This is a genomic window from Olsenella kribbiana, assembly GCF_036408795.1.
In the GTDB taxonomy this organism is placed as follows: domain Bacteria; phylum Actinomycetota; class Coriobacteriia; order Coriobacteriales; family Atopobiaceae; genus Olsenella_L; species Olsenella_L kribbiana.
Map to the genome: position 1 here is coordinate 1 of NZ_JAZGJP010000015.1, position 46,099 is coordinate 46,099.

The 46,099-nt window shown below is 59.8% G+C and carries 46 protein-coding genes and 1 tRNA gene; 27 read left to right on the plus strand and 20 right to left on the minus strand.

Annotated features, from left to right (window positions below):
• Window positions 1–202: 202 nt before the first annotated feature.
• Complete coding sequence (locus VXJ24_RS09195; RefSeq protein WP_330972637.1) at window positions 203–1,435, minus strand: IS30 family transposase; 1,233 nt, start codon at window positions 1,433–1,435, stop codon at window positions 203–205.
• A 357-nt stretch (window positions 1,436–1,792) separates the two neighbouring features.
• Between VXJ24_RS09195 and VXJ24_RS09200 the strand changes: the two genes are divergently transcribed.
• The 7 genes from VXJ24_RS09200 to VXJ24_RS09230 all read left to right on the plus strand — a co-directional run bounded on the left by VXJ24_RS09200 (window position 1,793) and on the right by VXJ24_RS09230 (window position 11,071).
• The gene (locus VXJ24_RS09200) at window positions 1,793–2,551 is read left to right on the plus strand and encodes a tyrosine-protein phosphatase (RefSeq protein WP_330972638.1); all 759 of its coding nucleotides are present in this window, start codon (window positions 1,793–1,795) and stop codon (window positions 2,549–2,551) included.
• A gap of 109 nt (window positions 2,552–2,660) precedes the next feature.
• A complete protein-coding gene (gene pepT / locus VXJ24_RS09205; protein WP_330972639.1) occupies window positions 2,661–3,923 on the plus strand; it encodes a peptidase T in 1,263 nt (420 codons plus the stop codon).
• A 300-nt stretch (window positions 3,924–4,223) separates the two neighbouring features.
• The gene (locus tag VXJ24_RS09210; protein WP_330972640.1) at window positions 4,224–4,769 is read left to right on the plus strand and encodes a hypothetical protein; all 546 of its coding nucleotides are present in this window, start codon (window positions 4,224–4,226) and stop codon (window positions 4,767–4,769) included.
• 172 nt (window positions 4,770–4,941) lie between these two features.
• Window positions 4,942–5,865 (plus strand): AEC family transporter, encoded by a 924-nt coding sequence (locus VXJ24_RS09215; protein ID WP_330972641.1) that lies wholly within the window; start codon window positions 4,942–4,944, stop codon window positions 5,863–5,865.
• Between the two features lie 132 nt (window positions 5,866–5,997).
• A complete protein-coding gene (locus VXJ24_RS09220) occupies window positions 5,998–9,210 on the plus strand; it encodes a DEAD/DEAH box helicase (RefSeq protein WP_330972642.1) in 3,213 nt (1,070 codons plus the stop codon).
• A gap of 113 nt (window positions 9,211–9,323) precedes the next feature.
• On the plus strand, window positions 9,324–10,166 hold the full coding sequence (locus tag VXJ24_RS09225) for an HAD family hydrolase (protein WP_330972643.1): 843 nt from the start codon (window positions 9,324–9,326) through the stop codon (window positions 10,164–10,166).
• Entirely contained in the window at window positions 10,163–11,071 is a 909-nt protein-coding gene (locus VXJ24_RS09230) for an HAD family hydrolase (protein WP_330972644.1), read from the plus strand. Before VXJ24_RS09225 ends, VXJ24_RS09230 begins: the two co-directional genes overlap by 4 nt.
• Here VXJ24_RS09230 and udk read toward each other — a convergent pair.
• Together udk and pepF are read right to left on the minus strand one after the other, a co-directional pair.
• Complete coding sequence (gene udk, locus VXJ24_RS09235; protein ID WP_330972645.1) at window positions 11,068–11,739, minus strand: uridine kinase; 672 nt, start codon at window positions 11,737–11,739, stop codon at window positions 11,068–11,070. The genes VXJ24_RS09230 and udk overlap by 4 nt on opposite strands.
• Before the next feature lie 83 nt (window positions 11,740–11,822).
• The gene (gene pepF, locus VXJ24_RS09240; RefSeq protein WP_330972646.1) at window positions 11,823–13,640 is read right to left on the minus strand and encodes an oligoendopeptidase F; all 1,818 of its coding nucleotides are present in this window, start codon (window positions 13,638–13,640) and stop codon (window positions 11,823–11,825) included.
• 146 nt (window positions 13,641–13,786) lie between these two features.
• On the opposite strand from pepF, the gene VXJ24_RS09245 reads away from it, so the two are divergent.
• Complete coding sequence (locus tag VXJ24_RS09245) at window positions 13,787–14,845, plus strand: Gfo/Idh/MocA family protein (RefSeq protein ID WP_330972647.1); 1,059 nt, start codon at window positions 13,787–13,789, stop codon at window positions 14,843–14,845.
• A gap of 7 nt (window positions 14,846–14,852) precedes the next feature.
• Window positions 14,853–15,557: a lysoplasmalogenase family protein gene (locus VXJ24_RS09250; RefSeq protein ID WP_330972648.1), complete on the plus strand. Its 705-nt coding sequence runs from the start codon at window positions 14,853–14,855 to the stop codon at window positions 15,555–15,557.
• Here the strand turns inward: VXJ24_RS09250 and VXJ24_RS09255 are convergent.
• From VXJ24_RS09255 to VXJ24_RS09275, 6 genes are all read right to left on the minus strand, one after another.
• Window positions 15,554–16,183 (minus strand): glycerol-3-phosphate acyltransferase, encoded by a 630-nt coding sequence (locus tag VXJ24_RS09255; protein WP_330972649.1) that lies wholly within the window; start codon window positions 16,181–16,183, stop codon window positions 15,554–15,556. The two genes, VXJ24_RS09250 and VXJ24_RS09255, sit on opposite strands and share 4 nt — an antisense overlap.
• 82 nt (window positions 16,184–16,265) lie before the next feature.
• The gene (locus tag VXJ24_RS09260; RefSeq protein ID WP_330972667.1) at window positions 16,266–16,901 is read right to left on the minus strand and encodes a class I SAM-dependent methyltransferase; all 636 of its coding nucleotides are present in this window, start codon (window positions 16,899–16,901) and stop codon (window positions 16,266–16,268) included.
• 15 nt (window positions 16,902–16,916) lie between these two features.
• The gene (locus tag VXJ24_RS09265) at window positions 16,917–17,075 is read right to left on the minus strand and encodes a hypothetical protein (RefSeq protein ID WP_330972650.1); all 159 of its coding nucleotides are present in this window, start codon (window positions 17,073–17,075) and stop codon (window positions 16,917–16,919) included.
• Window positions 17,076–17,189: 114 nt separating this feature from the next.
• Entirely contained in the window at window positions 17,190–18,008 is an 819-nt protein-coding gene (locus tag VXJ24_RS09270; RefSeq protein WP_330972651.1) for a 4Fe-4S binding protein, read from the minus strand.
• A 70-nt stretch (window positions 18,009–18,078) separates the two neighbouring features.
• Complete coding sequence (locus VXJ24_RS11515; protein ID WP_430623819.1) at window positions 18,079–18,279, minus strand: GNAT family N-acetyltransferase; 201 nt, start codon at window positions 18,277–18,279, stop codon at window positions 18,079–18,081.
• Window positions 18,261–18,527, minus strand: a complete 267-nt coding sequence (locus VXJ24_RS09275) for a GNAT family protein (RefSeq protein ID WP_330972652.1) — start codon at window positions 18,525–18,527, stop codon at window positions 18,261–18,263. The genes VXJ24_RS11515 and VXJ24_RS09275 overlap by 19 nt, the downstream gene beginning before the upstream one ends.
• A 133-nt stretch (window positions 18,528–18,660) precedes the next feature.
• On the opposite strand from VXJ24_RS09275, the gene VXJ24_RS09280 reads away from it, so the two are divergent.
• A tRNA-Met gene (locus VXJ24_RS09280) sits at window positions 18,661–18,736 on the plus strand.
• A gap of 105 nt (window positions 18,737–18,841) precedes the next feature.
• On the opposite strand, the gene VXJ24_RS09285 is transcribed toward VXJ24_RS09280, so the two are convergent.
• Window positions 18,842–19,177, minus strand: a complete 336-nt coding sequence (locus VXJ24_RS09285) for a helix-turn-helix domain-containing protein (protein WP_309321160.1) — start codon at window positions 19,175–19,177, stop codon at window positions 18,842–18,844.
• Window positions 19,178–19,429: 252 nt separating this feature from the next.
• On the opposite strand from VXJ24_RS09285, the gene VXJ24_RS09290 reads away from it, so the two are divergent.
• A complete protein-coding gene (locus tag VXJ24_RS09290) occupies window positions 19,430–20,512 on the plus strand; it encodes an IS1595 family transposase (RefSeq protein WP_052241584.1) in 1,083 nt (360 codons plus the stop codon).
• A gap of 71 nt (window positions 20,513–20,583) precedes the next feature.
• Here VXJ24_RS09290 and VXJ24_RS09295 read toward each other — a convergent pair whose 3' ends face one another.
• Window positions 20,584–21,078, minus strand: a complete 495-nt coding sequence (locus tag VXJ24_RS09295) for a nucleotidyltransferase domain-containing protein (RefSeq protein WP_039689008.1) — start codon at window positions 21,076–21,078, stop codon at window positions 20,584–20,586.
• Window positions 21,079–21,181: 103 nt separating this feature from the next.
• Here VXJ24_RS09295 and VXJ24_RS09300 point away from each other — a divergent pair, with 103 nt between their 5' ends.
• The 4 genes from VXJ24_RS09300 (at window position 21,182) to VXJ24_RS09315 (ending at window position 24,227) form a co-directional block, all read left to right on the plus strand.
• Complete coding sequence (locus tag VXJ24_RS09300) at window positions 21,182–21,979, plus strand: hypothetical protein (protein WP_329964896.1); 798 nt, start codon at window positions 21,182–21,184, stop codon at window positions 21,977–21,979.
• A gap of 63 nt (window positions 21,980–22,042) precedes the next feature.
• Window positions 22,043–23,176 carry a hypothetical protein gene (locus tag VXJ24_RS09305; RefSeq protein ID WP_330972653.1) on the plus strand — a complete coding sequence of 378 codons (1,134 nt, stop codon included), beginning with the start codon at window positions 22,043–22,045 and terminating at the stop codon, window positions 23,174–23,176.
• 423 nt (window positions 23,177–23,599) lie between these two features.
• Window positions 23,600–23,953, plus strand: a complete 354-nt coding sequence (locus VXJ24_RS09310) for a cAMP-binding protein (RefSeq protein WP_329935959.1) — start codon at window positions 23,600–23,602, stop codon at window positions 23,951–23,953.
• A complete protein-coding gene (locus tag VXJ24_RS09315; protein WP_309321156.1) occupies window positions 23,946–24,227 on the plus strand; it encodes a hypothetical protein in 282 nt (93 codons plus the stop codon). The genes VXJ24_RS09310 and VXJ24_RS09315 overlap by 8 nt, the downstream gene beginning before the upstream one ends.
• Window positions 24,228–24,824: 597 nt before the next feature.
• Here the strand turns inward: VXJ24_RS09315 and VXJ24_RS09320 are convergent.
• Window positions 24,825–26,501 carry a DNA primase family protein gene (locus tag VXJ24_RS09320; RefSeq protein WP_309321155.1) on the minus strand — a complete coding sequence of 559 codons (1,677 nt, stop codon included), beginning with the start codon at window positions 26,499–26,501 and terminating at the stop codon, window positions 24,825–24,827.
• Between the two features lie 1,033 nt (window positions 26,502–27,534).
• Here VXJ24_RS09320 and VXJ24_RS09325 point away from each other — a divergent pair.
• The 3 genes from VXJ24_RS09325 to VXJ24_RS09335 all read left to right on the plus strand — a co-directional run bounded on the left by VXJ24_RS09325 (window position 27,535) and on the right by VXJ24_RS09335 (window position 30,352).
• On the plus strand, window positions 27,535–27,759 hold the full coding sequence (locus tag VXJ24_RS09325) for a helix-turn-helix transcriptional regulator (protein WP_309321154.1): 225 nt from the start codon (window positions 27,535–27,537) through the stop codon (window positions 27,757–27,759).
• A 26-nt stretch (window positions 27,760–27,785) separates the two neighbouring features.
• Window positions 27,786–29,003, plus strand: coding sequence for a tyrosine-type recombinase/integrase (locus VXJ24_RS09330; protein ID WP_309321153.1), 1,218 nt, complete (start codon window positions 27,786–27,788; stop codon window positions 29,001–29,003).
• A gap of 881 nt (window positions 29,004–29,884) precedes the next feature.
• Window positions 29,885–30,352, plus strand: coding sequence for a UvrD-helicase domain-containing protein (locus VXJ24_RS09335; RefSeq protein WP_330972654.1), 468 nt, complete (start codon window positions 29,885–29,887; stop codon window positions 30,350–30,352).
• On the opposite strand, the gene VXJ24_RS11520 is transcribed toward VXJ24_RS09335, so the two are convergent.
• Both VXJ24_RS11520 and VXJ24_RS09350 read right to left on the minus strand, forming a co-directional pair.
• Entirely contained in the window at window positions 30,297–30,890 is a 594-nt protein-coding gene (locus VXJ24_RS11520; protein ID WP_430623818.1) for a galactokinase family protein, read from the minus strand. The two genes, VXJ24_RS09335 and VXJ24_RS11520, sit on opposite strands and share 56 nt — an antisense overlap.
• 150 nt (window positions 30,891–31,040) lie before the next feature.
• Window positions 31,041–31,379: a PTS lactose/cellobiose transporter subunit IIA gene (locus VXJ24_RS09350; RefSeq protein WP_330972655.1), complete on the minus strand. Its 339-nt coding sequence runs from the start codon at window positions 31,377–31,379 to the stop codon at window positions 31,041–31,043.
• Between the two features lie 281 nt (window positions 31,380–31,660).
• Here VXJ24_RS09350 and VXJ24_RS09355 point away from each other — a divergent pair, with 281 nt between their 5' ends.
• The 6 genes from VXJ24_RS09355 to VXJ24_RS09380 all read left to right on the plus strand — a co-directional run bounded on the left by VXJ24_RS09355 (window position 31,661) and on the right by VXJ24_RS09380 (window position 36,491).
• Window positions 31,661–32,431 (plus strand): DeoR/GlpR family DNA-binding transcription regulator, encoded by a 771-nt coding sequence (locus VXJ24_RS09355; protein WP_070807642.1) that lies wholly within the window; start codon window positions 31,661–31,663, stop codon window positions 32,429–32,431.
• 188 nt (window positions 32,432–32,619) lie between these two features.
• Complete coding sequence (lacA, locus tag VXJ24_RS09360; protein WP_059056121.1) at window positions 32,620–33,048, plus strand: galactose-6-phosphate isomerase subunit LacA; 429 nt, start codon at window positions 32,620–32,622, stop codon at window positions 33,046–33,048.
• Between the two features lie 58 nt (window positions 33,049–33,106).
• A complete protein-coding gene (gene lacB, locus VXJ24_RS09365) occupies window positions 33,107–33,625 on the plus strand; it encodes a galactose-6-phosphate isomerase subunit LacB (RefSeq protein WP_059056119.1) in 519 nt (172 codons plus the stop codon).
• Between the two features lie 57 nt (window positions 33,626–33,682).
• Complete coding sequence (locus VXJ24_RS09370; RefSeq protein WP_330972656.1) at window positions 33,683–34,552, plus strand: aldose 1-epimerase family protein; 870 nt, start codon at window positions 33,683–33,685, stop codon at window positions 34,550–34,552.
• Between the two features lie 139 nt (window positions 34,553–34,691).
• Window positions 34,692–35,543, plus strand: coding sequence for a class II fructose-bisphosphate aldolase (locus VXJ24_RS09375; protein ID WP_330972657.1), 852 nt, complete (start codon window positions 34,692–34,694; stop codon window positions 35,541–35,543).
• A gap of 9 nt (window positions 35,544–35,552) precedes the next feature.
• On the plus strand, window positions 35,553–36,491 hold the full coding sequence (locus tag VXJ24_RS09380) for a hexose kinase (RefSeq protein ID WP_059056113.1): 939 nt from the start codon (window positions 35,553–35,555) through the stop codon (window positions 36,489–36,491).
• Window positions 36,492–36,919: 428 nt separating this feature from the next.
• Here the strand turns inward: VXJ24_RS09380 and VXJ24_RS09385 are convergent, their stop codons facing one another.
• Window positions 36,920–37,918, minus strand: a complete 999-nt coding sequence (locus VXJ24_RS09385) for a LacI family DNA-binding transcriptional regulator (protein WP_330972658.1) — start codon at window positions 37,916–37,918, stop codon at window positions 36,920–36,922.
• A 290-nt stretch (window positions 37,919–38,208) separates the two neighbouring features.
• Between VXJ24_RS09385 and VXJ24_RS09390 the strand changes: the two genes are divergently transcribed.
• The 3 genes from VXJ24_RS09390 (at window position 38,209) to VXJ24_RS09400 (ending at window position 42,392) form a co-directional block, all read left to right on the plus strand.
• On the plus strand, window positions 38,209–39,966 hold the full coding sequence (locus VXJ24_RS09390; protein ID WP_330972659.1) for a PTS lactose transporter subunit IIBC: 1,758 nt from the start codon (window positions 38,209–38,211) through the stop codon (window positions 39,964–39,966).
• Between the two features lie 114 nt (window positions 39,967–40,080).
• Window positions 40,081–41,496, plus strand: coding sequence for a 6-phospho-beta-galactosidase (lacG, locus tag VXJ24_RS09395; RefSeq protein ID WP_330972660.1), 1,416 nt, complete (start codon window positions 40,081–40,083; stop codon window positions 41,494–41,496).
• A 500-nt stretch (window positions 41,497–41,996) separates the two neighbouring features.
• Window positions 41,997–42,392 (plus strand): homocysteine S-methyltransferase family protein, encoded by a 396-nt coding sequence (locus VXJ24_RS09400; protein WP_330972661.1) that lies wholly within the window; start codon window positions 41,997–41,999, stop codon window positions 42,390–42,392.
• A 2-nt stretch (window positions 42,393–42,394) separates the two neighbouring features.
• Here VXJ24_RS09400 and VXJ24_RS09405 read toward each other — a convergent pair whose 3' ends face one another.
• From VXJ24_RS09405 to VXJ24_RS09425, 5 genes are all read right to left on the minus strand, one after another.
• Complete coding sequence (locus VXJ24_RS09405) at window positions 42,395–42,754, minus strand: IS3 family transposase (protein ID WP_330972662.1); 360 nt, start codon at window positions 42,752–42,754, stop codon at window positions 42,395–42,397.
• Window positions 42,657–43,025, minus strand: coding sequence for a tyrosine-type recombinase/integrase (locus VXJ24_RS09410; RefSeq protein ID WP_330972663.1), 369 nt, complete (start codon window positions 43,023–43,025; stop codon window positions 42,657–42,659). Before VXJ24_RS09410 ends, VXJ24_RS09405 begins: the two co-directional genes overlap by 98 nt.
• Window positions 43,026–43,107: 82 nt before the next feature.
• Entirely contained in the window at window positions 43,108–43,875 is a 768-nt protein-coding gene (gene istB / locus VXJ24_RS09415; protein WP_330972664.1) for an IS21-like element helper ATPase IstB, read from the minus strand.
• Window positions 43,850–45,340: an IS21 family transposase gene (gene istA / locus VXJ24_RS09420; protein WP_330972665.1), complete on the minus strand. Its 1,491-nt coding sequence runs from the start codon at window positions 45,338–45,340 to the stop codon at window positions 43,850–43,852. Before istA ends, istB begins: the two co-directional genes overlap by 26 nt.
• A gap of 164 nt (window positions 45,341–45,504) precedes the next feature.
• Window positions 45,505–46,099, minus strand: a 595-nt coding sequence (locus VXJ24_RS09425; protein WP_330972666.1) for a tyrosine-type recombinase/integrase, incomplete at its 5' end; no start/stop codon positions are given.

Below are 46,099 nucleotides of genomic sequence, written 5' to 3' on the forward strand. Positions count from 1 at the left end.
CAGCTTCTTCCTGCACGTCGTCTGGCCGGCCTCTCCGGCCACCACCGCACAGGTTCCGCCATCCATCCGCACATGTACAGCTGACTTCCGGAACCGTTCGTATGAAGTCTGTAATTGAGCATGATTCCAGAACCCTCCGGCAGTCGCCTCAAGACTCATCCGAAAGGTCTGGCTGTGGTCCTTTTTCCGGGGCGGAATCTGCTTAGATGGTCATGCCTCTCCCTTCCTCATGGACAAGGAGCGAGGGTGTGAGGTTGAGCTCGCCGGGGCCTATCTCCTCGACGCCGAGGGCGTCGAGGAGCCTCTCGGCGAGCCCTCCATAGGCAAGCCTGAACATCCTGATGGGGGAAAGGCCTGCCAGGGACGGCCTGGGCTCCGAGTTCACGTGGCTCATGAGAAGGGCGCAGTCGGCCCTCGTGAGGCCATCGAAGCTCGTCCCCTTGGGAAGGACCTTCCTGAGCTCCACGTGGTTGCGCTCGCAGGAGCCCTTCTGCTGGGACTGCCTCACGTCGCAGTAGAAGACGCGGGCACGCCTTGCCGCGCTGTCCCCGGCCGACCGCTCTATGAGCACGTGGTCCGAGAACTCCGCCCCGTTGTCGGTGAGGATCGGGTCGAAGAGCCTGCCGAAGCCATCCATCCCCACGGCCTCCTCCAGCGCGTCCAGGGCCCCCGCAGCCTCCTCTGCCGTCTTCCCCCCGAGAAGCAGCATGAGCTGGAACTTGCAGGGCCTGAGATATAGGGTGAGCAGGCACTTCGAGTCATGCACCCTGCCGATCACGGTGTCCATCTCGCAGGCAGAGGACCTCTCCTCCTCGCCGAGGCCGAGGAAAGCGGCATAGGAGCGCTCCGCCCCGTGCGAGGTGCTCCTGGGAGCTGCCTTCTTCTTCCTCGGCTTGTAGGAGACCTCACGCCTGAGCTCGATGTTCCCGGTGCCGGCGTAGCCCTCCTCTATCCATCGGTAGATGGTGGCGGGGCTCACGTCGAGGGCGTATGAGGCGACGATCTGCTCGGGAGAGAGGCCGCGCGCGAGGCCCTCCTTCACGCACCCCATGATGTGCTCGAACTGCTCCCTTGTCTTGTCGATGCCGCGCCTCGAGGCCGAGAGCTCCTCGTCGGCCAGGGCCTGTGCCCTGGCCGCCCTGTACTCTGCCTGCCACCTCTTCGGGCAGTGGTAGTTGCGCAGCCTGCAGCCATTGCACACATAGGGCCAGGAGAGCAGCTTCGGGCAGGCATCCTCCGGGACGTCCGCGACCTTCTCCCCCTTGCCGGGGCCCCTCTTCACCACACGGTTCCTCTTCACCTCGCAGAATACCGTGGAAGGGGATCTGCCGAGGCCTTCCGCGATCGAGCGGCATGACCCCCTCGTGCCGAGCGCGGCCTGTATCGCATGCCTGTCTGCCTTGGTGAGCCTGCAGTACTTCTTTGGTCCTGCCATGAGATCCTCCAGCCATCGGATGGGGCGACCTTATGCGCCCCGTGCAAGGGAGATTCTCAGACTTATCTGGACATGTTCGCTTCAGTCTGCGAACACCCCATGGGGCGTTCGGATGAAGTTGCTAATCAACCCTGTAATTGAGCAACGATGGAGGAAATCAAGCAAAATTGTGTGATTGGAATACAATTAGCTCCCAGTGGCTATAGTAGGGGCATGCAGGAGCAGGAATGACGCCCTGCAGCCACAGATGATCCTGCGGGCCTGTGGTCACATGAAAAGCAGCGAACCTTGGAAGGGGCTGCTTTCGAGCGAGGAGCGGATGCTCCGGTGCTCTCCATCTGATTAGAGGTACATAACATGGCACATCCAGCAGAGCTGAACTGGCAGAGGCTCCCCTTGACCGGCGCCGACAATGTGCGCGATCTGGGTGGATACCCGGTAGGCCTTCGCCAGACGAAATGGCATGCCTTCCTGCGTGCAGGCGCTCTCCAGCATGTCACGGACGAAGACTGCGAATTCCTCCACCGCTACGGTGTGCGCATGGTCATCGACCTGCGCTCCGAGAAGGAGGTGGAGGCTGCGCCTGACCGCGCCTGCGGTGAGAGCGACATTGCCTACATCCATGCTGAGCTGGGCGGAGAGGACCTGTCCGACCCGAAGCTCGTCGAGCGCATGGTACAGGAGCACGGCGGCGCTCTGCCCCGTGCCAAGGAGCTCTACGCCTCGATGCTCGAGAACACGCAGGCGCTCCGCATCATCTTCCGCACAATCTCACAGGCGCCGGATGATGCCTGCATCCTGATCCACTGCAGTGCCGGCAAGGATCGTACCGGCGTCATCTCGATGCTTCTCCTCATGCTCGTGGGCGTAAGCCGCGAGGACTGCGTCGCCGACTACATGCGCTCCTATCCGGATCTCTTTGCAGCGGACGGCGTCCACGAGGAATGGACGAAGCTCGCTCCGGCAGTCCAGCAGGCCTGCATCGATATGAGCGCACGCATGGGCTCCTTCGTCTATGACTGGGTGAGCGAGAACGGCGGTGTCCGCAAGTATCTCGAGGACGGCTGCGGCATCCCGGCAGCCGAGCTCGACCGCATCGCGGCGCGCCTCATCTAGGATTTGCCGCGAAGCCGGAAGCGCTGTATCGTTTCATATGATCTAACTGACATGATGATGCCTGGAGAGCAGATGTGCTCTCCGGGCATCTCGCCGAAAAGGAGAGACGATGGCAGATACAGATCAGCTTTCGGATGTCGTGGAGCGCTTCATGCGCATCGTGCAGGTTCCCTCGCAGTCAGACGAGGCCCATGAGGACCAGACGCCCTCGACGCCGTCCCAGCTCAAGATGGCAGAGACGCTTGCACATGACCTCGAGGAGCTTGGGTGCGAGGATGTCGAGCAGGACGAGCATGCCTATGTGACGGCGAGCTTCCCGGCGTCGGCAGGTGCCGAGGACCTTCCGGCACTTGGCCTCTGCGCCCATATCGACACGTCGCCCGATGCGCCGGCAGAAAACGTCCATCCCCATATCGTGCACTACGAGGGAGGTCCTCTCGTTGCAGGCGTCGTGGACGGGGCAAGCATCGAGACGACGCCTGCACAGGTGCCCGATCTCGAGAAGCTTGTGGGCCAGGACATCGTCTGCTCCGACGGACGTACACTTCTCTCTGCCGACGACAAAGCAGGCGTCGCCGAGATCTGCTCGCTTCTGAAACGTCTCGGCGAGCATCCGGAGCTTCCGCATCCGACGCTCAAGATCGCCTTCGTGCCGGATGAGGAGATCGGCCACGGCGCGGCGCTTCTCGACCTCAAGAAGTTCGGTGCGAAGTGGTGCTACACGGTCGACGGCGAGGCCCTCGGCGAGTTCAACTACGAGACGTTCAATGCCTCCGAGGCCATCGTCGATATCAAGGGCGTGATGGTGCACCCGGGCACAGCCAAGGACGTTATGGTCAATGCGATCACCGTGGCAGCCGAGTTCGACAACCTCGTGCCTGCCTTCGAGCGTCCGGAGCACACAGAAGGCTATGAGGGCTTCTATCATCCGATTGCCATCACGGGCACGGCATCGGAGGTGCGCCTCACCTACATCGTGCGCGACCATGACGGGAAGAAGTTCGCGGCACGTGAGGAGACCTTGAAGGACATTGCGGCATTCCTCAACCGCCGCCACGGCGAGGGGACGGTCAAGGTCACGATCAAGGAACAGTACCGGAACATGGCGGACTACTTCGACGGCATGGACTTCCTCGTCGACAATGCCCTCGAGGCGAACCGCGAAGCCGGCATCGAGCCCCATGTCGTGGCAGTGCGCGGCGGCACCGACGGCTCGCAGCTCACGGTGCGCGGGCTTCCGTGCCCGAATATCGCGACCGGCGGCTACAATGCCCACTCGGTACGCGAGTTCATCCCGGTCAGGTCGCTCGAGAAGACGGTCGACGTGCTCGAGCATCTCGTCGCAAAGTTCGCCGTGCCCCAGAAGGCATAGGGGAGAGATGCAGGATTGAGTGGAGGGAGCTTGCCGTGGGCTGGCTCCCTTTTCATTCATCTTTCAATCTTGGTTCCGGGAAATGAAGGACCTGCCGTTCACCCCGCAAATCATGCCGCTGACATGCCAGATCATGACAAGAAGCTGATGCAAGGCAGACCTGCCGCTCATAGTGGTCTAGTATGCTGGAAGCGTTTCCAATAGAGCTGGAAACGTTTCCGACAGGAATGGAAACGTTTCCAGCCAGCAGTGGGAACGTCAGCATCGAACAGGCAAGCCCTTCTTGGGACGGAATGGACCATGGACTATCAGTTTCTCTACATCGTCGTCGCCGGCATCCCCTTTGCTGCAACGGTCATGGACTGGCTTGGCTCTGCCATCTCCGAGCGCCATCATAGCCACCACGACACCTATGAGGCGCCGTCTGCGCTCTTCCATGCCCTCGTCGTGGTGATGGTCGGCATGGGCCTTCTCGGTGTCGTTGCCGGCATCTATATCGAAGCTGCGGAGAACGGCTGGAGCTTCCCGTCGGTCATGATGTTCTTCGCGGCATTCGAGATTGTGCTCTTCTGCATCTGGTATGGCATGAAGCGCTACCGTGTCGTGACGTATGAGGACCATATGGTGGTGACGCCGTTTGTCGGACGTCCGGTCACCATTGCCTACGCGGACATCACCGCGCTCAGGTGGTCGCGTCTCCACTTCGGCTTCACTGGTGCCAGCATCAATGCCTTCGTGGGCGACAAGCGGATAGCGACGCTCTGGGACGGCATCGATATCGATCAGGTGCTCACGACGATCGACCGCTTCGACCTTCTCGAGGTGCGCGGCACCTACGCCTGGTAAGGAAGACAGGGGATTGCATCTGGGGCTGCAGGAGAAATCCTGCAGCCTCGTTTCATATCTGGTTCATTCTTAGATAACGGCGAAATTGATGCCTTGCGAGCTGCATAAGCGCTAGAGTTCTCGCGTGCGGTCTGCGTTGCTGCACAGATCCAGAGCAGCTTGGAGGCGCAGCGTGAGCTCGACATTCACCGTCCTTGTCAATCAGGTCCTCTCGATGTTCTTCATGCTTGCGGTAGGATACATCGCCTACCGCACGAAGCTCATCACGGAAGGCAGCGTGGGCGACCTCTCCCGCACGGTCATGTACATCGCATCGCCCTGCCTGATGATGGCCTCATTCATCCAGCCCTTCGATGGAACGCATCTCATGAATGCTGGCCTCTGCGCGGTGCTGAGCGTTGCGGTCCTTGCCATCTGCGCCCTCGTGGCCCATGTCGCCTATGGGAAGAAAGATCCTATCTCCCAGTTCGGCGTCATCTTCTCCAATACCGGCTTTGTCGGCATCCCTCTTGTCCAGCATGTGCTTGGGCAGAGCTACGTCTTCTATGTGACGGTCTGCATCGCCGTGCTGACCTTCCTGATCTGGACCTACGGCGTCTACCTCGTGACGGGCAATACCAAGGAGATATCGCTCAAGAAGGTGTTCACGAATCCTGCCGTCGTGACGCTCTTCATCGGCTTTGCCTTCTTCCTCTTCAGCGTGCCCGTGCCCGACTTCATCTCGGGCTCGCTCGACACCCTGGGCGAAGTCAACACCGGCCTCGCAATGGTCGTCCTGGGCTGCTATCTGGCACAGACCCGCCTTTCCCTCATCGTTCGCGATCTGCGCGCCTACAAGGTGAGCGTCCTGCGCCTCATTGTGGCGCCTCTGCTCACGCTGCTCCTGCTCTGGCTTGTGCCTTCCGCTCTTGTTCCTTCCGATATCAAGATGGTCGTGCTCATCACGTTCTCGACACCCATCGGCGCTATGGTCGCCATGCTCTCCCAGAAGTACGGTGCGAACTACGAGTATGGTGCTGGCATCGTCTCGCTCTCGACGCTGCTCTCGCTCGTATCGATGCCGATCATCCTCGGTATCGGCGCTGCCATCCTCTGAGAGACAATCCTCGACGTGGAGGATGGAATGCCTGCCCTGCCCCTGCGTGGGGCAGGCATTCTTCTCGAGCGCTTGATCTGAGGCGGGCTCCGTCAGATACTGGGATGATCCGATCTGGCGGGGAGGGGAGCCATGCTCGAGCGCGGCCTCTATGAGAAGACGATAGGCACAGACCTCAGGCGCGAACTCGACGCAGAGGACGACAAGCTCGTATCCCAGACAGGGCGTCTCGACCATGCAGATGCTGCCCGCGTGCTTGCTGCCTATGCAGAGGAGGCCGTGAAGCAGGCGCTCGATTCCATCGAAGGCGACGACGCGCCCGTGCGCCAGGCACGGCTTGTGAACAGCCTGATAGACAATCTGGCTTCGCAGCTGAAGGACAGCGACAGCAGGCTTTCGGACCTGATCGAAGGCGAGCGTGTCGACCTTTCCCGTACGAAGCCCGAGCAGCTGCTCTCGCTCGTGCCGAGGCAGAATGCCTCTGTGGCAGAGCAGAAGAAGGGACTCGTGCGTCCGCTGACGTCGGTCGCGCAGACCTCGCTCTTCACAGGCGCTGCCCATGAGCCGCAGCTCTTCAGCGAGCTCAGGCGCGAGATTGCCTCGGCAGACGAGATCTTGATGCTTGTCTCCTTCGTGAAGTGGAGCGGCCTCAGGCTCCTTATGGATGCGCTCCAGGAGTTTGCAGACCGTGGCGGCAGGATTCGGGTCATAACAACGACGTACATGGGAGCGACGGACCCCAAGGCGGTGAGCGCTCTCGCTGCGCTGCCAGGGGCTTCGGTCAGGGTATCCTATGACACGAAACGGACCCGTCTCCATGCAAAGGCCTATGTCTTCAGAAGGAAGACCGGGTACACGACGGCCTATGTGGGCTCCTCGAACCTCACGAACCCGGCAATGACAAGCGGGCTCGAATGGAACTTGAAAATCAGCCGTGCCGATGAAGCGGATGCCCTCGACAAGATCGATGGAACCTTCGATGCCTACTGGGCCTCGCCCGACTTCGAGCCCTATACGGCTGCCGACAGCAAGCGGCTTGCTTCTGCCATCGCTCATGAGCACGGCGGGGACGCAGAAGGATTGACCTCTGCGGCCTACGCCTTCGATATCAGGCCCTATCCGTACCAGCAGAAGATTCTCGATGCACTCGAAGCGGAGCGCACCGTCGGCGGGCACTGGAAGAACCTCGTCGTCGCGGCAACCGGCACCGGCAAGACCGTCATCGCTGCCTTCGACTACAGGCGCTTCTGCGAGAGGGAGGGACAAAGAGTCCATCTCCTCTTCGTCGCACATCGCCAGGAGATCCTGGAACAGGCCCGCTCGTGCTTCCGGGGGATATTGCATGACCAGAACTTCGGCAGCCTCCTTGTCGGAAACCATCATCCGGAGAGCTATGCGCATCTCTTCGCTTCGGTCCAGAGCTTCCAGTCTCAGAGGCTCTGGGAGAAGGTTTCGGCAGACTATTTCGACTGCATCGTCGTCGACGAGATCCACCATGGTGCTGCCGACTCCTATCAGGCGATATTCAATGCGCTGCGCCCCAAGGTGCTCCTCGGCCTCACAGCGACGCCGGAGCGCATGGATGGGCAGTCCATCCTGTCGTATTTCGACAACAGGATCGCAGCAGAGATAAGCCTCGCCGATGCAATCGAGCGCAAGCTCCTGTGCCCCTTCACGTATTTCGGCGTCTCCGACCCATCAGACCTCTCGGGCCTCACGTGGAAGCGGGGAGGATATGAGACATCAGAGCTCGAGCAGGTCTATGTCTTCAACGAGAAGATTGCAGAGCGCAGATGCTCGCTCATCCTTGAGGCGCTCAGCCGCTATGTGACCGATGTCTCCCGCATGCATGCACTCGGCTTCTGCGTGAGCAAGGCCCATGCAAGGTTCATGGCAGAGAGATTCCAGGAGGCCGGCATCCCTGCGGTCGCGGTGACGGCAGATATGGACGAAGATGGCAGGGAGAAGGCGCGGACGGATCTTGCTAACGGCACCATCAAGATCGTCTTTGCAGTCGATATCTACAACGAGGGCGTCGATATCCCCGAAATCGATACGGTGCTGTTCCTGCGTCCGACCGAGTCGCTCACCATCTTCATGCAGCAGCTCGGCCGAGGGCTTCGCCTGGCACCGGGCAAGGAATGCCTGACCGTCCTCGATTTCATCGGCCAGCAGAACAGGAGATACGACTTTGCGCCGAAGCTCAGGGCTCTTCTGGCATCTCCGACGCATGCGCTCAGGCGCGAGGTCGAGGAAGGCTTTCCCGAGGCTCCTAAGGGCTGCTACATCAGGCTCGAACGTGTGGCACAGGAATACGTCCTCAAGAACCTCGCTGTGGCACAAGGAACGAGAAGCAGGCTTGTCTCGGCCCTTGCGACCTTCGAGGAGGATGCGGGGCAGAAGCTGACGCTCGGGAGCTTCCTTGCCTTCCATCATCTCGATATCCGTGCTGTCTACAAGGTGGCTCCCTTCGAGCGGCTTCTCGTCGAAGCGGGACTTGAGCCTGAGTTCGAAGAACCAGATGAAGCCGGTCTCACGAAGGCATTCCCAAGACTCTGCACGATTGACTCGAGGAGATGGATACGCTTTCTCCTGTCCTGCTTGGACAATGCCGACAAGCTGATATGGGATGAGCTCACGAGCGAGCAGCAGCGCATGCTCGACATGTTCCAGATCACGCTCTGGCCTGACTCGTTCAGACGCGAAGCGCATATGAAGGTGAAAGAGGGGAGCCCTGAGTTCGACAATGCGCTCGAGTGCCTCCGAGAGCTTGCTTCTGAGCCCCATATGGCACGCGATGTGCGCAGGATCCTTGCCTATCGTCTCGACCATATCGACTTCATCGATGAGAAGCTTTCCTGGGGCTTCCCCTGCCCGCTCGACCTCCACTGCCAGTACAGCCGCGATCAGATCTTCCTGGCGCTTGGACGCAAGGATCCCCAGAACATGCGCCAGGGCGTCGCCTATCTGAGGGATTGCCATGTCGACGTTCTCCTGAACACGCTCCAGAAGTCGGACAAGGAATTCAGTCCGGAGACGCGGTATGAGGACTACTCGATTGATGAGAGGCACTTTCACTGGCAGAGCCAGAACAAGACGACACCCGAGTCGGAGACGGGCCAGCGCTACCAGACGGGCTGGGACGCGAAAGACAGGGTCCCGGCGAAGATCGCGCTCTTCGTGCGCGAGGAGAAGGCTGACCAGTACGGAACCGAACCCTATACGTTCCTCGGCTTCGTGCACTGTGCGGATGCTTCGGGCTCCCGTCCCATGAACATTATCTGGAAGCTCGAGGCGCCGATACCGGCGCGCTTCATCCAGAAGACAGCACGCCTTGCCGGATAGCTCTGCCTGCTTTCTTCATGCAGCCACACCTTGGCACAGAAGGGAATCGTTCCCACCTGCCATACTGGTTGGGAAAGCAGATGGTAGGGCTTTCAGTCCGGAAGGCGGAATTCATGATCAAGCTTGTGCTGACGGATATGGACAACACGCTCATCCCCTGGGGACAGAAGAAGGCGTCTCCTCGGGCAATGGAAGGCATCCGCGAGATGGAAGAGGAGGACATCCGCTTCGCTCCGGCATCGGGCCGCGACTTCGAGGAGCTCAAGACCTTCTTTGCAGACGATCTCTCGGTCCTCTCATCTGCCATCACGGCAAACGGTCTCGTGATCAGCCTCGACGGCAAGGTGATCCAGAAGGCAGAGATTGCCCCAGAGCTGCTCTACCGCCTCGATGAGGCACTTGCTCCCTTTGCCGATGAGGCAGCCCTCATCCTCTACGACAAGAAGGCCCATGCCTATGCACGGCGCCCGGACCCCGGCGAGATCGAGATCATCAAGACGGCCTTCCCTGAAGGCATTAGCTTCGTCTCTACGTGGCCTGACATCGAGTTCTCGAAGCTCGGCATCGCAATGGAGACCGATGCCGCGCGCCGCGACGAGATCTGCGACGCCGTCTCGCCCCAGATTCCCGAGCTCGACTTCGTGAAGCCGCTTCCGAACTGGGTCGACGTCGTGCCTCACGGCGTCAACAAGGCGACCGCTATCAAGGTGCTTGCCGATGCCCTCCACATCACGATGGACGAGATCTGCGCCTTCGGCGACTCCGAGAACGATATCGAGATGCTTGAGGCAGTAGGCTACCCGGTTGCCGTCGCGAACGCGTCTCCTGCTGCCAAGGCGGCAGCCCGCTACTTCATCCCGGCGGCCTCTGAGGACTCTGTCGGCACGGCATTCCTGCAGATTGCAGAGGCGGCACGCATAGGCGTCCTTCCCGACTTCCTGCAGGAGACCCGATGATCAAGCTCGTCGTCACCGATATCGACGATACGCTCGTCTGCCGCGAGAGGCGGGTCATAACAAAGCGGGGACAGGCAGCGATGCATGCCCTGATGGGTGCAGGAATTGTTGTCGGTCCTGCGACAGGACGCGACATCTACCGTGTCGGCTACAGCTTCCGCTTCGACCATGCGCTCTATAGCACGGCGGTCGTGGCAAATGGCATGAAGGTCTACTACCAGGGAGAGAAGGTCCTGGAGCGCGAGCTTCCCGAAGAGGGCCTCGCGAAGGTGGCCAAGCTCTGCACGACCGATGAACGGGCGGGGCTTCTGCTCTTCGACGATACCGGCAGGATCTGGATTGCCGGCACGACCTTGGACGATGCGATAGAGCATGACCTCAGGCATCTGCCGACGGCAGACGGCGTCTCGGAGGAGCTGCCGGAGGGCCGGCGTGCCGTGAAGGCGAACTGCCACTTCGATGGCAGGACCGAAGACCTCCTTGCTTTCATGCATGAGCTTGCCCGGGCATGTCCGGAGCTCGACTTCACCTGTCCGGTCGGCGGCATCATCGATATCACGACGCATGGCTGGGACAAGGGTGAGGCAACGCTCTGGCTTGCAGACCAGCTCGGCATCAGCCACGACGAGATCTGCGCCTTCGGCGATGCCGGAAACGACGAGCCCCTGATCGACAAGATCCCGAACTCGGTTGCTGTCGCCAATGGCTTCGAGGACATCATAGCCAAGGCCCGCTGGCACATAGGCACCTCGTTCGACGACGCGGTGAGCGCTGCCTTCGAGGACATAGCAGCGGCTGCGAAGACCGGCTCCATGCCTGCTTTCATGGATCCTGCGACCGATGCACGCTACCGCGAGCTTGCGGAGAGCCTGACATTTGCAATGCCGAAAGGCATCGATTCCTAGGAGTGGGCCGTTCCGTCGAGATGCGCCCTGATCTGGTTCACGAGCATCTCGAGCGCGACCTGGTTCTCGCCGCCGACGGGGATGATAATGTCAGCATATTTCTTCGAGGGCTCGACGAAGGCCTCATGCATCGGCTTCACGGTCGTGAGGTACTGGTCGATGACGGAGGAGAGGCTGCGTCCGCGCTCCTCCACATCGCGCAGGATGCGGCGCAAGATTCTGACGTCGGCGTCCGTATCGACATAGACCTTGATGTCCATAAGGTCGCGCAGGGCCGGGTCGCAGAAGATGAGGATGCCCTCGACGACGATGACGCGGGAAGGCGTGACCGTTACGGTCTCGCTCGAGCGGTCATGCTTTGCGAAGTCATAGACCGGCTCCTCGATTGCATGTCCTGCCTTGAGCTCCCTGAGCTGTGCAATCAGGAGCTCGTTCTCGAAGGCATCAGGATGGTCGTAGTTGAGCTTTGTGCGCTCCTCGAAGGGCATATCGTGATGGGCACGGTAGTAGGAGTCCTGGGAGATGACCGTGACCTCGTCGCCGAAGCGCTCGGCGATGGAGTTCGTGATCGTCGTCTTGCCCGAACCTGTGCCGCCTGCCACGCCGATAACGGTGATGTCTGCCATATGTGCCCTCAGCCCCTTCATGTTCTCTGCATTCCGGTCCATGATAGCCGACCTCGAGGATGCAGAACAGAATAGGCCAGGAGGCGGTGCTCCTGGCCTGATTCGTGCCTGCGGATGCTGATGGGCTACAGAAGCTTCGAGAGCTCGTCCACGAGCTTCGAGAACTCCTCGAGCGCCGCATCGACGGCCTCGCCTGATGCCATGTCCACGCCGGCACCGCGCAGAAGCTCGATCGGGCTCTTCGAGCAGCCGCCGGAGAGGAAGGCAAGATAGTCGTCTACGGCAGGCTGGCCCTCTGTGAGGATGCGGTTCGAGATTGCGACAGCGGCTGCGAAGCTCGTCGCATAGACATAGACGTAGAAGTCGTAGTAGAAGTGCGGGATGCGTGCCCACTCGAGGGCGATCTCGTCGTCGGTCTCGATGGCAGGGCCGTAGTAGAGGTCGTTGAGGGCACGGTAGCGGCGGCTCAGGTCGTCGGCGCCCATGCCGGTGCCCTTGGCGCAGGCGGCATTTGCGTCGCGCTCGAACTCGGCGAAGAGCGTCTGGCGGAAGAGCGTGCCACGGAACTTCTCGAGGTACTCATTCAGGAGATAGGCACGCTCGTGCGGATCTGTCTCATGCTCGAGGAGGTAGTGGATGAGGAGGCACTCGTTCGTCGTCGAGGCGACCTCTGCCACGAACATCGCGTACTCTGCATAGCGGGCAGGCTGCGTGTGGTTCGAGAGCCAGGTCTGCATCGAGTGGCCCATCTCATGGCAGAGGGTCGAGACCTCGTCGAGCGTGCCTTGGTAGTTGAGAAGGATCAAGGGCGTCATGCCATGACCGTCTGCCGAATAGGCGCCGCTCATCTTGCCCGGCGTCTCGAAGACATCGATCCAGCGGGAGGCCACGCCCTTCTTCACGGTCGAGACGTAGTCGTCTCCCAGAGGGGCGAGCGCCTTGTACATGAGGTCGCAGGCCTCCTCGAACGTGTAGCGGCGCTCTGGCGCCTCGACGATGGGCACATAGACATCCCAGTAGCGCAGGTGGTCGACGCCGAGGACGCGCTTCCTGAGCTCCATGTAGCGGTGCATCGGCTCGGTATGGGCATGGACAGAGTCGATGAGGGAGTTGTAGACAGATACCGGCACCTCGGTCGGGACAAGCGATGCCTCGAGCGAGCTTTCGTAGTGGCGGGCATCGGCGAAGAACTTGAGCTGGCGCATCTGCGCAGCAAGCGTGGCGGCAGCCGTGTTCTTGACCTTTGCGTACGCACCATAGACGCTGTGGTAGCCGCTCTCGCGAAGCGTCCTGTCAGGAGAGGTCAGGATCAAGGCCGAGTACGTGCCATGCGTGACAGGATGTGCCTTGCCCTGTGCGTCCACGGCATCCGGGAACTTCATGTCTGCGTCGTTCATCATCGTGAAGATCTGGCCCGGCTGCGTTGCAAGCACGCCTGCCTGTGCAAGGAGCTGCTCCTCCTTCGGGCTCAGCGTATGGGCCTTGAGTGCACGCATGCGGTCGAGGGCGAGCTTGTAGAGGGAAAGGCCCGGCGTGCTCTCATACCATGCGGCAAGGTCGGAATCGGAAAGCGCAAGGAGTGCTGGCTGGAACCAGGCACGGGCGGCATCGATAGCGGACTCGAGCGTGACGACCTGAGAGACCGTGTCCTGCCAGCGGCTCACGCGGGTATCCTCGTCGGCCTTCCTGCCGGCATAGTTCCAGACGCGCTGGAACTGCATCGTCGCCTCGTCGTCGAACTTGAGATAGGCAAGAAGGTCCTCGCCGGACTTGAAGGCCTTGTCCTCCCAGGAGGCGTAGGCATGAGGCAGCTCCTGCGCTTCGACGAGTGCCTTTCTGAAGGCATCCTCATCTGCGAAGAGCGATGTCAGGTCCCAGGTATACTTCTCGGGCACCTCCGCGCGGGAGGCATAGGAATCGGTGAAGGAATCTGCAGTGGCCATAATCTCCCCATTTCCAGTGCTGCATCTTTCATAACAGTTGCAAGTATGGCACAAATGGGAAGAGCGCATCTTGGCCCAAGAATCCTTATCAGGAAGAACAAGCTCGGGTATGCTTCTGGCAGTGCACACGGCGTCAGGAGGATCGGATGGATAAGGTACGGATTGCAACTATCGGCAGGTCTGCCATCACGGAGCGCTTCCTTGATGCGCTCGGCCAGGTGCCGGAAGCAGAGTACGTAGCAGCCTATTCCAGGAAGGAAGAGGATGCCCGCGCCTTTGCAGAGGCGCATGGCGTGCAGCTCGCATTCTCGTCTCTCGAGGAGCTTGCTGCAAGCGACAAGGTGGATGCCATCTATATCGGCTCGCCGAACGCGCTTCATGCGGAGCAGGCAAAGACGCTTCTTGCTGGCGGCAAGCACGTGCTCGTCGAGAAGTCGTTTGCTGCAAACAGGAAGCTCGCCGAAGAGGTCTTCGGACTTGCCCATGAGCAGGGCCTTGTCGCTCTCGAAGCAGCACGGAACACGTTCGGCCCTGGTGCAGCCTACCTCAAGAACGCTGCGGAAAAGACCGGCAAGGCGCGCCTTGCGACCTTCCGTTTCTCGAAGGTGACGTCGCGCATCAAGAAGCTCGTAGCGGGCGAGCATGTGAACATCTTCGATCCGCACATGGCAGCAGGTGCCCTCATGGACATCGGCGTCTACTGCGTCGAGTCTGCGCTCCAGGTCTTCGGTGCCCCTGAGTCCGTCAAGGCCTCTGCCGTGACACATCAAGTGGAGGGGCGGAGCGCCGACGATCCCTATACGACGATCGACCTTGCGGGAGAGGCCATCCTTTCCTATCCGGGCTTCCTCGTGAATCTCTCATACGGCAAGGTGTCGAATGACTATCTCGCCTCCCAGATCGAGGGCTCTGCCGGCACGCTCTTCTGGAAAGAGACATCCTGCCCCAGAACCTTCACGTTCACGCCCTATGTGGACAAGGGCATGGTGTACGGAACGATTGGCGGGGAAGGGGCAGAGACCACCTCTGTCGATATGCCGGAAAACGACATGCAGTTCGAGCTTGCCTCCTTCGTCCATGCAATCCAGGGCGACTCGGAAGCTCTTGCCGAAGCAGCAGAGCACGAGAAGCTCACGCTTGCCTCGCTTGCCGTGATGGACGACATCAGACGTCAGTGCGGCATCATCTTCCCTGAGGACAGGTAGGAATGCCATGCCAGAGCTCATCGCTCCGTCGCTCATCGCTGCAGGTGCCATCCTGCAAGGCGTCTTCATATGCAAGGATGCCCAGGGCCGCTACGTTGCCGCGGCGGTCCTGAAGGCGCTTGCTTCGGCTGCCTTCGTTGCACTCGGTCTGGTGGGCGCCTTCGTGCCGCCGAGGATTCCGGCTTCGCTTCTGGTCTGCCTTGGCCTTCTTCTTGGCATGGTCGGAGATATCCTCCATGCCCTGCGCTTCATCCAGAAGAAAGATGCGGACGTGCGGGCGGTCAAGGTACGGGAGAAGAAGCTCTTCACGATTGGCGCCCTCTTCTTTGCGGCAGGGCACTTCTGCTACATCAGCTATCTGCTCTCGCTTGTGAGACACCCCGTGCCGGCGCTCGTCGTGACGGCAGCAGTCCTGGCCATCATCTTCTGGCGGCTCTCGAAGTCCGTGCATGAGCGCAGCCTCTTTGCCTTGGCAGGTGCTGCCTATATCGCGGTCGTCGGCCTTACAGCAGGGTTTGCGGCTGCCGCCTGCCTCAGCATGCCTTCTCTTCAGCAGACGCTCTTTGCTGCCGGCGGCATCTCGTTTCTTGTGTCAGACACGCTGCTTGTGCTGAACTCGTTCGGCGAGAGGCATACGCAGGTGCGGCGAACCTGGAGCCTTGTCCTCTACTATGCAGCACAGACCCTGATTGCGCTTTCGATCTGGCCTTAGGACTTCTTGAGGTGCAGGAGCTCGAGCGTCTTGTCGGCTATCGATGCATGGGGCGTCGAGCCATCCTTGATGTGGAGAGCTGCGGGAAGATGCGCCTTGAACATGAGAAGGACGAGGAGCGCTGCCGGCACGAGTGCCCAGGCGCCGGCACCTGCGATCGCAATCCAGACGAAGAAGATCGAGGGAATCAGAAGCGCGCCGAGGCAGAGATAGCCCAGAGCGACGACGCCTACGGCAAAGCCTGCGATAGAGGAGAGGATGCCTGCAAGAGGCGAGGCGAGGATGATCGTGGAGCAGGTCGTCGTGACGCCCTTGCCGCCCTGGAAATGATGCCAGATCGGGAAGTTGTGCCCCGCTGTGGCGCCAAGCCCTGCCCAGAGCGTGACGGCAAGCGTATGCCCTAGAAGCGCCCAGGAGATGAGGACTGCGGCAAGCGTCTTCAGGATGTCGCCTGAAAGGACGGCAAGCGCTGCCTTCGTGCCGAGCACATGCCCGACGTTTGCCATCCCCGGGTTTCCATCGCCGATGGAAAAGACGCTCTTGTGCGTAATTGCGCGGCAGACGACATCTGCCGTCAGAAAGCAGCCGAAGGCATAGCCGATCGGAAACGCAAGAAGACACTCCATAGCGGCCTCGATTCCATTGCATGCATCCTTCTTTCTACCCACTGAAAGCTCAATGAAGCGGAGCAATGCACATGCATGATGCTCAGAGCTTCACACGGATGACCTTGAGCCTGCCTTGGCGGTCGCATACCTGCATGGAAATCCTTGTATAGAGGCCGATCTTGCCTTTCAAGAGCCTGCGAGCGTCGCCGAAGAAGTGCTCACGGGCAATCAGGGTGACGCCTGCCTTCTCGGCGAAGGCAGCGGCATCGTCGACTGCAAAATGCATCGCTGCAGAAGCATTTCCGGTCTTCTCCACATACCGCTCTGCATAGCGGAGGCCGCGGGAGTCCACGGCGTCGAAGATGAGCTCGGCGCCGGGGAAGATGCGCCTGAGATCCTGCATGAGCGAGACAATCCTCTCCTCAATGAAATACGGGAAGACGCCTGCGGCGTAGATGAGAATGGGCTTGTCGTGTGGCACGGCATCCGTCCAGGCAAGGTCGAAGAGGTCGTGGGCGATGAGGTGCTCATCCGGATCCTCGCCGAGGACCTGGCGGCGGTAAGCAATCACATCAGGCAGATCGAGCTCAAAGAAGACAGAACCCCTGCCATCTATCCGTGAGCTTGCCGCATCGAGCCCGCAGCCAAGGACGATGAGGGTCGAGAGGCCGTGCGCTGCGATGAAGTCCTCTGCCATCGCGTCCATCACATGGGCACGGACGGCAGAAGAGAGCAGATTGAACTAGGAAGTCTAGGAAGTCGTGCCGACAAGAGCACGTCCTGCCAGCGCCGGCTCGAGTGCGAGCGCGCGCTGGTCAAAGAGAAGCTCAGGGAATCTCTTCGAAGCTTCTATCCTCGCCCAGAGCGGGATGAAGAGAGTATCTGGAACGCCTTCGAATCGCTGGTCCATAAGGGCCTCCATCCTGCTGCGGCTGATGCTGAGATGATTCTAGATCAGCACAGGATAGATGTTAGTGTGCAATAACTTAATGGACAGATGAGTCGGCTGGTGGCACCGCTATGGCTAGAGTGCCTTCTTCGGACAGGCTTTCACGCATTCAAGGCAGAGGATGCACTCGGTGCCATTCCTGCGCTTCCTCGAATCATCAAGCATATCGACATCCATTGTGCAGACTTTCCGGCATCTGTTGCAGGAGATGCACTTCGTGTGGTCGCAGGTGATCCGTACGAGCGAGAAATAGCTCATGGGCTTCAGGAACACTGTGATAGGGCAGATGTATTTGCAGAAGGCGCGGTTGTCCTTGAAGGCAAACGCAAGTGCGATGCCGAGGGCGTAGTAGGCAGCATTTCCTGCGATGAAGGCCCAGAACATGATGTCTTCGATATTGGCTACCTGCGCCACGAAGAGTGCGGCGACGAAGATGAGGGAAGCTGCGAACGTGAGATAGCGGATCCAGCCGATCTTCTTCCTCGGCTCCTGAGGCACAGGATAGGGGAGGAAGTCGAGGACCATAGCGGTCCAGCAGGCATAGCCGCACCAGCCGCGGCCAAAGAGAAGCGGGCCGAATATCTTTGCTACCGCATAGTGTATGGTTGCTGCCTCGAAGCTGCCAAGGAAGAGGTAGTACCAGAACCCTTCGATCTGCATGTTCTCATGGGAGATGAGTCCCAGATAGACAAGCATGTAGAGGCCGACCATGAGCTGGGCAATCCTTCTGGCATTCCTGTTGCCCTGGATGAAGAGGGCAAGGGAAAGGGAGAGGGCAGTCCCGATATAGCTGAAGTTGAAGAGATAGAAGAGGTTTTCCTTCGTGAGCCAGAGCGAGATGCCCACTGCCTCGAAGACAGCAAGCAGACAGATTGGTACGGCATATCTCTTCATCCAGCATCCCTTTCCATGAGGGTGGAGCTGGAACTCATTCTACGTCCGTTTGTCTTGTCGCTGATGAGCTTCAGCGATCAGCAAGGCGCATGCAGATGAGTGAGAAAGGTTCGCCTTCCTCGTCGGTATCGGTGCGCATGTATGCCACAAAGCCCTTGTGTTCGTAGAACGCTATGGCTTGAGGATTCTGCTCGTTCACGGTGAGCTTGCTGACATCCCAATGGGAGAGAGCGTAATCGAGAAGGGTCGAGCCTATGCCCCGCCCCGGCAGCTGCTGTCGACGAAGAGCATCTCGGGCCTGCCTTCCTGCGCACCTATGAGCGCAAGCGTCTTGCCATCGCTGTCCTCAGCCGCGGCAAGGTGCTCGACTGTCTGAATTGCTTTAGGGACGTAAGCCCGGATGCGGACGATATCGGATTCGGCGAGGAGATGACGGGTGGCTCTGACAGGGCGCTCCCATACGCCCAGAAGCTCATCTGAGAGATTGGGCGTGCAGCTTGCAATCTCCTGGATGTGCATGCAAGTCCTTTCTCGTCTGTTCTGCTTCCGGAAGGAGGACATCACAAGCAAATGTGGAGAAACGTTCACATATTTGACTAAGCATGGTTAAGAGCATAGTATCTTTTCTTGCGCTGAGGCGCACACAACATATTGCGGGGTGGAGCAGTTGGTAGCTCGCCGGGCTCATAACCCGGAGGTCGTAGGTTCAAATCCTGCCCCCGCGACCAAAATTTCAGCCCTGAACTGGTAAAACGGTTCAGGGCTTTTTCGTTGCCTTGGGGCAAAAATGCCCAAAGTAATCTGTATGGTAATATGTATGAGCGAAAAAAGCCTTAGACCCTGCGTTTCGCCAGGCTATCTCTGAGCGCTCGGAGCACCTCAACCGCAACGGGCAACTCGTCAATCTCGAATGAATCAAGAATCTCTTGCACCTCGGCGGAAAGCTTCGCCTTGTCGGGTTTTGGGGCGTCACTGAGCAAAGCGTCGGTGCCTACCGACAGCTCCTCTGCAATCTTTGCGAGCACGGGCAAGCTCAGCTTGGTGTTGCCCGTTTCGATGTGGCTCATGTGCGTTACCGATATTCCAACTTTTTGCGCGAGCGCCTCCTGCGACAGCCCGCAGGCTTTGCGGTAACGCCTGATGCGCTGTCCTATGTCGAAGTATTTCATTTTAACCGCCCGTCAAAATCAAGTTGCCTTGAATCGTATGGGCGATTAGCCTCAAATATAATAAACTGGAAAGGCTGTATTTCATGCATGCAGTTAATGTTTGAGACCTCATTCTTACGAACGAGGCGAGAGCGTTAGTGAGTCAAAAAAACACGTTGTGTTAGACCGCTTTGGATAAGTGTCCTATGCACAGTACACGCAGCAGGACCCCCAATTGCGACAATTCCATCATCAGGAAATATGGAGGTTGCAATGGAAGACGTGCTCACCCAGCTGACGAGGCAGTTCCTCCCGCAGATGACGGCTGCCGAGAAGAGCAGGGCCCTGAGATCGCTCAAGGCGCTGATAGACGCGGAGTTGTTCGACCTCGCGGCAAGCGAGGGGGCGGAAGACGATCCCGACAGAGCCTGCCCCTGGTGCGGCTCCCCGCATTACGTGAAGAGGGGGCGAGACGGGCGCGGCCGTCAGCGGTTCCTCTGCCGAGGGTGCGCCAGGACCTTCACCGACGCCACCATGCGCATCTTCTCCACCACCAAGCTCGACAGGTCGGCCTGGATGAGGTTCGCGGAGTGCCACGTGGACATGCTCCCGCTGCGCGAGTCGGCGGAAAAGTGCGGCGTGTGCCTCAAGACGGCGTTCTTCATGCGCCACAGGCTGCTCGAGGCCATGGCCAAGCGCATGCCCGCCTTCCGCGTGGAGGCCGGCGGCGGGGCCGAGCTCGACGAGTGCTTCTTCAGGGAGAGCTTCAAGGGAAACCGCTCCAGGTCGGAGTCCGGCGTGCCCAGGAAGCCCCGCGCAAGGTCGCAGGGAACCGACGGGCACGAGAAGATATGCGTGCTCACCGGCATCAACGACGCCGGCGACATCTTCTACGAGATCGCGGGGAGGGGCGGCCTCGACGAGGCGGCAGCCAGGGAGCTGCTCGCCGACAAGCTCGCGGTCGGCGCGATAATCTCGACGGACCGTGCGCACGTGTACCGCCGCGTCCTGCCCGCCCTCGGCGTCGGCGAGCACATCGCCAGCAAGAGGGAGGAGCACGCCATCAACAGGGTGAACAGCCTCCACTCCCAGATGAGGCACTTCATCGGCAGGTTCCGGGGCGTCTCCACGAGACGCCTCGAGAACTACCTCGCCTGGTTCAAGTGGACGTGGTGCTTCAAGGTCCGCAGGAGCGCGGACGAGCTCGCCGAGCTCATAGTGAGGCAGGCGGCCCGCGGCACGTACGAGAAGACCTGGCGCCAGTACAAGGTGACCCCCTATCCGTTCTACGAGTACTGGATCAAGCAGGCGAAATGGGACTCGCGTGCGCGGAGGGCCATATACGGCGTGGCGTGATGTCCAGGGCGGTCTGGCGCAGCGCATCTGCGGCAAGCGCTGAAGTCGTGACCCGATGCAAAAAGCAACAGCTAGCGATATTCTTCGGGAACGTCGAAACCGTACTCACGGCATAGGAGCATGACATCGTGGACGTCGTGCTCGTCATGCTGATAGCCCAAGTGAAACAACAGCTGGCTTTCGGGGTCGATGCACGACACCTCCACCTCGCCGATGCGCCCCCTCCCCGAAAAGACCTCCCCGGGAAAACGATCTCCCTGATACAGAATATCGCCATTCTCGGCGAAATCGAAGCAATGCAGGTCGACGATGCGCCCCGCCTCGTCTTGCCACACCGTGTGATCTTCGGTGGTGAAAGATGCAGCCACCTCGGAAAACCCCTCATCAGCAATTAGATCCACGAACCTTTGGTAATCCCCGCGCTGAACGAACAGGTCGATGTCGTTATGAGCCCTGGTCTCACGCCCGACAAGCGCATCGACGCCCCAGCCGCCATCAAGATATACGCCAATGCCCGCACCTGCGGAAAGGCCGATTATCCAACACGCATCATCCTTGGTGACCATAGGAGCTCCTTCGCTTTCGCCTGCTATTTAAGCAAGAAAGATTATAGGAAAAGTCCCAGTATCCAAAGTGGTCTAACACAACGAAAAAACAGGAGGTAATGCGATGACGCCAATGAACGAGCAGGAAAACCTGCTATCGGGTATCACAATCGCTCATAACCTGATGCACCGCGTGGTCAGTCTTCAGCAACGCATCAACCAGCTCACCACTCAGTTTGCCGCCAAGACGGAAAAGAAGACTAAAAGGCACCCTGTTCTCTATGCAATCGGGGGCTTCCTTATCGCGTTCACGCTTATCACGAGCACGCCACTTAAGGTGATAACGTATCTCCCTACCCTTCCGTTCTTCTCGATGGGAGGCACGGAGCTTCAATTGGCGGTCTGGAATATCGTGAACCTCATCGTCTCAGCTATCATCGGTGCGATTCTATACAAGGTCATAGCGAAGACGGCGGACAAAAGCCGCTCCCAGAGAAATGCCGCGATTGACCAAAGCAACCAACGAGTTGAAGCCAACAACCAGGCCCTAGCCCAGAGCATCGAGCAAACCAAGCAGGAGATTTTCGCCGTACAGCAGCAATGGGCTTCGCAGGTCGCCCCGTGGTACCCCATGGATTACGACAGCATCGAAGCCGTGGATTTCTTCCTTGCTGCCGTGCGCAACCATCGCGCCACCACCGTACAGGAGATGGTCAACCTCTACGAGACCGAGATGCACCAGCGCCGCATGGAAGCGGGCCAGCAGCAGATTCTCAACCAGCAGCGCATCGGCAACATGCTGCAAATAGGCAACCTGTTCATGCAGGGGCAGATTCTCAATCAGGCTCAGCAGATAAACGCGAACACCGCCAGTGCGAGCGGCAACCTCGACTGGATGGCTCGCGCGATGGGAAAGCGCTAAGTAATGACGCGGTTGACATAACGAGGCAACTCGAAACCACCATGAAAGAAAAGGGGATGGATAATGAACGGATTATCCCAGTGGGCGCGCTCGCATAAGCCCCAAGCCGCAGCGATAGCCGCTGCGATCGTTGTTGCGATCGTTGTTGCGATAGCCGTGGCAAGTGGAGCGTTCGCAACGTCCGAGCAACAACCAGAACAGCAGGAGTCAAGAACTGTCGATGTGACCCTCAGCGTCACGGCCGACCACGGCTGGGACGAGAACTCCACGCCCGCCATCGCTCATATCGAGGGCGACGACGTGGACTTCTACCACGCGGTGACCCCCGATGCCGATGGCAACAAGGGCACTTCCACGGTCGAACTCGCCGAGGGCGACTACACCGTGAGCTTCGTCAGCCCCGTCAACTCCGACGGCTCCGCCTTCGACATCTACGACACGGGCGCTCCCGTCGACATCACCGTCGACGCCGACGCGAAGACCGCGCCTGCCGTCAACTGCCCTATGGCGCAGATTCCCGCCGACAAGGTAACCGACGACATGCTCGCCGACATCGTCAACAAGACCAAGGACGCCATCAAGAAGGGTGACGAGACCTTGAAGGGCGATGCCGGTACCAGCATCCTCGACAAGCTCGACGGCAACGTCGCCAAGAACCCGAACGCGAGCGACAAGACCAAGCAGGAGGCGACTGACGCCGACAAGGACGTCGATGTCAACGACAAGCCTGCACAGACGACGCCGTCTGCCAAGAATGATGGCAATAAGGCCGACAGCAATGCTGGTTCCCAGCCTTCCAACAACGGTTCTTCGAACTCTGATTCTGCTTCCAGCAAGCCTTCTCAGTCCAGTCAGCCTTCCAAGCCTGCCCATACCCATACTTGGGTGAACCACACGGCTACCCGTCAGGTATGGGTGAGCAACTGGGTCGACGTGCCCGACTACGGCACCCAGCAGGTTCAGACTGGAACTCGTTGGGTATTCCCTGAGGACGGTTACGTCACGACCAGCCTTAGCGATGCAAAGGCGCACGCTGTAGCACTCGTTAAGCAGGGCTGTATGGGTAACTATCACACCGAGCCTGTCTACGAGAACCAGACGGTTCAGATTGGTTCCCACAAGGAAGACCATGGTTCCTACACGACCGAAACCTACGTGGACTACGTGTATTGCAGTTCGTGCGGTGCTCGTCAGTAACGACGAGACCATCACGGCGCGTGCTGTGTTCGGGCATAGCCCTCACAGACCCGCGCGCTCCCTCCGGTCGCGTGCAGGTGTCCGTTTCCCGAACAAGGGGAGCATCCGCATAGCGGGTGCTCCCCTTGTTTTTTGCCCAGATGCTCCGGAATACCGCGAAACAGGATCAGCAACAGCGCACCGGCCTTTGAAGGGCTTTTCGAGGTCTTTCGGTGGGCTGTTCTGAGACCTTTTCGCGCCCCTGTCCGAACAAAGCCCCTGCGAAGGTCTTTCGCTGGGCTGTGCTGAGCCCATTTCGCGCCCCTGCCCGAACAGAGCCCCTGCGGAGGTCTTTCGAAGGTCTTTCGCTGGGCTTTGGATGGGCATGCGTGAAAGACGCCTGCGGCGTCGGGTGCCTCTGAAACGGAGATAAGGAGGTACACGATGGACAGGGAGCGTCTTGAACCCAGCAGCCCCCAGGAGGAGGCCATGTGGAGGGCGCAGGTGCTCAGGCGCACCGCCCGCATCTGCTCGGCGAAGGCCAAGGAGCTTGAGCGCATGGCGAAGGTGGACGGCAACGCCCCTATGCGCGACAGCGGCACCCTGAAGGACGTGCTCAAGCGCATCGACAACGTGATGGAGTGGCGGTTCGTGAACGCTCTGGGCGAGGTCGTCCTCGACGGGGACATGCTCGCGGAGAGCATCGACTGCGAGGCCCTGCGCACCATGCGCTACTGCGTGGCTGAATGTCTCAAGCGAATCGAGGAGCGGGAAGCGGAGGGGAAAAGCGATGAGTGACTACGGCATCAAGACCTACGCCGACCTCGCCGAGACGTGCGGGAACATGGTGCTCGCAAACGAGATGGCAAAACGCCCGCTTGAGCTTGTAAGTGGGGACTGGGCGCCATGGGAGGAGATTTTCCAGTGGTACATCATACAGGACCCGTCGTTTGTCATGGGGCACACGGGCGAGCCGGTGTTCTACGACGAGGAGCTTGACCTGTACGTCCTTGGGGTAAATCATCTAGGCACGGCTTGGCAGCTCGTGCCCGCTCCGACAATCTACGACTGAAAAGACGCCGAAGGGCGCAGCGAAACAATCGCTGCGCCCTTTATTTTTTTGCTTCGCGGACACTCAAGACGCACTTTCTACACGTCGTCACTTTACGCCTGGACTTGTAGAAAAACTCCGAGAAGATTGCCCCGTTTATGGGGCTTGCCGAAGCGCTTTCTACAACTGTCGCAATTTTCGACAAATTCAACCCCTGAAACACGCCTTGTTTTCTACGGCGTTTCACGCCATATATCAGGAGAAATCGCCTTGGCTCCCTCCGCTATACGCTTCGGGGGCAAAAAAGGCAAAAGGGCATAAGGGGGACTGACGCAGCGTGCGCTGCGGTCGGCATAGCCGACAGTCCCCCTCGATGCGACCTTAGGGTCGCAAACGCTGCGAGCGCAAGGCGCTCGCAGATGCCGTCTCAGGACGTACGCCAGCGGGCTTGGGTGCCGGCGGAGCGCCACATGAAAAGGGACGGAGGCGAAAAGCCGTCCGTCCCTATCGAGACAGTGGATGCCGCCGTGATCGAAGCGACTACCCCTGCGGTGCGGGGCAGATCGCTTCGCTTTCGCGGCGGCCTGCATCATGAGGTTCAGCGGGCTGCGGGTTGGCTTACGGCTCGCCTTGCGGGACGTCTCGCACCAGCCCCTCGTATCGCTCCTTGATGCTGGCGGGCATGCACCGGCGGTCGGTGTCGGACCCGCAATAGGCTCTGTTCATCCACTCGGTCACTTCGTACTCCAAGATGAGCGGTTCGGGCCAGCCCATCTTTGAGGGGGCGCGGACGGGGTTTTGGGTGGAGCTCCATCCGATGCCGTGCTGGGGCAGGAGCGCCTTGACCTCCTTGACGAAGACCTGCTTGGACTGAACCCTTCCCGAGGGGTTGTTGCGCCGCGACCAGTGACGGTACAGGTCGTGGAGGAACTGCCAGGGGAGCAAATCCCAAGTGACTTGCGGCAGGATGTCGTCGAGGAACTGGCGCACGGGGTCGTTCACCTCGCGATACTCGGCAAGGAGCCTGCACGTCGCCTCGGGGGCGTCAAGCTCGTAGTAATCGGTCTTTGCGAGGATGCGGTGGAGCACGTATTCGAGGACTTCGGGTCGGTTCAGGTAGTCGCCCTTGATGTACTTGCGCTCGCAGCCCTCGAAGCGCTTCTCGAAGGGAATCACCAGAAGGCGGCGGTACAGAGACTCCGACTTGTCGCGAAGCTTCGGCAGCGAGTTGATGCACTGAATCATGAAGCCTCGGAACTTCACCGAGCGCGGGTCTTTGAACTTGCGGTTCATCAAGAACGGGTCTCCCGTGATGATGGACTTGAGCGCCGCCGCATCGTCCAGGTAGGTGCCCGTGTCGTTCTCGTCGGTGATGATGGCGGAGACGCGCGTGAGGGATTCGAGCTTGAAGTCGTCCCCGAACGCCTTGATGGGGATGGACGCCCACGCCCCCTTGCCGCAGAGGTTGCGGGCGAGGGTGCAAAACGTCCCCTTGCCGTTGTTGCCGAGGGTCGAGTACAGCCACGCGCTCTTGTTCCAGTCGACGTTGGGGCGCACGACCGCACCGAGAACCTGCCAAAGAAGCTCCACGACCTTGGGGTCGTCGGAAAGCTCGTCCATCCACGTCACCACGTCCCAGTCGGTGCCGTCCTCGTTGTTGCGGATGACGGGATTGGGGGCGTCTTCCACGAAGTCCGTCCCGATTTTGGAGGTGAACACCAGCTCGGGGTCGAAGTCCATGAGAATCTTGTTGCCATAGTCGTACAGGCCGTTGTTCACGGCGACGAGGTCGGGTTTGGTGCAGGGGGACACCACCTCGCACACCGCGCGCAAGATCGCAACGACCTCATCGACGTTGCGTTTGCTGATCGTTGCGTCATAGCGGCGGATAAGCCGCGTGAGGTTGTCGCTTCTGGTGTCGTAGACGCCCTTGGCGTCCCCCTCCGACTGGTACACGCCCACGTCGTAGTTTCCGTCCCCCTCGTCTGCCGCCCAGCAGATGAGCTTGGCGTGGTGGAGCCACTTGATGGCAAGCGCAATCTGGAGGGGCAGAAGCTCCCTGAGCTTCTTGAGGCGCTCTCCCGGCGGCTTCTGGTCGGGGTAGGCGTCCTTCAGTTTTGCGCCGATTGGGGCATTTTCGTCACGAGGACCGAGGTTGTACCTCTCAATGGCGTTGTTGGTGGCTTGGAGCAGCTCATTCTCAATGGTTTCTGGGGACGGGATGCTGTCCATGTCGATGCCCCCAAGATAGTCTTCGGTCACGGTTCTTATAAGCTCGTTATACGTCTGTCCCATGGCTTCTCCTCCGAATCTTTCGCGGTGTTTTTAGAATGTTTTACCGTGACATTCGGTGACTGAGAAGACCTCGTTATCTGCAAAAGCGCAGGTAGAAGGGCTTTCTGTTCATAAATGAGCGGAAAGTCGGTGTGCTGTTTTCGTGAAGTGAGGACGCCGCGGCGGAGAAGGTGGCGCACGGCAGGTTTGGCAGGTGCGCGGCAGGGGTCGGCGCGGCGACTTCCTGCCGCCCTTCCTTCTGAGGCGATGGGGGCTGAGAGGGCGCTGGCAGTCCTGGCAGCCTAAATAGTACATGGACACAGGTAAGACCGTCCCCTGCCTTTTCGTGTACGTCTTCTTCCACCGCTACCCGTTTTGCGGTGGCGGGAGGGGCTGCCAGGGTTGCCAGTCCCGCGTTGCGAGCCTGCGGGCGGGGGTTTGGGATGGCAGTTCGGGCCTGAAAAGCCCTGCCGCAAGACTGCCGCGAGGCCGCAACGGCGTCGCCCCGATCATGCAACGACGGGATGAGGAGCGTGCGAGCGTGCGTTGCAAGTGCGGGGCTTGCCCTGCCGCTTATGGTGACTTTATGGAACTGTTTTCCGAAAAACGCGGCGTGAAAACGGGCGCGTCTCTCTCGTTGCCCTCAGCATCGGTCTTCCCGGGCGATGTGCCTAAAATCAAGCGACATTTTCCCCGTTTGGCAAGAATGGCACAGCGGGGTAAGATGTCATCAGGCCGTTTGAGGCCTCGTGCTCTGGCGCTTCCGTCTTCTCGGAGCGCTAACCACTGGATGCAGGTGGCGTCTCCCATGACGCCTTAAGAGGCTGCCTCGGGGAAACAGAGCCTCCCCACGCCATGTCCGATGCACCAAACCCCTGCTCGGGCTGGGCAAGGCCAAAAGACCGCTGCAGGTCGGCTCGCGGGACGCGCGAATTGGGTTTCGCCGATTCCCGCATGTCAGGAAGCGCGGATGTGCGTATCGCATCCGATGGGAGCGCCTTCTGGCCAGGATGCACGCCGCTATTGCGGCTGTGCCTGTTGCCAGGAGGCAGTCATGGCTACAAACGAAACCGATTCCATTTTTCTCATCGACTCAAAAGAGGCCGCATTCGTGCTGGGCATCAGCTCTCGCACGCTCGCGAACTGGCGCTGCAAGGGCCGAGGGCCTGCGTACATTCGCCTGGGCAAGAAGCGCTCCCCTGTGATGTATCGCGTGAGCGACGTGCAGGACTGGATTGTCGAACATCAGGTAAAGGCGAGCGGAGATGCTCGCCGATAGGCGACGCAAAGGAAGGGAGGTGAAACATGTCCCGCGTCGCCCTTGAGCTTGGAGAGACAAGCATTGACCGCGCAAAGATTACGCCGACGCCCGACGGTGGCTATCGCATGCAGTGGAGCATGCGCTTGCTGAACGGGCGTCTCATCAAGAAGACGACCAAGGGGAAGTGCACCAAAGGCGAGCTGCGCCGCCGCGCTCATGCCCAAGCTGAGGAAATTCTCGCAACAGGCGGGGGCAGCACTCCTTGGAAGGGCTCGTCGAGCATGCGCGACTATATCCGCAAAGAGGTAATCCCCGGAATCGAGCGCACCGATGATTCCATCTTGCGACCCCGAACACGGGATAAATACTGCCACGTGCTCAATCTCGCGGCGGAGGCGTTTGGGGGCTTTCGCATCGCGGACGCGGTTCGCCCGCGCAACCTCGAAGGCATCTTGGAGGGGATGGCAAGGCGCCACGGCACCTCTACCGCCAAGCATTGCCAAAAGACGGTGAGCAAATATGTTCTTGAGCCTTTGGTACGCGACGAGGTAATCGCCCACAACCCCCTCAAGAGCTTCAGGCCGCGCCTGCCTGAGTGCCGCATGACAAACAAGGCTCCGGGCGGACAGGCGCTCACGCCGGAGGAGCGCGGGCGCGTGCTCGAATACCTGCTTGCGATTGACCCCAATGATGTAAATCCGCCGAAAAGAGGGCGCTATACCGTTGAGGATGTGCGCAATCTGCGCCGCGCTGTCGTTGAGATCACGCTGCTGCAGGCAGTGACGGGGCTTCGCATCAACGAGGCGAGACTGCTCAGCCGCGCGAACGTTGAGGACAAGGACGGCTTGCTTAGTGTCACCGTGACGACCGAGGTGTCAAAGACCCATCGTGGGCGTACCATCCCCATCCTTGACGAGCGCGTTGCCGAGCGCATGAGGGCGCGGCTGGAAAGAGCGGGGGCCGAACCAGGCGCGCTGCTGTTCCCCGCCCCCGCGGCTCCTGGCAGCGCGTGGGACATCAACAACGCGCAGCATGCCATTAAGAAGCTCTATCACGAGTTGGCAGACACCTTGGACATACCCCTTCTCGATAAGGTCTCGACCCATGTCTGGCGCGCGACCCTCAACACCGAGTGGATGCAGAGAGGCGTTCCCGATTTGATTCGCTCGGCGTATTTCGGGCACAGCCCCGAGGTGAATCGCAGCTACTATACGGATACGACCAACGTCTCCGTTTTGGTGGACATGCTCCGTACGACCTAGGGGTTCGAGGTAATCTGTATGGTAATATGTATGAGCGTGATTTTCCGTGATTTTACGTGATACCGAGTGACACTGTTTTGGTCGAAAAATAGGGTTTGAGCTGGGATGATATAGCGTGTGACCTCGGGAAACTAGAATTTGAAAAGGGTGCCCGGAGGTCGGTGGTTCAAGTCCGCCCCCCGCGACCAAAAGTCCGCAGCTCAGGGAATCAATTCCCTGAGCTGTTTTCATTTGCAGATTCTTTCTGGGTCAAATTTTGGGTCAAATTATTAAAATGGATTTTTCGTGAAGTAAAGTAAGCAGATAATCTTATATGTAGCTACATGTTTGGACACTGGAATGCGTCTGCAGTTTATGTCTCCAAGAGGCATTCAAAGCATATGTTGCTATTGATGTTCCGCTGAATCTAAATCTCGAGAAAAGCTTTTCCTGCCGGCGTTCTTCCGGGTCTGTCTCCGATTGCTTAGGCGTGATCATATAGTCATGCTGGGGTAATCGATATTAGTTAGGACTCGAAGTGCAACATCGATAAATAACTCAGACAATCGGCGCTAAGTACATGACTGCAAATATCGAAGAGGATGAATGGTCTTATGCTAAGGAAACACTGAATAAATGGTGCCGATGGAGCGGGCTTCCCGCTTACGACAGCGTGCGCGAGATGGTTGCTAGCTGTGGAAGGCGTGCACCTCAAGCGTCATGCATGCATGTATGGGGCCCTGAGCAGGGGGTTGTCGTCGGCGAGTCCGTCCCCCGCTGTGGGAAACTGAGCCACGACGCCAGCGGGCATACGGCTTTCAGCGGCCGCTCTCTTCGGATGGTAGAATCTGTTACATATTGATTCTTTTCGCCGCATATGGTTGCGGATTAGCTTGTAGCCCATGGACCAAGCATTAGACTTTGGTAACGCAAACGAAGAGCAGCGCCGTGCCATCACCACGACCGAAGGGCCGGTGCTCATCACGGCCGGACTCGGCACGGGTAAGACCTTCACGCTCGTCAAGCGTGTGGCATACCTCATCCTCAAGAAGCACGTGAAGCCTTCGACTATCCTCGTAGCGATCTTCACGGAGAAGGCCGCCAAGGAGCTTGCCACGCGCATCTCTACCCAGCATGAGGAGGGCCCCAACCATACCCGTGCCACGATGATTTGCATGGGCAGCCTCAAGTACACCATGCGCCCCTACGAGCGCGACACCCTGTATGACCTGGACCTTGACCCGCATGAGCAGGTCAACCGCATTAATGACCCGGCCTACGCCGAGAAGGTCGCACAGATGCGTGAGCGCCTGCTCACCTGGTACCAGGAGACCGCCGACTGGGTACCCAACCGCAAGGACATGCGCTAACCTGCGCCTTTGTGCACCTGCTTGGGCTTTTCGCCAGCGGGTGCACACTTCTCCTTGAAAGAGGCTTTCCATGCTCAATCTCATCTATGCCTTGGTCATCATTGTGGCAACCTCGCTTGAGGCGGTGGCAGGCCTCGACGGCTGCGGAGCTGGAGAGGCCGCCGCCAGAGGGGATGGTGGAGGTCATTGCGAGGTCGAATCCTGTGGGCGTCCCGCCGCGAACGGCGACCTCGTACGCCATGCCTCGGACAAGGGCGGCGGTTGAGCCCTTTTCGTCGTCGCGTGAATCGAGCGAGTCCAGGTCAACCTCAATCTGCGGGTAGCCTTCGGATGCTACCCGTACGGTAGCGGTACCGTTGTTCGCCGCGATGCAGTCGACGGCGACGTCGAGCGCTGCTGCTATTACGCGCCCGCCCTCGTGATCGGTGTGATTGCCGGCGATTTCGGAACGGCCGGGCGCATGCACGGACAACAGGTTGCGGACGCCCACCGTGCCAAAGCTCTCCTCAAAGAGTCTGACGAGCTTGTCTTTGTTCATGATATTCACCTCTTGGGCAAGAAGACGGCTACCAAAGGTGCTTTTCCAGGTGTCTCTTTTTATTAAAGTTGCGCATAAGGAAAAAGGCGGCGAAAACAATCGATGCCGCCGCCTCTTCCTTTGTGGTCTGTTTGATTTTAATTAGGTAGGCTAAGCCGTCTTGGCCTCGAGCGCCGCGATCCGCTTGTACTCATCAATCATGAACTTGGCCTGCTTCTCGAGCATCATGGTGGTCATGAGCGTATCCTGCGCGTGCACCATGATAAAGGTCACATCCATCTCGGAGCCGCCCGCTTCTTTGGAAAGGATACCGGTCTGGATGTTGTGTGCCTCGATGAGAGTATCGTAGGCGCTCTTCTGAAGCTCCTCCGCCTTGGAGAAGTTGCCCTCGCGCGCGGCGTCCAGGGCATGGAGCAGGTCGGTCATGGCATCGCCCGCGGTCGCGACAATCTCGAAGCCAATCATTGAGATTTCTTCTTTGGTGGCCATTTTGGGCCCCTTTCTGTTAGCGGCGCCTTTGCGCCTGTGTGCGCTTCGGGCTCGCGGGGCGTCCGGGCAGCCGCCCTCTGAGCTTCTTGCTGATATAACAATACTTCCCGAACAAAGAAGAACAACAACAAACATAACGAACAACTTCGAACGGTCGTAAACTGGCGGTGAACGGCAAATCGTCGTCTTTTTTAAATTTTCACGTTCGTTTCTGTTCGAAAGTGTTCTAATATAACTGTAAATAACAGCGGCAAGTAATCGAGCCAGAGGAGGCGGGTGCCATGATCAAAGTGGAGCGGCATGAGCGCGTGAAGGCGCTCCTGGATGCTCATGGGACCGTCTCGGTCAAAGAGATCTCCGACGCGCTTGATGTCTCGGAGATGACGGTTCGACGCGACCTCGAGGAGCTTAGCGCTGCTGGAGACATCGAGCGCGTGCGCGGTGGCGCCCGCCGGTGTGCCTCTCCTGTTCATTCAATGCTGCGCCGCGAGTACACTCATATCGAGAAGCGAGACAAGAACGTCGCCGAGAAAGCCGAGGCGGCGCGCCTTGCTGCAGGTCACATCGAGGAGGGTTCGACGGTCTTCCTCGGCACCGGCACCACCGTTGAGCAGATGATTCCCTTTCTGCCGTCAGGTCGTCTGCGCGTGGTCACGAACTCGATCAATGTATTCAACCTGCTCGCCTCTCGCGAGAACTGCGAGCTCTTTCTCATCGGTGGGGCTTTCCGTGAGCGTACTGGCGCTTTCGTAGGCCCTCTCGCCGAGAGTGCCATCTCCCAAGTGGGCATTGATGCCGCATTCATCGGCGTCAACGGCCTGCTCGGCAATGATGTCTATACCTCGAACATGGAAGAAGGTTACTTCCAAAAGAAGGCCTTCGACCAGGCAGATTCCCGTTATATCGTTGCGGATGCGAGTAAGATCGCCGTTCGCGACTTCTATTCGTTCTATAACCTCTCGGATATCGATGCCCTGATCTGCGATGGCGGAATCACGCCCAATCAACGTACGAGCGTCGAGGAGTTCACGCGAGTGATTTGTCCCACGTGAGGCTCCGCTATTACCTTGTTCCATCCACGCTGTGCCCGGCGGCGTGTGAGGATTTGCGCGTATAGGTCACTGTCAAGCCACAACACAATCGCATCTTTTGCGTGACAAGAGCTGATCGTAGACATCGCTATAACGACATCTGTCAACGGTGTCTAGGAACCGTCTTGTCGAATTTCCAAGGAGGAAGCATGAGAGTCGTTATTGGTTCCGACGCGGAGGGCATGTCCCTCAAGAACATCGTCAAGGAAGCCCTCGTTGAGGACGGCCATGAGGTCGTCGATCTCTCCGTCGAGCCCGCTGCCGATTTCGTAGATTCCGCGCTCGCCGTGGCGGCGGACGTCCAAGCCAACGACGGGACGCTCGGGTTCTGCTTCGACGGATACGGTGTGGGCAGCTACATGGTCTGCACCCGCGTAAAGGGTATGGTCTGCGCGAACATTTCCGACGAGCGCAGCGCGTACATGACCCGCGAACACAACAACTCCCGCATTGTCTGCATGGGCCCGAACGTCGTGGGCTCTGAGGTCGCCAAGAAGATTGCCCGTGAGTTCCTCGCGGCAGACTACGCCGGCGGTCGCCACCAGGTTCGTGTCGACATGCTCAACAAGCTCGCTTAATAAGACATAAGGACAACCCCCCCTGTCTTATACGAGAAATGATATAAGGAGATAAATTATGATCATCGCGCTTGGCTGCGACCACATCGTTACTGACGAAAAGACCTATCTGCACGACCGCCTCGAGGAGGCAGGATACGAGGTCCTCGACGTTGGAACCTACAGCCACACACGTACGCATTACCCGATTTATGGCAAGGCCGTTGGCGAGGCCGTTGCTTCCGGACGTGCTGACCTCGGTGTAGCTTTGTGCGGCACGGGCATTGGCATCACTAACGCAGTGAACAAGGTCCCCGGTGCCCGCTGTGCGCTTGTCCGTGACATGACTTCTGCGCTCTACGCCCGCCGCTGCCTCAATGCCAACGTCGTCGGGTTCGGTGGAAAGATCACCGGGGAGTTCCTCATGGCTGACATTATGCTTGCCTTCCTAAAGGAAAGCTACGAGAAGACGCCGGAGCACGATGCGCTTGTGGCGAAGATCGATGCCGTGAACAAGGCCGACGCCGCCGCTCAGGCCGACCCCCACTATCTCGATGAGTTCATCGAGAAGTGGAACCAGGGCTACTACCACGATTAACAGCGACGTGGGGCGCCCGCTTTGTGTGGCGAGGCACCCCGCTCGAGGAGGCGCGGCATGCAGACCATAATTGAGAACAAGTACCTGAGCGTTGGCGTGACGACCGCAGGTGGGACGCTCACCTCGATAAAAAGAGACGGGCGTGAGTACCTTTGGCAGCCCAATCCCGAAATCTGGACGGGCCAGGCCCCCATTTGCTTCCCCATCTGCGGCGGTCTGCGCGAAGGCAAGGCCGTGACGGAGTCCGGAAAACAGATTGAGCTCCCTCGCCATGGGTTTGCACGTAAGATGGAGTTCGAGCCGCTTAACGCCTCTGAAGAAAAAGTCGAGCTGCGACTTTGCTCAAATTCCGAGACCCTAGCCAAGTATCCCTTCGATTTTGAGCTTGTTGCACGCTATGAACTCGAAGGGCAATCTTTACGCATTACCTATGCGGTCACAAATACAGGCCTCGAGTCGATGCCTTTCTTCATAGGCGGGCACCCGGCGTTTCGTTGTCCAATTATGCCGGGCGAGAGATACACAGATTACTCCGTGCGCTTTGAGAAGCCTGAGGGGGATGTGTGCCGAGCTGTGCCCTCGACGGGCCTGATCGACGTCGAGAATCGCGACCCGGCGCCGCAGGACGGACTCGAACTGTGCCTTTCTCACCAGCTGTTTGACTTTGCCGAGACAATATACGATCGTCTCAAGAGTCGTGAGGTTGTACTCGAGGGATTAAGCGGTCACGGCGTTAAGGTTAAGTTCCCGGACTTTGACTACCTGGTCGTATGGAGCAAGCCGGCTGGAGACTTTGTCGCGCTTGAGCCGTGGGGCGGACTTTCGACATGCTCAGATGAGGACGATGTTTTTGAGCACAAACGCGGATGTATCGTGGCGGCTCCCGGCCAGACAGTTGAGCGCAGCTTCACGGTTCAGCCATTCTAGGTTGCATATTCGCTATATCTGAACAAACGTCCTGTTAAAGCATTTGTTCTGATGCTTGGCGGGAAGTAAACGAAATTATCCTGTATGTCCAGATGACACATGTGTTCTGGGCATGCCATACCAAAAAAAGGAGAACCAAATGCTCGTCACCACCAAGGAGATGCTGCTCGACGCCCAGGCGGGGCACTACGCCGTCGGCGCCTTCAACGTCGAGAGCCTCGAGTTCGTCATGGCCGTCATCAAGGCCGCCGAGGACAAGAAGAGCCCGGTCATCATGCAGACCACCCCGGGCACCGTCAAGTACGCCAACCTCGACTACTTCGCCGCCATGTGCAAGGTGGCCGCCGACGCCGCGAGCGTCCCCGTGGCCATCCACCTCGACCACGGCGACGGCTTCGACCGCTGCGTCCAGGCCATGCACGCCGGCTACACCTCCGTCATGATCGACGGCTCCCACGTGCCGTTCGAGGACAACATCGCGCTGACCGCGAGCGTGACCAAGGTCGCGGCGCCCCTGGGCATCCCCGTCGAGGCCGAGCTCGGCAAGGTCGGCGGCAAGGAGGACGACGGCCCGGCGGTCGAGGGCGAGAACCCCTACACCGACCCGGACGAGGCCGAGGAGTTCGTCGCGCGCACCGGCTGCGGCTCGCTGGCCGTCGGCGTGGGCACCGCCCACGGCGTCTACAAGGGCACTCCGCACATCGAGCAGGGCGTCCTGAAGGAGATCCGCTCCCGCCTCGAGATCCCGCTGGTGCTCCACGGCACCTCCGGCGTGCCCGACGACCAGGTCGCCGAGGCCATCCGCAACGGCATCTGCAAGGTCAACTACGCCACCGAGCTGCGCCAGGCCTTCACCAAGGGCTTCATGGGCTACATGGCCGACAACCCCGGCTGCTTCGACCCGAAGAAGCCCAGCAAGCCCGGCATGCAGGAGATCTACGACGTCGTGGCCTCCCACATGGACAACCTCGGCTCCACCAACAAGGCCTAGGTGCCCGCGATGATCCTCACCGTCACCATGAACCCGTCGATCGACACGGCCTACCCGCTCGCGGGGCCCCTCAAGGTCGACGACGTGAACCGCGTCGAGCCCATCAAGACCGCGGGCGGCAAGGGGCTCAACGTCTCGCGCGTGCTCGGGCAGCTCGGCGACGACGTGCTCGCCACCGGCCTGCTGGGTGGGCGCATGGGCGACTTCATCGCCGACCGCCTCGACGAGTGCGGGGTCGCCCACGACTTCGCGCGCATCGCCGGCGAGAGCCGCGTCTGCGTCGCGGTGCTCCACGAGGGCAACCAGACCGAGTTCCTCGAGGCGGGACCCGAGGTCTCCGGCGACGAGCTCGCCGGCTTCGGGGAGAAGTTCCGCGGCCTCGCGGGGCGCGCCGACGTCGTGACGATGTCGGGCAGCCTGCCGCGCGGCGTGGACGCCGGCTACTACGCCGAGCTCGCGGGCGTCGCCGCCGGCGCGGGGGCCAAGGTGCTCCTCGACACCTCGGGCGCCTCGCTCGACGCCGCGCTCGCGGCGAAGGCCAAGCCCTACCTCGTGAAGCCCAACCTCACCGAGCTCGGCGGCCTCCTCGGGCGCGAGTTCTCGCCCGAGCGCCTGGACGAGGTCCGGGACGCCGTCGCCTCCGACGAGCGCTTCGCCGGCGTCGAGTGGGTCGTCGTCTCGATGGGCGCCGCCGGCTCGGCGGCCTTCCACCAGGGCCGCGCCTGGCGCGTCCGCGCGCCGCGCATCGAGTGCGTGAACGCCACCGGCTCGGGCGACTCGACGATCGCGGGCTTCGCCCACGGCATCGCCGCCGGCGCCGACCCCGCCGAGGTCCTGCGCCTGGGCAACACCTGCGGCACGCTGAACGCCATGGACCCCGCCACCGGCCACCTGCCGATGGACCGCTGGGACGACGTCTACTCGGCTGTCGAGGTCGAGCAAGTCTAATGTGTCGCGGTTGCACTAGTGAATAGGAATAGGCGTCTCTCGCTGGGCGAGCTTCCGGCGAGAGACGCCTATCATTGATAGAGCGGCGCTTTATGTTGGGCCGCCGCGATGTGTCGCAGCCGATTCATACGCCTTTTCCGTACATCTTCTGGCGCGATGTCCGCGTCATCTGTTCTCGTGATGGCATTCCTCGCGGTGTACGCGAGGGAGAAAAAACCGGGGTTCTTGAGTCGTTTCCATGGTCCTGGATTAATGATGGCGGAGGGGCCGATGCGCGCTTACGCCGTTCGCAAACCAGACGTCAATCTCACGATTGTTTATCGCCGTCGTCGGATATAGGGCTGATCGTTTTGAAATCACTCGGCTCCGCTATTCTTGTCCCCCTAACGAAGAAGGCCCACTATCGTTTCATCTTTGTGGTTTTGCTCCTATGATCTGGGCCGTATGCTGCCTCGCTCGATGAGCGCGCCAGGGATGAGAATGCGGTGCTTCTCATCAGAAGCGTCGAGGACCTCTTCGAAGGCCCTTGCGCCGAGTTTCTGATGGTCGAAGCGGATGGAGGAGAGGATTGTGTGCGGAACAGAGTCTGTGAGCGAGTCATCGAACCCGATGATGCTCACGTCGTCTGGCACTCTGCGTCCGGCATCATTCAGTGCCTGCATCGCGCCGTTCGCCATGTTATCGTTGCACGCCAGAATCGCCGTGCACATCTGATCTTGGGCAAGAATTGCGCCCGCCTCATACCCTGAGTCAGCGCTCCAATCCCCGTGCAGGGGGTCCGCAGCAGCAAGTCCCGCCTCGTCGAGCGCGAGACGCCAGCCGCGCTCGCGGTTTTTGCTCGCGAGCGAGTCCGACGGTCCCGCAATAAAGCGAATATGCCGATGCCCGAGCTCGATTAGTCGTCTGCAGGCCGCTCTTGCTGCGCCTTCCTGATCGTCCGAGACTGTTGAGCAGGTCGCGTGTTCAAAAGGCGTGATAATCACAGTCCTTAGGCCGACGGGAGAGCGATATTCTGCGAAATCGTCGACCATCTGAGCCAGATTGAAGATCATGCCATCAACTGGCAGTTGGCCCATCCTGCGGGCCGCCTCGCTCAAAGGGAGCTCCTCTTTGCTCATGCGCTTGATTAGTGTAATCGCATAGCCTTGATCTGCTGCAGCAGAAGCAATGCCGTTGAGCACGCTGAGGTTCCCGCCAAAGAGGTCGAAGATAACAAGACCTATGGACTTATAGGCGCCGAGCTTGAGCGATCGGGCGGCGTAGTTGGTGCGGAATCCGAGTCGTTCCATAGCCTCATTGACTGCATTGCGGGTTGCGGGCCGGACAGTATCGGGCTCATTGACCACGCGCGAGACGGTTTTTAACGAGACCCCGGCCTCGTGGGCGACATCCACCATCGACACTCCTCGGCGCTCATGTGGTGCCATTCAAACTCCTTCGAACAATAATGAACAAAACCGCTCACCGGTAATTCAATGCCACTCGGGTGAGTGACTCAACTTCGGCTCGATATTCCCGCAGGAAATGCCTATTATTGTCACCAAGTCGAATGACAACGTTGTCATTTACAAAAACGCACAACTATACGTTCGAATTCGATTAGTCGAGGGCCACCGGGCGGTCCGAGGCGGGCCATCCCCACCGGGCGGGGAAGGCTGTTTCGTAAAGCGTTTCTTCCTGGCACAAATAAAGAACAAGACCACTGCAAAGGAGCGCCATGGACGCAATCATCAAGCTGCTCGAGAAGCAGCAGCCCCTCTTTGAGAAGATTGGTAGAAACCCCTACCTCCAGGCGATTAAGGATGGATTCCTCGGCTGCATGCCCATCGTCCTCACCTCGTCAATTTTTCTTCTCATCGCTACCTTGCCGAGCGTCGTTGGCATAGCGCTGCCCCAACCGCTGATCGATTGGTGCAACAAGCTTTACAACTTCACTATGGGCGTTATGGGCATCATGTGCGCTGGTACTACTGCCAAGAACTTTACCGCCTCGATGAATCGCAAGATGCCGGACGGCAAGGTCCTGAACGACGGTTCCACCATGATCGCGGCCCAGTGCTCGATGCTGCTGCTCGCCGTCACGCAGTTCCCCGTCATGCTCGACGGCTCGGAGGTCAGCGTCTTTGACTGCACTTCTATGGGCACTCGCGGTTTGTATTCTGCCTTCATCGCCGCGTTCATTACCGTTGGCGTGTACAAGTTCTGCGTTAGCCGTGACCTCACCATTAAGTTGCCCAAAGAGGTCCCCGGCGCCATCGCCCAGAACTTCCGCGACATCATCCCCTTCGCTGGTTCGGTCGTTATCTGCGCGCTCATCGACGTCGCTATCCGTGCAATCGCCGGCGTGCCTTTCTCCGAGATTCTGATTAAGCTGCTTTCGCCGCTTTTCACTGCCGCCGAGACTTATCCCGGTCTGATCATCATCCAGTTCTTCACCGCGTTCTTCTGGTTCATCGGTATCCATGGCCCCTCGATTGTCCAGCCGGCCATCGACCCTATCCGCCTCGCCAACCAGGCAGAGAACCTTCAGGTGCTCATGGCCGGCGGTCACCCTGCGCACTCCCTGTGCTTCAACCTCTCCCTCGTCGGTGAGTTCGGTGGCACCGGCGCCACGTTCATCGTTCCTCTTCTGCTCATCCTCTTCATGAAGTCGAAGCAGCTCAAGGCGGTTGGTAAGGCCTCTATTGTTCCTGTCGCTTTCGCCGTCAACGAGCCGCTGCTTTTCGGCGCCCCGATGATTCTAAACCCCTATATGTTCATACCCTTTACGCTTGCAGGCTGCGTCAACGTGTGCCTTGCCAAGTTCTTCATCGACGATGTGGGCATGAACGGCTTCAGCTTTGTTGTGCCTTGGGCCACGCCTGCCCCGATCGGCATCTTCATCTCTACCGGCTTCCAGCTCATATCGCTGCTCTTTGTTGCTGCGCTTTTGATAGTCGATGCCGTCATCTACATGCCGTTCCTTAAGGCATACGATAAGATGCTCTGCGATCAGGAGGCCGAGCGTGCGGGCGAACTCGAGGCAGAGGGTGACGGTTCCGCCGCAATTTCTGCGCCCGTTGTGGCCGAAGCGTCTGTTTCCACGCCGGCTACGGATGCCGAGCCTGTTTCCGTGCCTGCCGTCACAGAGCCCGCTGGTGACGCAAAGAAGTCCGTCGACGGCTTGAAGGTTCTCGTGCTCTGCGCCGGCGCCGGTACCTCCGCGATGCTTGCCAACGCCATCAAGGAGGGAGCCGCAGCCACGGGCGAGAACATTGCCTCCGCTGCCGGTGCCTATGGCCAGCACACCGCAATCATGAACCAATACGACGTCATTGTGCTTGCTCCGCAGGTCCGTAGCTACTATGAGGATATGAAGGCTGATACTGACCGTCTGGGCATTAAGCTTCTTGCGCCTCGTGGTCAGGAATACATCAAACTCACCCGCGATCCCGAGGGTGCCATCAAATGGCTCCGTCAGAACATGGCAGAGTAGCGAAGCAGCCCTCCTTCCCTTGCCGTCGGGCGTACCTTCCCTTTGCGCCCGGCGGCACATCTCTTGCATAGAAGCGCGGGGCGATGCCTCGCGATCATGTCGAAAGGATTGAACATGAGCAGACAGTTCCCTGAGGGTTTCGTCTACGGCGGCGCTACCGCCGCCTATCAGGTCGAGGGTGAGACCCGCACTCACGGTAAGGGCAAAGTGCCTTGGGACGACTTCCTCGCCGCGCAGGGGCGTTTTTCTCCCGATCCGGCAAGCGACTTCTATAACAGGTATCCTGTCGACCTGGAGCTTTGTCAGCGCTTTGGCGTGAACGGCATCCGCGTCTCAATTGCCTGGACGCGTATCTTCCCTGCAGGGACTGGCGCGCTTAATCAGGAGGGTGTGGACTTCTACCACGCGCTCTTTGCCGAATGCGAGCGCCGCGGTGTCGTGCCCTACGTCACGCTCGATCACTTCGACACTCCCGAAGCGTTCTATGAGAACGGCGGCGAAGGTTTCCTCACCCGCTCTACCATCGATGCCTTCGTCGATTATGCGACCTTCTGCTTTGGCGAGTTCACTGAGGTTAAACACTGGTTCACCTTTAACGAGATCCCGGCAACCGCTGAGGGCAGTTTCATCGTGGGCAACTGGCCCCATGGCGAGAAGTATCGCTTGGACAAGGCGTTCCAGCTCATGCACAACATGATGGTGGCTCACGCCCGCGCCGTCGTCGCTTTCCACGACGGTGGTTATGAGGGCGAGATTGGCATCGTGCAGAACCTTGAGCCTAAGTATCCTCTCGATCCGAACTCCGCTGCCGATGCTGAGGCCGCTCGAATGGCTGACGTTATCAACAACCGCTGGGTGCTCGATGCCACGTTCCGCGGACACTACGCTCCCGATACGCTTGAGGCGGCCACGAGGCTCGCGCACATCGCGGGAGGCGAACTCGATATCCGCGATGAGGACATCGAAGCTCTGACCGCGGCTCTGCCGTACTGCGACTGCCTCGGCGTGAACACCTACAAGTGCCAGTTCCTGCGCGCCGCCGAAGGCGAGAACGACATTCACCACAACGGCACGGGCGACAAGGGCTCAAGCCGCTGGTTCCTCAAGGGCGTTGGCGAGTCCTGTGTGCGCGAAGGCGTCCCAACGACTGACTGGGATTGGATCATCTATCCCGAGGGCCTCTACGATCTCCTCATGCGAATTAAGAACGACTACCCCAACTACAAGAAAATCTATGTGACCGAGAACGGCATGGGGTACAAGGACGACTTCGAGGACGGTTTCATCGACGATGCCCCGCGCATTGACTATCTGCGCCAGCATCTCACCTGGATTCATCGCGCCATCGAGGGCGGCGTAAACGTTGCGGGCTACTTTGTTTGGTCGCTTCAGGACCAGTTCAGCTGGACCAACGGCTACAATAAGCGCTACGGCCTGTTCTACGTTGATTTCGAGACCCAGAAGCGCTACCCGAAGGCTAGCGCGTACTGGTTCAAGAACCTCGCCGAGACCGGCAAGCTCGAGTCGTAAGACTTAGGTTTTATCGGACAATTGCGCCGCGACGGGTTTCAGCCCGTCGCGGCGCAATTTGATATGCGCGATTATTATTCGGGAATTGCGGACGAGATGGCAATCGCCCTGAGGAATGTGTATGCGCATTCTGATGAACTCGTGTATTGCCATGGGTTCTGGATTGCTTTCACAACCAGACAGCCGCGCCGGGTCCTTTCCTAGGCATATTGTCTCCCTCTTTTCGGGAGCTAGCTTATTTGAGACTCTGCTTCGTGTGAGTTCTAAAGTTGCCGGGGGTTTGCTCTGCATTTTATTGCTTGAGATCCCTTAACTTGCTTTACTGAAGAATTATCTCTTATAACGCCGGTAACATACTGATCTGAACGATAACGTGGGGAGAAGCGCATGGCAAACGCAAAGAAGCTCGGCTGCACCTGGCCCGAGGCCCGCCTGGAGCCGCGGCGCCTGCGCGTGGCCGACGACTATCTGCGGGCGTCCTCGACGGAAAGAACTTCCTTGTGTTCGACGGCGCCATGGGCACGCAGCTGCAGGCGCGCGGCCTTGCCGCCGGCGAGCTGCCGGAGCTTCTGTGCCTTACCAACCCCGGCGAGATCTCCGAGGTTCACGCCGCCTATGTCGCCGCCGGCGCGGACGTCGTGACCACGAACACCTTCGGCGCGAACCGCGATAAGCTCGGCGACGCCGCGACGGTGGAGCAGATCTTCGACGCCGCCGTCTCGTGCGCACGCGCCTCGGGGGGGCGCTACGTCGCCGCCGACATCGGCCCGTCGGGGCAGCTCCTCGAGCCTATGGGGACCCTTCCCTTTGACGAGGCGTACGCGCTCTTCGCCGAGCAGGCGCGGGCCGCGACCGTGAACTGCGCCCCAAATCCTGGACGCCCTAATAGAGACTGAGCCTAGGCGGCCTGGTTCCGGAACTCCTCCGGGGTCAGGCCGTCGAGCGCCTTCTGGCGCCTGCGGGTGTTCCAGAAGATTATATATGCCTCGAGGTCTGCCTTGAACGTCTCGAACGTGCCCCAGTCATGCCCGCGGAAGAGCTCGTCCTTCATATGGCCGAACAGGCCCTCTAATGCGCTGGATGCGATTATGTGCCGAGTGGGTGCCGGACGGCAGGCGGAGGGGCCCGGCCATCCGGCGCCCAGCACATAATGCATCGCGCTACAGGGATTCGAGGAAGCTGAGGATGTCCCCCTGGGCTCTGTAGCGCCTGCAGCCGGATTCCTGCCGGCTGTCCGGATGCACCCTCGCCAGCGCATCTTCCTTCCTGGACATGCTTGCGACCATGTATCTGTGCGTCGTCTGCACGCTCTCATGCCCCAGCCATATGGCGATCGTCGAGAGGTCGACTCCGGATTCCAGCATGGCCATCGCGCAGGAATGGCGGAACACGTGGGGCGTGATCCGCTTTCCGGCGAGGGCAGGATGGAGCTCCGACGCCCGGCGAACGGCTGCATCGATCCGCGACCTTGCGCCCGACCTGCTCAGATGCTCGACATTCCTCTGTGTTTCGTCAACCTCTCGTTTCACAAAACAGCATCCGTTCGTTTCACACGTCAGCGTGAAGATTCTTCACGCACGAGCGTCGCCCTGGCACCAATCCTTTCTTCTCCTACAACTCCCCGCGCATGAGCGCGTGTTTGACCCTGTACGACTCCCTGTCGTAGGTGACGAGCCTGCCGTGGTGGACGATGCGGTCCATCATCGCCTTGGCCATGTCGTCGTCGGCAAAGATCTCGCCCCATCTGGAGAACTCGATGTTGGTGGTGAGGATGAGCGCGATCCGCTCGTAGCACATCGACACCACCCGGAACAGAAGCCTTGCCCCGTCGGGATCGGTGGGAAGGTACCCCCACTCGTCCAGGATGATGAGGTCGCACCTGCCGAGCCTCCTGAGCGCGTCCTGTGTCGTCCCCTCCTTATTCGCACGCCTCAGCTCGCTTACCAGCTCCGCCGTCGGCCAGAACGCGACTTTTCTGCCCTCGCCGCAGGCGAGCAGCCCCAAGGCTATCGCGGTATGGGTCTTGCCATTGCCCGATCCTCCGAAGAGCACCAGGTCCTCGTGGGCGTCGATGAAGGCAAGCGAGAGCATGTCGTCCCTCGTGAAGCCGCGGGGAAACGCGATTCCCGACCATTCGAAGCCATCGAAGCCCTTCTGCGAGGGAAAGTTCGCCTGCCGCTTGAGCCGCGCTATCCGGCTTTGGTGCCTGAGCGCGTACTCCCTTGCGAGCGCATCCTCGAAGAACGCAAACTGCCCATCGGTGGCCGTCTCGGCCACGTAGCGCATCGTCGCCTTCGACAGCAGGATGGAGCCACCCTCGCGCTCGGCGCGCTTCAGCCTCTCGTAGCGTGCATCAACCTTCTGCGGCAGCCTGGCCATCCCGATCGCCTCCCCTGAGCATGAAGCCGTCGTAGTCGGCGAGCCTGGTGCCCAGCTCGCGCGCTGCCTTGGCCCTGGTGCCTTGCGCGCGGATCCTGGCGCAGCACATCTCGACATCGGCGGGGCGCATCTTGCTGGTGGCCCGCAGCGCCTCGGAGAACGCCTGGGCGGTGATCCCCATGCCATAGGCTTGTGCGAGCCTAGAGATCACCTTGACCTGGCCTTTCAGCTCGTCGGTCGCCATGGAGCCGAAGGCGTCCCTCACATCCTCGTCGAACAGCGCGCATACGCTGGACTGCATGAAGGCGCGTGTCTTCATCGAAAGCGGTTCGAGCAGTGCCAGCGGGTCCTCGTCGGAGGTGAAGAGCTTGCCGGAGCGCCTGCGGTAGGTCCTTAGCGGCGTCCCGTCAGGGGAGTCTATCTCCACCGTGAAGGCGCGCACGCCCACCGTGAGCGAAACACATGCGAGTGAGGGTGACGCCAGATAGCGATGGCAGCCGTCCAAGGTGATCCTTCCGTAGCCGTCGGTCGTGCACGACGCCCACTTGACGACGTCGAAGGGCTTTTTCGGAAGAGGCAGGAGATGCGCCTTGTCAACCTGGAAGAGGGTGGCCCAGCTGAGTCCCTTCTCGTAGTGGAGCTGCTCTTCGGAATGGGCGTCAAGCGTCTCGGCAAGCCCTCGGTTGTAGTCTTGAAGGTCGTCCACCTCGGGCACGGGCACGAAGAAGTTCCTCCTGGTGTAGCCGACCTTGCCCTCGACGTTTCCCTTCTCCTTGCCGGCGTTCGGGTTGCAGAAGCGGGCCGTGAAGCCGTAGTGCAGCCTGAGCCGGCGGAAGAGGTCGGACTCCACGATCACGTCGCGCCACCTCCTCCCGGCCTCGGTGGCGTTGTCGAGCACGATGACGGGGGGAACGCCCCCGATGCGCTCGAAGCAGTCCTTGAGCCCCTGGCAGACACAGACGTCCTTCTCGTCCGCGAAGACCTCGCACACCTCATGGTTGGAGTACGGGAAGGACATCGGCAGGTAGTGCATCCTTGTCCTGCCGCCGCCGAAGGCATAATCGAAGTCGGCCTGCCCGAAGTCGACCTGCATGGTGCCCGGGTCCCATCCGAGCCTCACCGACTCGCCCCTCGGCCCCTTGGAGCGAATCTCCTTCATGTAGCGCTGCACCGTGGAGTAGCTGCCACTAAAGCCATGCTCCGCGCACAGCCTCTTGAAGACGCGCTTGGCCGTGTGGCGCTGCTTGTGGTAGCAGTGGCGGTCCTCCTCGAGCATCTCGCCGATGAAGGCCTTGTAGGGATCGAGCTTGCTCGGGTGCTCCGAGGCCTTGGGCCTTTGGGGCGAGAAGTCGTCTTCCTGAGCGTACTTCCTGATCGTTGGGTACGACACTCCGAGGGTCTCCTTCACCTCCGTCGGCGTATAGCCATCCGCGAGCATGTCGCGTATCCTCTCTATCTGGGACATGTCCAGCATCTTCCTTTCCTGCCTCTCGATCCGTGGGTTGGATTCTGCGAATCGAGCATGGCAATGTGTGCGGTGCCAGGACGTGTCCCTCTTGCTTATCTGTGAAACTTTTTCATGCTCACGAGTGAAAAGCCGCTCTGCTTTTTTGTGCAATTAGGAGGCTATCAAACACAATTCCTCCCGGGGAAGACGAAGCTGTCGGCTCCGAGCTGCCTCTCCTCGGCGAATGCCGTGACCTCGCCGGCAACCTCTGGCCAAAGGGGCAGCGTGCGCTCCTTGCGCCCCTTTCCCGCAAGATGCACCGAGAGCCTGCCCCCGCGCCTCTCGAAGCTGCGCATCCTGAGGGCGACGGCCTCGCTTATCCTCGCTCCCGTGCTGAAGAGCAGCGACAGCAGGAGATGGTCCTCCTGCCCGCGCCGCGAGGCGGCATCGCATGCATCGAGGAGCCAGCCGACCTCCTCCTGCGTCAGATAGCCGACCTCGCGCCTCTTCTCCGTGCGGCGGGGGATGTCCGAGATCCGCTTCATCCCGGCAAGCCGCTCCGGAGCCCTGTATGCCGCATATGAGCAGAACGCCTTTATGGCCGCGAGCCTGCAGTTCACGGTCTGCGCCGAATTGCCGCGCCTCTCGGCGAGGTGCAGCAGGAATTCCTCGACGTTCTCTGCCGTGAGGTCGTCCATGCCCACCTCCGATGCATCTGTGCCCCTCTCGTCGCGGAACCATCTGAGCATGAGCGAGAACGCATCGCGGTAGGAGGCG

What these genes read in the sequence shown, in the direction of transcription:
- VXJ24_RS09195 (WP_330972637.1), bottom strand. Translation starts at nt 1,435, where the DNA reads ATGGCAGGACCAAAGAAGTACTGCAGGCTCACCAAGGCAGACAGGCAT.
- VXJ24_RS09200 (WP_330972638.1), top strand. Translation starts at nt 1,793, where the DNA reads ATGGCACATCCAGCAGAGCTGAACTGGCAGAGGCTCCCCTTGACCGGC.
- pepT (WP_330972639.1), top strand. Translation starts at nt 2,661, where the DNA reads ATGGCAGATACAGATCAGCTTTCGGATGTCGTGGAGCGCTTCATGCGC.
- VXJ24_RS09210 (WP_330972640.1), top strand. Translation starts at nt 4,224, where the DNA reads ATGGACTATCAGTTTCTCTACATCGTCGTCGCCGGCATCCCCTTTGCT.
- VXJ24_RS09220 (WP_330972642.1), top strand. Translation starts at nt 5,998, where the DNA reads ATGCTCGAGCGCGGCCTCTATGAGAAGACGATAGGCACAGACCTCAGG.
- VXJ24_RS09225 (WP_330972643.1), top strand. Translation starts at nt 9,324, where the DNA reads ATGATCAAGCTTGTGCTGACGGATATGGACAACACGCTCATCCCCTGG.
- VXJ24_RS09230 (WP_330972644.1), top strand. Translation starts at nt 10,163, where the DNA reads ATGATCAAGCTCGTCGTCACCGATATCGACGATACGCTCGTCTGCCGC.
- udk (WP_330972645.1), bottom strand. Translation starts at nt 11,739, where the DNA reads ATGGACCGGAATGCAGAGAACATGAAGGGGCTGAGGGCACATATGGCA.
- pepF (WP_330972646.1), bottom strand. Translation starts at nt 13,640, where the DNA reads ATGGCCACTGCAGATTCCTTCACCGATTCCTATGCCTCCCGCGCGGAG.
- VXJ24_RS09245 (WP_330972647.1), top strand. Translation starts at nt 13,787, where the DNA reads ATGGATAAGGTACGGATTGCAACTATCGGCAGGTCTGCCATCACGGAG.
- VXJ24_RS09250 (WP_330972648.1), top strand. Translation starts at nt 14,853, where the DNA reads ATGCCAGAGCTCATCGCTCCGTCGCTCATCGCTGCAGGTGCCATCCTG.
- VXJ24_RS09255 (WP_330972649.1), bottom strand. Translation starts at nt 16,183, where the DNA reads ATGGAGTGTCTTCTTGCGTTTCCGATCGGCTATGCCTTCGGCTGCTTT.
- VXJ24_RS09265 (WP_330972650.1), bottom strand. Translation starts at nt 17,075, where the DNA reads ATGGACCAGCGATTCGAAGGCGTTCCAGATACTCTCTTCATCCCGCTC.
- VXJ24_RS09270 (WP_330972651.1), bottom strand. Translation starts at nt 18,008, where the DNA reads ATGAAGAGATATGCCGTACCAATCTGTCTGCTTGCTGTCTTCGAGGCA.
- VXJ24_RS09275 (WP_330972652.1), bottom strand. Translation starts at nt 18,527, where the DNA reads ATGCACATCCAGGAGATTGCAAGCTGCACGCCCAATCTCTCAGATGAG.
- VXJ24_RS09285 (WP_309321160.1), bottom strand. Translation starts at nt 19,177, where the DNA reads ATGAAATACTTCGACATAGGACAGCGCATCAGGCGTTACCGCAAAGCC.
- VXJ24_RS09290 (WP_052241584.1), top strand. Translation starts at nt 19,430, where the DNA reads ATGGAAGACGTGCTCACCCAGCTGACGAGGCAGTTCCTCCCGCAGATG.
- VXJ24_RS09295 (WP_039689008.1), bottom strand. Translation starts at nt 21,078, where the DNA reads ATGGTCACCAAGGATGATGCGTGTTGGATAATCGGCCTTTCCGCAGGT.
- VXJ24_RS09300 (WP_329964896.1), top strand. Translation starts at nt 21,182, where the DNA reads ATGACGCCAATGAACGAGCAGGAAAACCTGCTATCGGGTATCACAATC.
- VXJ24_RS09305 (WP_330972653.1), top strand. Translation starts at nt 22,043, where the DNA reads ATGAACGGATTATCCCAGTGGGCGCGCTCGCATAAGCCCCAAGCCGCA.
- VXJ24_RS09310 (WP_329935959.1), top strand. Translation starts at nt 23,600, where the DNA reads ATGGACAGGGAGCGTCTTGAACCCAGCAGCCCCCAGGAGGAGGCCATG.
- VXJ24_RS09315 (WP_309321156.1), top strand. Translation starts at nt 23,946, where the DNA reads ATGAGTGACTACGGCATCAAGACCTACGCCGACCTCGCCGAGACGTGC.
- VXJ24_RS09320 (WP_309321155.1), bottom strand. Translation starts at nt 26,501, where the DNA reads ATGGGACAGACGTATAACGAGCTTATAAGAACCGTGACCGAAGACTAT.
- VXJ24_RS09325 (WP_309321154.1), top strand. Translation starts at nt 27,535, where the DNA reads ATGGCTACAAACGAAACCGATTCCATTTTTCTCATCGACTCAAAAGAG.
- VXJ24_RS09330 (WP_309321153.1), top strand. Translation starts at nt 27,786, where the DNA reads ATGTCCCGCGTCGCCCTTGAGCTTGGAGAGACAAGCATTGACCGCGCA.
- VXJ24_RS09335 (WP_330972654.1), top strand. Translation starts at nt 29,885, where the DNA reads ATGGACCAAGCATTAGACTTTGGTAACGCAAACGAAGAGCAGCGCCGT.
- VXJ24_RS11520 (WP_430623818.1), bottom strand. Translation starts at nt 30,890, where the DNA reads ATGAACAAAGACAAGCTCGTCAGACTCTTTGAGGAGAGCTTTGGCACG.
- VXJ24_RS09350 (WP_330972655.1), bottom strand. Translation starts at nt 31,379, where the DNA reads ATGGCCACCAAAGAAGAAATCTCAATGATTGGCTTCGAGATTGTCGCG.
- VXJ24_RS09355 (WP_070807642.1), top strand. Translation starts at nt 31,661, where the DNA reads ATGATCAAAGTGGAGCGGCATGAGCGCGTGAAGGCGCTCCTGGATGCT.
- lacA (WP_059056121.1), top strand. Translation starts at nt 32,620, where the DNA reads ATGAGAGTCGTTATTGGTTCCGACGCGGAGGGCATGTCCCTCAAGAAC.
- lacB (WP_059056119.1), top strand. Translation starts at nt 33,107, where the DNA reads ATGATCATCGCGCTTGGCTGCGACCACATCGTTACTGACGAAAAGACC.
- VXJ24_RS09370 (WP_330972656.1), top strand. Translation starts at nt 33,683, where the DNA reads ATGCAGACCATAATTGAGAACAAGTACCTGAGCGTTGGCGTGACGACC.
- VXJ24_RS09375 (WP_330972657.1), top strand. Translation starts at nt 34,692, where the DNA reads ATGCTCGTCACCACCAAGGAGATGCTGCTCGACGCCCAGGCGGGGCAC.
- VXJ24_RS09380 (WP_059056113.1), top strand. Translation starts at nt 35,553, where the DNA reads ATGATCCTCACCGTCACCATGAACCCGTCGATCGACACGGCCTACCCG.
- VXJ24_RS09385 (WP_330972658.1), bottom strand. Translation starts at nt 37,918, where the DNA reads ATGGCACCACATGAGCGCCGAGGAGTGTCGATGGTGGATGTCGCCCAC.
- VXJ24_RS09390 (WP_330972659.1), top strand. Translation starts at nt 38,209, where the DNA reads ATGGACGCAATCATCAAGCTGCTCGAGAAGCAGCAGCCCCTCTTTGAG.
- lacG (WP_330972660.1), top strand. Translation starts at nt 40,081, where the DNA reads ATGAGCAGACAGTTCCCTGAGGGTTTCGTCTACGGCGGCGCTACCGCC.
- VXJ24_RS09405 (WP_330972662.1), bottom strand. Translation starts at nt 42,754, where the DNA reads ATGCGCTGGCGAGGGTGCATCCGGACAGCCGGCAGGAATCCGGCTGCA.
- istB (WP_330972664.1), bottom strand. Translation starts at nt 43,875, where the DNA reads ATGGCCAGGCTGCCGCAGAAGGTTGATGCACGCTACGAGAGGCTGAAG.
- istA (WP_330972665.1), bottom strand. Translation starts at nt 45,340, where the DNA reads ATGTCCCAGATAGAGAGGATACGCGACATGCTCGCGGATGGCTATACG.